Below are 55,935 nucleotides of genomic sequence, written 5' to 3'. Positions count from 1 at the left end.
CGGCAACCTGTTCGGCACGCCCGACCGGGTGGCGTTCGGCATGGGCGCCGAGTCGGTCAGCGAACTGCGCGAGATCGGCAAGCTGCTGGCGTTCCTCAAGGAGCCCGAGCCGCCCAAGGGCCTCAAGGATGCCTGGTCGAAGCTGCCGATCTTCCGCAAGATCATTGCCATGGCGCCCAAAGTGGTCAAGGACGCGGTGTGCCAGGAGGTGGTCATCGAAGGCGATGACGTCGACCTGGCAATGCTCCCGGTGCAGACCTGCTGGCCCGGCGACGTCGGCCCGCTGATCACTTGGGGCCTGACCGTCACCAAGGGCCCGAACAAAGACCGCCAGAACCTCGGCATCTACCGCCAGCAAGTGATCGGCCGCAACAAGGTGATCATGCGTTGGCTTAGCCACCGTGGCGGCGCGCTGGACTTTCGTGAGTGGTGCGAGAAGCATCCCGGCCAGCCGTTCCCGGTATCTGTCGCCCTGGGCGCCGACCCGGCCACCATCCTCGGGGCCGTGACGCCGGTGCCGGACAGCCTGTCCGAATACGCCTTTGCCGGCCTGTTGCGCGGCAACCGCACTGAGCTGGTGAAGTGCCGTGGCAACGACCTGCAAGTGCCGGCCACCGCCGAAATCATCCTCGAAGGCGTGATTCATCCGGGCGAGATGGCCGATGAAGGCCCCTATGGCGACCACACCGGCTACTACAACGAAGTCGATAGCTTCCCGGTGTTCACCGTCGAGCGCATTACCCACCGGATCAAGCCGATCTACCACAGCACGTACACCGGCCGCCCGCCTGATGAGCCGGCGATCCTGGGTGTGGCGCTGAACGAAGTGTTCGTGCCGATCCTGCAGAAGCAGTTCCCGGAAATCACCGACTTCTACCTGCCGCCGGAAGGCTGCTCGTACCGCATGGCCATTGTGACCATGAAGAAGTCCTACCCGGGCCACGCCAAGCGCGTCATGCTCGGTGTGTGGTCGTTTTTGCGACAGTTCATGTACACCAAGTTCGTTATTGTCACCGATGACGACATCAATGCCCGGGACTGGAACGATGTGATCTGGGCCATCACCACGCGCATGGACCCCAAGCGCGACACAGTGATGATCGATAACACGCCGATCGACTACCTCGACTTCGCCTCGCCGGTGTCGGGCCTGGGCTCGAAGATGGGCCTGGATGCCACCCACAAGTGGCCGGGTGAAACCACCCGCGAGTGGGGCCGGGTGATCGTCAAGGATGAAGCCGTGACGGCGCGTGTCGATGCGATGTGGAAAGAATTGGGAATAGATTGATGCGTGTAACCCTGCAACCTTCCGGTGCGGTCCTCGACTTGCAGCCGGGCGAGCGGATTCTTGAAGGTGCGCGGCGCTTGGGCTACGAATGCCCGCAGGCGTGCCGCAATGGCGTGTGCCACGTGTGCGCGGCCCTGTTGGTCGAGGGCCGGGTGCAGCAGGCCGGCGAGGTGCGCGATCATGGCGAGTTCTACACCTGCATCGCCGAGCCGCTGGAAGATTGCATCGTGCTATGGGATGGCGTGTTGGCGCCGGGGGAGTTGCCGGTGCGCAAGCTTGCCTGCCAGTTGAGCGAGTGCGTGGACCTGGGTGGCGATGTGTGGCGCGTGCGCCTGCGTGCGCCGGCCGGCAAGGCGCTGCGCTACCACGCTGGCCAGTACCTGATGATCGAGCGCGAAAACGGCGAGAAATCGGCGTTTTCCCTGGCGTCGGCGCCCCATGCCGGGCGCGAGCTGGAGCTACATGTGCTGGTGCGCGAAGACAGTGCCCGCAGCCTGATCGAGCAGTTGCAGCGCAACCAGATGGCGCGGGTCGAGCTGCCGTTTGGCGATACCCACCTGGCCGAGCTGCCCGACGGGCCGCTGGTGCTGATCGCGGCCGGCACCGGCATGGCGCAGATGCACAGCCTGATCGAGCACTGCCGGGCCAGCGGTTTCAAGCACCCGGTGCATCTGTACTGGGGCGTGCGCCGTCCCGAAGATTTCTACCAGGTCGAACACTGGGAGCAGTGGCAGCAATTGCCCAACTTGTTCCTGCACAAAGTGGTCAGCGACCTGTGCGGTTGGGAAGGGCGTTGTGGCTTGTTGCATGAGGCGGTGTGCGAGGACATAACCGACCTCAAGGCTGTGCATGTCTACGCCAGCGGTTCGCCGGCGATGATCTATGGCACGCTGGATGCGCTGGTCAACGCCGGCATGGATGCACATCAGATGCGTGCTGACGTGTTTGCCTACGCCCCTCGCGCCTGAGGCGCCGATCAAACTGTGGGAGCGGGCTTGCCCGCGATAGCGGTGTATCAGTCACCGACGATATTGACTGAACCAACGCTATCGCGGGCAAGCCCGCTCCCACAGGGGATCTGCGCATGGCAGGGAATTTTGGTACCGCCACAAATCAAATATGGGGGCGGGCAAGCTCCCACATCGGATTGCGTCTACTCAGGTGCGCGGCCTCAGAAGCGCACGCCCGTGGTCACCATCGCCGCATTGAACCCCAGCAGCACAAGCTCTGCCGCTACCGGCCCATAGTGCGCGCCTACCGACGGAATGATCACTGGTGCCACGCCGTAGCGGTTCAGCGGGATCTTGTCGCGGTATTTGCCGCGATAGCCCTGGATCGCCCCGCCGGTCAGCTTCAGGTACACCGGATAGTTGGCCATGTCATAGCGCTTGCCCGCATAGGCGTAATACGAGCGCTGGCGAAACGAGTTGCGAAAGGTCGCACCGCCATACACCCACCCCGAAGCGTCATTGCGCTCCAGGCCGATCAGGTCCTGGTGGTTGTTGTGCTCGGGGTCCGGCGCAAAGTGCCGGGTGTAGACGCTGGTCTGGGCGTACCAGAAGCCTGTGTCGTCGTTGGCGGGTGTTTCGGCGGCCAGGGCGGTGGTGGCCTGCGCCAGGAGCAGCAGGCTAGAAAGTCGGTTTTTCATGGGGCGACCTCGATAGTCGGTTAATGCGCGGCTAAGTGGGGTCGTGACGCGGGCCCATCTTGAGGCCAGGCCGCCCGTAAAGGCTGAACCGGTGCTGAAACAACGACGTTTACCGGGGCAATCCTGACGAATGGGGCCCATTGCTTATGCTTTCTCTTATTCTTAAAAGATATTTATTCGTCAAGATAAATATCATTAAGCTATATGTCATCGGGCCACCGACTTTCTGCCAATAACCAGTAAATGACCGCCACCGTCCGCCACACGGATCGATCGTATGAACTCAGGGCATTGAAGTTCTGACTTTTGATTGCAAGGGGAGCGGTATGGGGAGCTACAACAAACACGCGCTGTACACGGCGATTTTGTCAGCCAATTTGCTGACCGCCGTGGGATTCAATCCAGTGATTGCAGCTGAAACGACGACTGCGGACGCACCAAAACTCGACACGGTGATTGTCACCGGCACTCGTGCCCAAGAACGCACGGCCAGCGCCTCACTGTCACCGATTGATGTTATTTCCGGCGAAAGTCTGCGCAGTACCGGCTCCGATGAACTGGGTGCTGTACTGGCGCGGCTTATTCCTTCCATCAACTTCCCACGCCCCAGCCTGGTGGACGGCGCCGAACTGGTGCGCCCGGCGCAACTGCGCGGCCTGTCGCCGGATCAGGTGCTGGTGCTGGTCAATGGCAAGCGGCGCCACACCAGTGCCTTCGTCAACCTGGGCGGGGCGGTCGGTCGCGGTTCGGCCCCGGCAGACTTGAATGCCATCCCGCTGTCGGCGGTCGACCATATCGAAGTGCTGCGCGATGGCGCGTCGGCCCGCTACGGCTCTGACGCGATTGCCGGGGTGATCAACGTGATCCTCAAGCAGACCGACCATGGAGGCGCGGTTTCCAGCAAGTTCGGGCAATACAAGAAAGGCGACGGGATCCAGCGCAACATCAGCGGCAATACCGGCCTGGCAGTGGGCGAGAACGGGTTTATCAACCTCTCCGCCGAAGGCGCCGACAATGACTACACCAATCGCGCCGGCCACGATTACCGCCCGGCCAGCGTCGGCTCTACCACGTACGGCCAGCGAGTGTTCCGCCAGGGCGAACCCTCCACCAACGAAGGCAAGCTGTGGTTGAACGCCGGCTATGCCTTCAACGATGCTGCCGAGTTCTACACCTTTGGTGGCTACAGTAAGCGGCGCGGCGAGACGGCGGCGTTTTACCGGGCGAGCAATGCGTCCAACAACATCCCGGCGCTCAACCCCAATGGCTACTTGCCGCTGATCCGTGGCAACCTCGAAGACACCTCGCTGGTGGCCGGCCTGCGTGGGCAGTTGGCGTATGACTGGCACTACGACCTGTCGGCCAACTACGGCAAGAACCAGTACGAACTGCGCACCGAAACCATCAACACCTCCCTGGGCCTGGCGACGCCGCGCAAGTTCGACAACGGCACCCTGAGCAACGAACAGAAGCAGCTCAGCCTGGACCTGTCCCGGGAGTTCGACCTTGGTTGGTTGCCGTACCCGGTGTCGGTGGCCTTCGGTGGTGAGTACCTGCACCAGGGCTATGAGATTGAAGCCGGTGAGCCGGCGTCCTACTACCAGACCGGCAGTTCGGGCCTCGGCGGTTTCCGTGATGCCGACGCCGGCAGCACCTCGCGCCACAACTGGGCGCAATACCTGGACCTGGAAACCAATTTCACCGAGAAGCTCGGGGTTTCGGCGGCGGTGCGCCATGAGGACTACAGCGACTTTGGCTCCAACGTCAGCGGCTCGCTGTCGGCACGCTATGACTTCACCCCGCAGGTGGCCCTGCGCGGCAGCATTTCCAATGGCTTTCGCGCACCGTCCCTGGCCCAGCAGAACTTTGCCTACACCTCGTCGCAGTTGATCGGCAACACTATCCAGGAAGCCGGCACGTTCCCGGCCACCAGCCAGGTCGCCCGCCTGCTCGGCGCCGAAGACCTCAAGGCCGAAAAGTCGCGCAACTACAGCCTGGGCCTGGTGCTGGAGCCCGCGGATAACCTGACGGTGACGGTCGACGTGTACCGTATCGATATCCGCGACCGTATCAGCCTGTCGTCCAACCTCGCGCTCAACGCGGCGACTCGCGCTTATCTGCAGGCCAACGGTGTCGGCAACATCGACTACACCACCGCCCGTTACTTCACCAATGCCACCGACACCAGCACCGATGGTGTCGACCTGGTGGCCAATTACCGCTACCAACTGGATAACGGCATCCGCTGGAACAGCACTGTGGGCTACAACTACAACCACACCAAGGTCACGGACGTGAAGGCCAACCCGGCCATTCTCGATAGCCTGGGCGCCAACCTGGTGCGGGTCGACCGGCGCGAGCGCATCGGCTTGCTGGGCGACACCACGCCCCAGCACAAGCTGAGCCTGGCCAACGATTTCACCTTCGGCAACTGGGCGCTGCACAGCAACCTGGTGCGTTATGGCGAATTCACCAGCTACCAGGCAGACAAGGTCAACGACCAGACCTTCAAGGCCGCCTGGGTGCTGGACCTGTCGGCTGACTACAAATTGCACAACTGGACCTTCACCGTGGGCGGCGACAACGTGACCGACAAATACCCGGAAAAGCTCAATGCCTACGCCAGCAGTGGCGGCAACCTGGCCTATAGCACTTTTTCGCCTTACGGTTACAGCGGCGCGTTCTATTACGGTAAAGTCGCCTATAACTGGTAATGCACAGGAGACCTAAGCGATCTGCCATGACCGTTATTGAATCCGAACGTCTGCAATTGGCTTACCCACCGCGGCTCGATCTGGGGCCGCAACTCACTCACGAACAATTGATGAGCTCGATGCAAGCCACCATGGGCCTGCACAAGGGTGGGCCGGTCTGGCTGTTTGCGTATGGCTCGCTGATCTGGCGTCCCGAGTGTTCGGCGACCCAGCGCCTGCGCGCCCGGGTCCATGGGTATCACCGGGGCCTGTACCTGTGGTCCCACGAGCACCGGGGCACGCCGGAGTTGCCGGGGCTGGTGTTTGGCCTGGATCGTGGTGGCTCGTGCAGCGGCTTTGCCTACCGCCTGCCGGAGGATCAACTGGAGGCCTCGCTCTATGCCTTGTGGCAGCGCGAGATGCCTTACCCATCGTATCGGCCACATTGGCTCAGTTGCCGGCTTGAAGACGGCAGCCAGGTGCAGGCGTTGGGTTTTGTGCTGGAGCGGCACCTGCCCAGCTACGCCGGCAACTTGCCCGACAGCGTGCTGAACCAGGTATTTGAAAGCGCTTGCGGGCGTTACGGCACCACTCGCGATTATGTCGAGCAGACCGTCAACGCCCTGCGTAGCCACGCCATGCCAGATAAAAATCTGGAGGCGCGGCTCAAGCGATGTGCCAAAGGCGTCGTGGCGATTAACGCGCCGAGCTGACGCTATTGGTGTGCCACAGGGTTGGGATCAGGAACGCGATGGCCAGCAGGCACGCGCCGATCAGCAGCACAAAGCCGCCGTCCCAGCCGAAGTGGTCCACGGTGTAGCCCATGGCCGCACTGGCCGCTACCGAACCGCCCAGGTAACCGAACAGACCGGTAAAGCCTGCCGCCGTACCAGCGGCTTTCTTCGGCGCCAGCTCCAGCGCCTGCAGGCCGATCAACATCACCGGGCCGTAGATCAAAAAGCCAATGGAGAACAGCGCGATCATGTCGACCATCGGGTTGCCTGGCGGGTTGAGCCAGTACACCAGGGTCGCCACGGTCACCAGGGCCATGAACACAATGCCGGTCAGGCCACGGTTGCCACGGAATATCTTGTCCGACATCCAGCCGCACAGCAGCGTGCCGGGAATCCCCGCCCATTCGTAGAAGAAGTACGCCCACGACGACTTGTCGACGGTGAAGTGCTTGGCTTCCTTGAGGTAGGTCGGTGCCCAGTCCAGCACGCCATAGCGCAGCAGGTAGACGAACACGTTGGCGAAGGCGATGTACCAGAGCATTTTGTTGCGCAGCACGTACTTGACGAAGATTTCCTTGGCGCTGAATTCGTCTTCGTGGCTGGCGTCGTAGCCTTCCGGGTAGTCGTTCTTGTACTTCTCGATAGGCGGCAGGCCCACCGACTGCGGGGTGTCGCGCATGGTGATGAAGGCAAACGCCGCCACTGCCAAGGCTACGGTGGCCGGCACGTAGAACGCTGCGTGCCAGTCGTTGAACCAGGCCATGCCCAACAGGAACAGCGGGCCGATCAGGCCGCCGCCGACGTTATGCGCCACGTTCCATACCGACACCACGCCGCCGCGTTCTTTCTGCGACCACCAGTGCACCATGGTCCGCCCGCTCGGGGGCCAGCCCATGCCCTGGGCCCAGCCGTTGATGAACAACAGAATGAACATCATGGTCACGCTGGAGGTTGCCCAAGGCGCGAAACCGAAAATGAACATCACCCCGGCCGAGACCAGCAGGCCAAACGGCAGGAAGTAGCGCGGGTTGGAGCGGTCGGACACCAGGCCCATGAGGAACTTGGACAGGCCGTAGGCAATGGCGATTGCCGACATGGCCAAGCCCAGTTGACCACGGGTGTAACCCTCGTCGATCAGGTACGGCATGGCCAGGGAGAAGTTTTTGCGCAGCAGGTAGTAACCTGCGTAGCCAAAGAAAATACCGGCGAAGATCTGCCAGCGCAGTCGTCGGTAGGTACTGTCGATCTTTTCTTCAGGCAGGGGTGCCTGGTGTGGGGCAGGACGAAAGAAAGCAAACATTCAAGAGCTCCAAATTTCTTGTTTTGACTGCGGATGCGAATGTTACAGTTTCGTTACCGAAAATAGCATCGCCTCTTATCCGCAAACACAGGAAACCGGAGTAATTGCATGTTCTTTTACGAACATGTCGCCAATAGACAAGTATGGGTCGTAACCAGATTCTTCAGAACACCGCAGACCCACTGTAGGAGCTGGCTTGCCTGCGCTAGCGGTGGATCAGTTACCAACGATGTAGCTGGCCCACCGCTATCGCAGGCAAGCCAGCTCCTACATTGATTGCATTTCAAATCACTGGCGGACCTGCACGACCACCTTGCCCACCGCCCTGCGTTGCCCCAGGTCATTGATCGCCTGCGCCGCGTTATCCAGCGGATATACCTGCGACACCAGCGGCTTCAACTTGCCCTGCGCATACCAACTGAACAACTGCTGGAAATTCGCCGCGTTATCCTGCGGCTGGCGCTGGGCGAACGAACCCCAGAACACCCCGAGCACCGCCGCGCCCTTGAGCAGCGCCAGGTTCACCGGTAGTTCAGGGATGCGCCCGCTGGCAAACCCCACCACCAGCAGGCGGCCGTTCCAGGCAATGGCGCGGATGGCCTGGTCAAACAGATCGCCACCCACCGGGTCGTAGATCACGTCGGCGCCGTTGCCATCGGTCAGGCGTTTGATTTCATCCTTGAGGTTGCTTTCGCTGTAGTTGATCAACTCATCGGCCCCGGCAGCCTTGGCCACGGCCAGCTTGTCGGCGCTGCTGGCGGCGGCGATCACCCGGGCACCCATGGCCTTGCCGATTTCCACGGCGGCCAGCCCGACGCCACCGGACGCGCCCAGTACCAGCAGGGTCTCGCCAGCGGCCAGATGGCCACGTTGGGTGAGGGCGTGCATCGAGGTGCCGTAGGTCATGCTGAAGGCAGCGGCGGTATTGAAATCCATGCTCGGCGGGATCGGCAGCACGTTATAGCCCGGCACCGCGACCTGCTCGGCAAAGCTGCCCCACCCGGTCAACGCCATGACCCGGTCGCCGACCTTGAGGTGGCTGACCTTTTCCCCGACCTCGCTGACCACACCTGCCGCTTCGCCACCCGGCGAGAACGGGAAGGGTGGCTTGAACTGGTACTTGCCCTCGATGATCAGCGTGTCCGGGAAATTCACCCCGGCGGCGTGCACATCCAGCAGGATCTCGTTCTTCTTGATCGCCGGGCTTTCGACGTCTTCCAACACCAGGGTTTCGGCAGGGCCGAAGGCTTTGCACAGCACGGCTTTCATCGGACTATTCCTTTTGGCGTATTGGCCGATAAGTGTAGGTGGGTAAGGTCACGGGTCAACGAGCATGCCCCGGCCTGATAAGTCGCCATAAGCTTGTGCTCTGCCTTGCTAGCGTTATGCTACTGGCCACCGAATATGAGGAATGAACTGTGAAAGCGTGGATCCTGTTGATGCTGGCCCTGACGTTGCCGATGGCAGCCCATGCCGAAGAAGCCAAGGAAGGCGAAGCGCCCAAGGTCAGCTATTACAGCCTGACGCCGCCTTTTGTCGGCAACTACGCCCTGGATGGCGGCCCGAAACTGCGGGTATACAAGGCCGACGTGGCCCTGCGCGTGACCGGCCCGGAAGCGGCGGCGGCGATCAAGGCCAATGAGCCGCTGATTCGCAATCAACTGGTGGCGTTGTTTACCCAGCAGACAGTCGAGAGCATGGGCAGTGTCGAGGGCAAGGAGAAGTTGCGCCAGGAAGCGCTGAAGCAGGCTCAGCAAGTGATGAACGATGAGACGGGCAAGCCGGTGGTTGAGGATTTGTTGTTTAACAACCTGATCATTCAATAGGTCCGAGTGGGGGGACTTTTGATGGTTTAAAAAACCAGCAACTAAGTTGCTGGTTGTAATAGTTAGTACACAGTGAGCTTCAGTATTTTTCTATCTGTTCTCCATACTCCCTCGGGGGGCGCGTCGAAGATAAAGTAGAAAGTGAAAAATAGTGCTGTGTTGGCTGTTTGGTAGCTCATTGATGAACCCCAAGAGTGCCATTGGCCATCTTGTGGAGGGTTGACTGACAATGTGGGGCCGCTGGGGCCGTCGGTGTCTCTGGTGATTTCGAAGCGGGGGTTTTTACCCGTTACCGCAGTACGCTCGAATAGATATCTGAGCGCAGTTATCGTGTAGACATTACTTCTCCAGGTGTATTCAACCTCTATCGCTCCTTTATATCCATGCAATGAATACTCCCCTGTAACTGTTGTTTTTCCGTTGGGGTTATTCGAGTCGATCTTAATCTCTATGACCTCTGGGGTGGCAGCGTCGCTGGAGCCACTGTTATCCGAATCTGATTTATTGACCATTTTCGCTCTCCCGGGGTGCTTCGGCGATAAGTTCGTGGTTGGCTGTTCAAGCTAACAAGGGGAGAGGAATGCCGGCTACTGTCATAAATGACAGTTTTTTATTTTGTTTTTTAATAGGCTTAGTGGTTTTTATAATTTACAAGTGATAGTTCAAGACGCCAGACTCTTCCTGAACCGCGCCAACGCCACCGCAAAAAACAGCAACCCAATTCCCGCCAGCGCCAGCAAATCCGGCCACACCACGCTCACCCCCGCATCCCGGAACAGAATCGCCGCACTCAAACTCACAAAGTGCGTGGACGGCGAGCCCTGCATCACCCATTGCAACCATTCGGGCATGCTGTCCAACGGCGTACTGCCGCCTGATAACAGCAGCATCGGAATGATCACCGGGATCGCCAGCAAGCCGAACTGCGGCGTCGAGCGGGCGAGGGTGGCAAGGAAGATGCCCAAGGCGGTGCTGGCAAACAGGTATAACGCCGTCACCAGCAGGAACAGGCTCAACGAGCCGGCCAGCGGCACGCCGAGCAGGCCCTTGACCACCACTTCCAGGGACAGCCAGGTACACAGCACCACCACCAGCATATTGCTCCAGATTTTTGCCAGCATGATTTCCAGGGCGGTCAGCGGCAGCACCAGCAAATGGTCGAGGGTGCCGTGCTCGCGTTCGCGCAGCAGGGCGGTGCCGGTCAGTACGATGGCGAGGATGGTGATGTTGTTGACGATCTGGATCACCGCCAGGAACCAGCCACCTTCCAGGTTGGTGTTGAACAACGCGCGGGTGGTGAGGGCCGCTGGCGCGCGCTGGCTGGCGTCGGACTGGCCGCCGTAGGTCAGCAGTTCGCGCTGGAAAATCCGCCCGATATAGCCCGCGCCCATAAACGCCTGGCTCATGGCCGTGGCATCCACGTTGACCTGCACGCTCGGCTGGCGTCCGGCCAACAGGTCGGCCTGGAAATTGGCCGGCACGTTGATCACGAAAGTGTACTGGCCGCTGTCCATGACCTTGTCCAACTGGTCGTAGGGCAGTGGCACGGCAGGCTGGAACTCCGGTGGCTGCAGGGCTTCGGCCAACTGGCGCGACAATTGGCCGTGGTCTTCATCGACAAAGGCCACGCTGGCGTTATGCACGCCAATCACCGAGCCGGCCGCCGGCATGTAGATGGCGACGGTGAAGGCATAGAACAGGAACAACAGCAGCACGCTGTCGTGGCGCAGGCTGGTGAGCTCTTTGACTCCCAGGCGCAGGATATGGGCGAACTTGTGCATCAGGCCTCCTGCTTCTTGAGCATGACCAGGCTCAGCCCGGTGAACCCCAGGAAAAACCCGAACAGCGCCAGGCACTGGGGCCACAGTTGGCGCAGGTCCAGGGCTTTGGTGAAGGTGCCGACGGCGACATCCAGGAAGTAACCGGCGGGAAACAGCATGCCCATCAGCGCCGCCGCCCCTTCCAGGGACGAGCGCGGCACGATCAACCCGGAGAACTGGATGGTCGGCAGGCTGGTGATAATCATGGTGCCGAGGATCGCCGCGATCTGGGTGCGGGTGAACGCGGAAATCAGCAGGCCCATGCTGGTGGTGGCCAGCACATACAGCAGGCCGCCAAACGCCAGGGTCAGGCCGCTGCCCTTGAACGGCACGCCGAACAGCCAGCGGTTCATCGCCACCAGCAAGGCCAGGTTGATCAGGCTGATCACCAGGTACGGCGCCTGTTTGCCAAGGAGGAACTCCAGGCGGGTAAGGGGCGTGGCGTAGAAGTTGGTGATCGAGCCCAGTTCCTTCTCGCGCACGATGCCCAGGGCGGTGAGCATGGCCGGGATAAACGCCAGGATCAGCGCCATCACACCCGGGCCGATGGCATTTACGCTGACCACGTCCTGGTTGTAGCGAAAGCGCGTTTCCAGCTTGGCCGCGGCCGGTTGGGACAGCGGTGTGCTGTTGAGTTCGGCCAGTTGCTGCAGGTTGGCCTGGTGTACGGCTTCTACATAATTGCGGCTGGTCTCGGCGCGAAACGGCATTCCTCCATCGAGCCAGGCGGCCACCGCTGGTTGGCGCCCGGCGTAGAGGTCGCGGCCAAAGCCGGGCGGAATTTCCAGGGCCAGTTTGATTTCCGAACGTTGCAGGCGCCGGTGCAGCTCGGCCGAATCAGTGATCGGCGGCTGTTCGGCGAAGTAGCGCGAACTGCGAAAGGCCTCCAGATAGGCGCGGCTTTGCGGCGTCTGGTCTTGGTCATACACGGCGAAGGCGAGCTTCTCCACGTCCAGGGAAATGCCGTAGCCGAAGATCACCATCATGAAAATCGCCCCGAGCAGGGCAAAGGCCATGCGCACTTTGTCGCGCAGCAGTTCCTTGCCTTCACGGCTGGCCACCGCCAGCAGGCGCGCCAGGCTGAAGCCGCGCTTGCTGACGGGCGGCGTGGTCGGCGTGCTGACGCTCGCGCTGGGCGCGGCGGTTTCCGGGGTTTGCTGGGCTTGCTCCAGGCAGGTGACGAACGCGGCTTCCAGGGTATCGCCGTGGAATTGTCGTTGCAGGGCGTCTGGCGTGTCGCAGGCCAGCACCTTGCCTGCGTGCATCAACGAGATGCGGTCGCAGCGCTGGGCTTCGTTCATAAAGTGGGTGGAGAGGAAAATCGTCACCCCTTGCTCGCGGGACAACTCCACCAGCAAGCGCCAGAAATCGTCGCGTGCGGCGGGGTCCACACCGGAGGTGGGTTCGTCGAGGATCAGCACTTCCGGGCGATGCAGCACCGCCACGGCCAGGGACAGGCGCTGGCGCAAGCCCAGGGGCAACTCGCCGGAGGGTTGTTCGGCGACGCTGCCTAGGTCAAAACGCTGGATCAATTCTTCGATGCGTGGGCCGCTGTCGGCCTTGGGCAGGTCAAATAGCTGTGCGTGCAGCACCAGGTTCTGGCGCACGCTGAGTTCGCCGTACAGCGAGAAGCTCTGGGACATGAAACCCACGCGCTTGCGGGTCGCCAGGTCCTTGGCATTCACCGGGTTGCCCAGCAGCGTGGCGCTGCCTTCACTGGCCGGCATCAGCCCGGTGAGGACTTTCATGGTGGTGGTCTTGCCGCAGCCGTTGGAACCGAGAAAGCCGAAGATCTCGCCACGGCCAATGGCGAAGCTGACTTTGTTGACAGCGGTGAAGTCGCCAAAACGCAGGGTCAGGTCGTGGGCTTCGATGGCGATATCGGTGTTGTCGTTAGCCCGAGGGGGGATCACCAGCGGCTGGTTGTTGTGCGCGCTGTCGCCCTGGAAATGGGTGAAGGCTTCATCCAGCTTGCCACTGGGCGTAACAGCAGCCAGGTCACGGCTCAGGCCATCGGCAATCAGCTTGCCGCGGTCGAGCATCAGGCAGTGCTCGAACTGCTCGGCTTCTTCCATGTAGGCCGTGGCCACCAGCAGCGTCAGTTGTGGGCGCTCGCTGCGTACGGTTTCTACCAGTTCCCAGAAGCGCCGGCGTGACAAAGGGTCGACGCCGGTAGTCGGTTCATCGAGGATCAGCAGGTCCGGATCGTGGATCAGCGCGCAGCACAGCCCCAGTTTTTGCTTCATCCCGCCCGACAGCTTGCCCGCCGGGCGGTCGGCGAAGCGTGCCAGGTCGGTGGCCAGCAACAGGTTGTGCATGCGCTGGTCGCAATCGGCTGTGGACAGGCCAAACAGGGTGGCGAAAAAACGGATGTTCTCGCTGATAGACAGCTCTGGATACAGGTTGCCACCCAGGCCCTGGGGCATGAAGGCGATCAACGGGTACAGGCTGTTGCGGTGGCGGCGGTCTTCGATGGAACCGCCCAGCACCTGCAAGTCACCGGTCTGCAGCTTTTTGACCCCGGCGATCAAGCCCAGCAGGCTCGACTTGCCCGCGCCATCGGGGCCGATCAGGCCGCAGCGGGTGCCGGCCGGCAGGCTGAAGGCGATGTCGATCAGCGCCTGTTGCTTGCCGTAGCGGTGGTTGATGCCCGTGGCGTGCAGCGCCAGCCCGTTCATTGCAGGTTGGCCGGCCAGTCCAGGTCGGCAGTGCGCACATAGCCGGCGCCGGGCATGCCGGGCTTGGCCTGGGGCACGGCGCTTGGTTGAGTCAGGCGCAGCTTGACGCGAAACACCAGTTTCTGGCGCTCGTCGCGGGTTTCCACTTCTTTGGGGGTGAACTGGGATTTGGCCGCGACAAAGCTGATTTTCGCTGGCAGCGGCTGATCCGGGAGGGCATCGAGCACGATCCGCGCTTCACTGCCCACGGTCAGGCGACCGGTGACGGAGGCGGGCAGGTAGAGGTTCATGTACTGGTCATTCGGATCGATCAGCAACAACACCCGCCCACCGGCGCCGAGCACTTCGCCAGGTTCGGCCAGGCGCAGTTGAATGATGCCGTCGATGGGCGCGCGCAGGCTGCTGTCGTCGATTTCGCTGGTCAGTTGCGCCACTTGGGCCTCGGCGGCACCAATGGCGGCCTTGACCGCATTCACCTGGGCCTGGGCGGCCACCACCGCCGCATTGCCGGTGTTCTGGCGTGCCTGCTGCTGGTCGATCAACTGCGCGCTGGCGAAGCCGCGGCGGTACAGCTCTTGGGTCCGCTTGAGTTCCTGGCTGGCCAGCAGGTTCTCGCTCTGGCGCAATTGCACGTTGGCTTCGGCAGCGGCGAAGTTCTCCTTGGCGCGCAGTACTTCGGCTTCGGCCTGGGAACGCTGGGCTTCCAGGGTGCGGGTGTCGATACGCGCCAGCAGTTGGCCCTTGAGCACCTTGTCGCCTTCATCGACCCGCACCTCGGCCAAGCGGCCGGGGATCTTGGTGGCGATCTGCACTTCGGTGGATTCCAGTCGGCCGTTGCCCATGCTCAAGCCTTCCGGCAGGCGGTCGAGGGTGGACTTCCAGTAACCGAAGCCGCCGGCGGCCACCAACAGCAAAATCAGGAGAAAGGCGAAGAATTGCGAACTGCGATGTGACGTCGACATGGGTGCATCCTGCGGTGTTAGCGTCCTAGTTTGCCGGGATCGTAACCGATAGCCGTTGATACCGGTCAAATGAATACCGTTAGGCGTTAGCGCAGCGCCATGACCGCCGCCCATTGCTCCGCCGTCACTGGCATCACTGACAGGCGACTGCCTTTTTGCACCAGCGGCAATTCGGCCAGGGCCGTCTGTTGCTTGAGGTAGCCCAGCCCGAGGACTTTGGGGAAGGTTTCGACGTGGGCCACGGTGATGGCGCTCCACGGATTCTTCTCGGTGGTGGCCTTGGCATCGAAGTAATGGCTATCAGGCTCCAGCGCGGTCGGGTCGGGGTAAGCCGCTTCGATGATTTTCCCTACGCCGGCAATGCCCGGTTCCGGGCAACTGGAGTGGTAAAAGAAGAACGCGTCGCCCACGGCCATGGCCCGCAGGAAATTGCGCGCCTGGTAATTGCGCACGCCGTCCCAGCGCGCCTCGCCGAGTTTTTCCAGGCCCTTGATGGACAGCTCATCGGGCTCGGATTTCATCAGCCAATAGGCCATGGTTTTGCTCCTTTGCAGGGGATTGGGCAGCTTGTCTGTCAATTTCATGACAAACCGACGGTCGGTTGACGCCAAGGTTTGCGTGTTGGTTCACGTTAACGCAGAATGCCGGGATTTTAAGCTTGACGCAGCTGGAACGGACTACTTTGGAACGTTGCTGTCATCGTGTGTGATATGCCTGAAGGGGGGCAATCGATGAAACGCAAACCGGATTTACTATGGATTTTGGTTATTTTGTTCGGTCTGGGCGTCGTGACCACCGGGTATGCGCAAAGCCTATGGTCGAACAAGACCCAAGCCCCGGTTGAATTTGCACAGCAGCAACAACAAACCTTCAAGCGTTGACGCTATTTCGGCGCCGTTGAGTCCAGCGGCGTCCCCTCTGCGACATACCATCTTCTATCGGTAACGGTGCCATTCAACGGCACGTCCCAGCTTGCCTGCGCCAGGCGTTCGACCTTCTGGCACTCATGGGCCAGCCCCAGTAGCGTCGGCTTGCGCCACGATGAGCGGCGCGCCAGGTACGCCAGGCTGCGATCGTAAAAACCGCCGCCCATGCCCAGCCGCCCGCCCGCATCATCAAAACCCACCAACGGCAGCAGCACCAGGTCCAGGGCCCAGACCTTGCGCTGGCGCCCGACATTGACCCGTGGCTCAAGAATGCCAAAGCGGTTGGGCGCGAGCTTTTCCCCAGGGCGCACGCGTTGGAACACCATCTTGGTCCGTGGCCAGGCGCTGAGCACCGGCAGGTAGGTGGCCTTGCCCCGGCGCTGGGCAGTGCGCAGCAGCAAGCGCGGATCGATTTCGCCATCCGTCGACAGGTACAGGGAGATATGTTTGGCCCGGCGAAACAGCGGGTGCTGTGCCAGTTGCCGATACAGGCCAAGCGCGGCCTGGCGTTGCTCGCTTGGCGTCAGGGCGCGGCGGGCCTTGCGCAACATGCGTCGAAGGTGCGGACGGGAAAGTGGCGCAGGTTCGGTCATGGTGTTCGGCTCATAAAACAATGCCAGTCCGGGGACTGGCATTGAGTTTGGGAATCAGGCTCCCCGACAGAACCGCTGTCGACTTAGCCCTTGAACCCGAAAGTTCAAGGTGGAAGATGCAGTAGGCTTTAAGGCTTTCCGTCTAGCGGACATGCACACCAGCCCAACGTGCAACTTCCAGGGTAGTGCGAATCGGCTCAGGGACATCGCCGACTGGCAAGCACGCCAGGGAGTGAGGCGAGTATACCCGAAATAGACGCGGCGATCAGCCCTTGGGTGGTTCCTGGTCGGTAGAAAGCACCAGGTCGACGCGCTCGAGCAGGTCACGCACTTGCTCGCGTGTCGAACCACTGGCCTGTACGTCAGGGCGTTCCTGCTTATGCAGCAAATCGTGGGTAATGTTCAGCGCGGCCATCACGGCGATACGGTCGGCGCCGATGACTTTGCCGCTGCTGCGGATTTCACGCATCTTGCCATCCAGGTAGCGGGCGGCGCTCACCAGGTTGCTGCGCTCCTCCTGGGGGCAGATGATCGAATACTCTTTGTCGAGAATCTGCACGGTGACGCTATTGCTTGAACTCATGAGTCTTGCTCCAGGGCCTTCAGGCGCGAAATCATCGATTCGACCTTACGCCGGGCGATTTCGTTTTTTTCAATGAGGTGCGCGCGTTCCTCGCGCCAGGTCTTTTCCTGAGCTAATAGGAGTCCGTTTTGACTCTTTAGTTGCTCGACCCGGGTAATTAGCAATTCGAGTCTGGCCATCAGCGCTTGCAAGTCGGCGTCTTCCATAGGGTTCCACTGGATTTGTCTGATGAATGGCAACTGCAGGATAAACGATCTGACGCCCTTGATAGTCGGGTGCGTCTGCCGGTGCTAGGATACAGCGCTTCATTCTAGACATCGCGCCGCCTGGCGCCTAGCTCATCATGCCTATTCAGAACTCCCCGTACGACGCTTTTTCCAAACTGCTGAGCTCCAGCGGTCACCCTTGCTCGCCTGCCGAACTGCATGGCGTGCTGCTGGGCCGTAGTTGCACCGGCGTCGGTTTTGACGCCGACAACTGGCTGGCCGACGTGGCCGAGCTGCTGGAAACCGAGCCTACCGAAAACGTGCGCAACGCGTTGATCGGCCTGCAAGAAATGGTTAAAGGCGAACTGACCGGTGATGACGTCACCGTGGTCCTGCTGCTGCCAACCGACGATGCGTCGCTCACCGAGCGTGCCGCTGCACTGGGCCAATGGTGCCAGGGTTTCCTCCATGGCTTTGGCGTGAACGCCGGCGGCCTGGAGCTGAGCACCGACGCCAAGGAAGTGTTGCAGGACCTCGCAGCCATCTCCCAGGTGCAAGATGCCCTGGAAGAATCCGAAGACGGCGAAGGCGACTATATGGAAGTCATGGAATACCTGCGCGTCGCGCCGTTGCTGCTGTTCACCGAGAACAAAAAGTCTGCTGAACCTGCTGCAACCAAGCCGTCGCTGCACTAAGAGAGGGAACCCACCTGCCCATGATCCATATCCCCAAAGCGGAATACACCCGCCGCCGCAAGGCGCTCATGGCGCAGATGGAACCCAACAGCATCGCGATCCTGCCGGCCGCTGCCGTGGCGATCCGCAACCGTGATGTCGAGCACGTGTACCGCCAGGACAGCGACTTCCAGTACCTGAGCGGCTTCCCCGAGCCCGAAGCGGTGATTGTGCTGATGCCTGGGCGCATTCACGGCGAATACGTGCTGTTCTGCCGTGAACGCAACGCCGAGCGCGAATTGTGGGACGGCCTGCGCGCTGGCACCGAAGGCGCGATTCGCGAATACGGCGCCGACGATGCGTTCCCGATTACCGATATCGACGACATCCTGCCCGGCCTGATCGAAGGCCGCGACCGGGTGTACTCGGCCATGGGCAGCAATGCCGAATTCGACCGGCACCTGATGGAGTGGATCAACGTGATCCGCTCCAAGGCGCACCTCGGTGCGCAGCCGCCGAACGAATTCGTTGCCCTGGATCATCTGCTGCACGACATGCGCCTGTATAAATCCGCCGCAGAAGTGAAGGTCATGCGCGAAGCCGCGCGGATTTCCTGTGCGGCCCATATCCGGGCGATGCAGGCCAGCCGCGCCGGGCTGCATGAGTTCAGCCTGGAAGCCGAGCTGGACTACGAATTCCGCCGGGGCGGGGCGAAGATGCCGGCCTATGGCTCCATCGTCGCCTCGGGGCGCAACAGTTGCATCCTGCACTACCAGCAGAATGACGCGCTGCTCAAGGACGGGGACCTGGTGTTGATCGACGCCGGGTGTGAAATCGACTGCTATGCCAGCGATATCACTCGCACCTGGCCGGTCAATGGCAAGTTCTCGGCCGAGCAGAAGGCGATCTACGAAATTGTGCTGGCCTCCCAGGACGCCGCCTTTGCCCAGATCGCGCCGAACAAGCACTGGAACCAGGCCCATGAGGCGACGGTGCAAGTCATCACCGCGGGGCTGGTGAAGCTGGGCTTGTTGCAGGGTGATGTGGACGAGTTGATCGCCAGCGAAGCCTACAAGGCGTTCTACATGCACCGCGCCGGGCACTGGCTGGGCATGGATGTGCATGATGTGGGCGAGTACAAGGTCGGCGGCGAATGGCGGGTGCTGGAAGTGGGCATGGCCCTGACCGTGGAGCCGGGCATCTACATTGCCCCGGACAACCAGAACGTGGCAAAGAAATGGCGTGGCATAGGCGTGCGCATCGAGGATGACGTGGTGGTGACCAAGCAAGGCTGTGAAATTCTGACCGGTGGCGTACCCAAGACCGTGGCCGAGATTGAAGCACTGATGGCGGCCGCCCGATGAGCCGGGTCAACCTGGCGATTATCGGTGGCGGCCTGGTGGGCGCCAGCCTGGCCTTGGCATTGCAGGCCGGGGCCAAAGCCCGTGGCTGGAAAATCGTGCTGATCGAACCCTTCGCCCCCGGCGACAGCTACCAGCCGAGCTATGACGCGCGTTCCTCGGCGCTGTCCTTTGGCGCGCGGCAGATCTACCAGCGCCTGGGTGTGTGGCAAGACATTTCCCGACGTGCCGAACCGATCAAGCAAATCCATGTTTCCGACCGTGGGCGCTTCTCTACCGCACGCTTGTCGGCCCTTGAAGAGGGCGTACCGGCCCTGGGCTATGTGGTGGAAAACGCCTGGCTCGGGCAGTGCCTGTGGCAAGGCCTGGACAAAGACGTGATCAGTTGGCGCTGCCCCGCCGAAGTCAGCCGCATGGAACCGCTGGCCGATGGCTACCGCCTGACCCTCAACGATGAAACCGTCATTGAGTGCGACCTTGCGGTACTGGCCGATGGTGGCCGCTCCGGGCTGCGCGAGCAGTTGGGCATTGGCGTCAAGCAACGGCCTTACAACCAGAGTGCCCTGATCGCCAACATCACCCCCAGCGAAGCCCATAACGGCGAGGCGTTCGAGCGTTTCACCGACGAAGGCCCGATGGCCTTGCTGCCGCTGGCGGACAACCGTTGCGCGCTGGTCTGGACCCGCGTCGGCATGGACGCCCAGCGCCTGGCGCAGTTGGATGAGCGCAGTTTCCTCAGCGAGTTGCAGGGCGTGTTTGGCTATCGCCTGGGCACCCTGAAACAGGTCGGCGCGCGCCACTTGTATCCGCTGACGCTGGTGGAGGCCGAGGAGCAAGTGCGCTCGCACCTGGTGGTCCTGGGCAACGCCGCCCACAGCTTGCACCCGATTGCCGGCCAGGGTTTCAACCTGTCCCTGCGCGATGCCTATGCGTTGGCCGAGGCGTTGCTGTCCGGGCCCGCCGTGCCGGGTGACCTGGCGACCTTGCAGACCTACCGCGAACGCCAGCGCCTGGATCAACAACTGACCGTGGGCTTCTCCGACCAGGTCACCCGCCTGTTCGGCAGCGGCCAACCGCTGGTCGCCATGGGCCGTAACCTCGGCCTGCTGGGCCTGGACCTGCTGCCGCCGGCCAAACGCTGGTTCGCCCGGCAGGCCATGGGCCTGGGCACGCGCCCCGATGCGTAAGTGGCTGACGGAGCGCCTGGGCAAGGCGCGGTTGTTACGGTGGTTCTTGAGCCTGTACCCGCCGTACCTCGGCGCCGGGGTACGGGTCCAGCACCTGAGTGCCGACTTTTGTCACGCCAAGGTGCGCATGGGCCTGGGCTGGTACAACCGCAATTACGTCGGTACGCAGTTTGGCGGCAGCCTGTATTCGATGGTCGACCCGTTCTACATGCTGATGCTGATGGAGAACCTGGGCCGCGACTACATCGTCTGGGACAAGGCGGCGAGCATCGATTTCATCTCGCCGGGCAAAGGCCCGGTGTTTGCCGAATTCTCCATCGACCAGGCCTTGCTCGATGAAGTGCGACGCCAGACCGAGGGCGGCGAGAAATACTTGCCGCACCTCAAGGTGCAGATTTACGACGGTTCCGGCACCCTGGTGGCGCGAGTCGACAAAACCCTTTACGTGCGGCGCAAGCCGCCAGCGAAACAGGCATAAAGCATGGACATGCGCGCAGATGTGCTGATTGTCGGGGCCGGAATGGTCGGAAGCGCCCTGGCGCTGGCGTTGCAGGGCAGTGGTCTGCAAGTGCTGCTGCTCGACGGCAGCCCGTTGAGCGTCAAGCCATTTGACGCCGATGCTCCGTTTGAACCGCGGGTGAGCGCCTTGTCGGCCGCCAGCCAGCGCATCCTCGAACGCCTGGGCGTGTGGGACGGCATCGCCAGTCGCCGCGCCAGCCCCTACGGCGCAATGCAGGTTTGGGATGGCAGCGGCACCGGGCAGATCCACTTCTCGGCGGCCAGTGTGCATGCCGAGGTGTTGGGGCATATCGTCGAAAACCGTGTGGTCCAGGACGCCCTGCTTGAGCGCCTGCACGACTGCGACCTGGGCCTGCTGGCCAATGCACGCCTGGAGCAGATGCGCCGCTCCGGCGATGACTGGCTGCTGACCCTGGCCGATGGCCGCACCCTGCGCGCGCCGCTGGTGATCGCCGCCGACGGCGCCAACTCGGCCGTGCGCCGCCTGACCGGCACCGCCACACGCGAATGGGATTACCTGCACCACGCCATCGTCACCAGCGTGCGCAGCAGCCAGCCGCACCAGCGTACGGCCTGGCAGCGCTTCACCGACCATGGCCCGCTGGCGTTCCTGCCGCTGGTGCGCGATGGCCAGGAAGATTGGTGCTCGATCGTCTGGTCGACCACGCCGAGCGAGTCCGAACGCTTGATGGCCCTGGACGACGAAAGCTTCTGTGGTGAACTGGAGCGCGCTTTTGAGGGCCGCCTGGGCAGCGTGGTCAGTGCCGACCCACGCCTGTGCGTACCGCTGCGCCAGCGCCACGCCAAGCGCTACGTCGCCGAAGGCCTGGCGCTGATTGGCGATGCCGCCCACGTTATTCACCCGTTGGCGGGGCAGGGCGTGAACCTGGGCTTCCTCGACGCCGCGGTGTTGGCCGAGGTGCTGCTAAAGGCGTGCGAGCGCGGTGAACGCTTGGCAGATGTGAAGGTGCTCAGTCGCTACGAGCGCCGGCGCATGCCGCACAACCTGGCGCTGATGGCGGCGATGGAGGGCTTTGAACGGTTGTTCCAGGCCGACCAGCTGCCGTTGCGCTGGTTGCGCAATGCCGGGCTGAAAATGGTCGACCAAATGCCCGAGGCCAAGGCGCTGTTCGTGCGTCAGGCGCTGGGTTTGACCGGCGACCTGCCGGACCTGGCCAAGCCCTGAGTGCGTTCCCGCTAGGAGCCGGCTTGCCGGCGATGAGGCCGGTTGCCGCAGGGTAAATTCTTCCCATGCAACATCTCGTAACGCCTGCGCCCAGTGTTTGGTTGAGATGCTAAATGTGAGTCCTTATCATTTGCGCTCACTTTTCCTACGAGAGACCGCACCTATGTTGGCACCCAAGCGCCTCCTGACTGCCCTGGCACTCACCCTTATCGCCAGCACCACCGTCCAGGCGGCTGACGAAGTGGTGGTCTACTCCTCTCGTATCGACGAGTTGATCAAGCCGGTGTTCGACGCCTACACCAAGAAAACCGGGGTGCAGGTGAAGTTCATCACCGACAAGGAAGCGCCGCTGATGCAGCGCATCAAGGCCGAAGGTCAGAACGCCACCGCCGACCTGCTGCTGACCGTCGATGGTGGCAACCTCTGGCAAGCCGAGCAGATGGGCATTCTGCAACCCTTCACCTCCAAGGTGATCGACGCCAACATCCCTGCACAATATCGCTCCTCCAGCCATGCCTGGACGGGCTTGAGCCTGCGGGCGCGCACCATCGCCTACTCCACCGACCGCGTGAAGCCGGCAGAGCTGACCACCTACGAAGCCCTGGCCGACAAGCAATGGGAAGGCCGCCTGTGCCTGCGCACCGCGAAGAAGGTCTACAACCAGTCGCTGACCGCCACCCTGATCGAAACCCATGGCGCAGAAAAGACTGAAGAAATCATCAAGGGCTGGGTCAATAACCTGTCCACCGACGTCTTCTCCGATGACATTGCGGTACTGCAGGCAATCAACGCCGGGCAGTGCGATGTGGGTATCGTCAACACCTACTACTACGGCCGCCTGCACAAGCAGGACCCGAAACTGGCGGTGAAACTGTTCTGGCCGAACCAGGGCGACCGTGGCGTGCACGTCAACCTGTCGGGCATCGGCCTGACCAAGTACGCCCCGCACCCGGAAGCCGCCAAGGCTCTGGTGGAGTGGATGACTACGCCTGAGGCGCAGAAGATCTTTGCCGACGTCAACCAGGAGTTCCCGGCCAACCCTGCGGTAGAACCCTCGGCTGAAGTGGCGAGCTGGGGCAAGTTCAAGGCGGACACCCTGCCGGTGGAAGTGGCGGGCAAGCGCCAGGCCGAGGCGATTCGCCTGATGGATCGTGCGGGCTGGAACTGAGTACAATTTGTAGCACACCGCAGTTCTAATTAATGTGGGAGCGGCTTGTGTGGGAGCTGGCTTGCCTGCGATAGCATCACCCCGGTATCGCTGATAAACCGAGGTGTCTGCATCGCAGGCAAGCCAGCTCCCACACAAGCCCGCTCCCACAGTGTTTTGTGCAGGCCTGCGAATCATCCACTGCTTGAGAATTCCTTTTGGCCCACCCCGCCCAACGCCGCTGGTACCTGCCGGTCTTCACTGTCGCCGCCCTGGTGCTGCTGCCCCTTAGTGTCCTGTTGCTGTCCTGGCAAAGCATCGACACGCAAATCTGGTCGCACCTGTGGGACACCCAGATGCCGCGTCTGCTGGGCAACACCTTGACCCTGGTGGTGGGCGTCGGGGTAGGCGTAACGGTGCTGGGCGTGAGCCTGGCCTGGCTGACCAGCCTCTGCGAGTTCCCCGGCCGGCGCTGGCTGGACTGGGCGTTGATGCTGCCGTTTGCCATCCCGGCCTATGTCCTGGCGTTTGTCTACGTGGGTTTGCTGGATTTCTCCGGGCCGGTACAAACCCTGCTGCGCGAATGGTTCGGCATGGGCCTGCGCCTGCCGCGCGTGCGCTCCACCAGTGGCGTGATCATCGTGCAGGTGCTGGTGTTCTATCCCTACGTCTACCTGTTGGCGCGCACCGCCTTCCTGGCGCAGGGCAAGGGGTTGATGGAAGCGGCGCGGGTGCTGGGCCAGTCGCCCTGGCAGGCGTTCTGGCGGGTGGCCCTGCCCATGGCGCGCCCGGCCATCGGCGCCGGCGTAGCCTTGGCGTTGATGGAAACCCTGGCGGACTTCGGCGCGGTGTCGGTGTTTAACTTCGACACCTTCACCACCGCCATCTACAAGACCTGGTATGGCTTTTTCAGCCTGTCCAGCGCCGCACAACTGGCGAGCCTGCTGCTGTTGGTGGTGATGCTGGTGCTCTACGGCGAGCGCCGGGCCCGTGGCGCCAGCCGCCCGAGCAACGAGCGACCGCGGGGCAAGGCGCTCTATCACCTGCATGGCGTCAAGGCCGCCGCCGCCACCGGCTGGTGCGCTCTGGTGTTTGCCTGTGCCTTTGTTATCCCGATGCTCCAGCTGCTGGCCTGGTTCTGGCAGCGCGGGCGTTTCGACCTCGACGAGCGCTATGCCGGGCTGATCGTGCATACCCTCTACCTGGGCGGCATGGCCGCGCTGATCACCGTCAGCGTGGCGTTGCTGCTGGCCTTCGCCAACCGCCTGGCGCCGACCCGGGCTATCCGCTCCGGGGTCAGCCTGGGCAACCTGGGCTATGCCTTGCCGGGTTCGGTATTGGCGGTGTCGATCATGCTGGCTTTCAGCTATCTGGACCGCGAGTTGGTGATTCCGGTTTCCAGCTGGCTGGGCGGCGCTGGCAAACCTTTGCTGCTGGGCAGCCTGTCGGCGCTGGTGATGGCCTATCTGGTGCGCTTCCTGGCGGTGGCCTATGGCCCGCTGGAAAACAGCCTGGCGCGCATCCGCCCGTCCTTGCCGGAAGCAGCGCGCAGCCTGGGGGTCAGTGGGCCACGACTGTTTTGCAAAGTGTATCTGCCACTTTTACTGCCTGGCACCTTGAGCGCGGCCTTGCTGGTGTTTGTCGATGTGCTCAAGGAAATGCCCGCGACCCTGCTGATGCGCCCATTCGGCTGGGACACGCTGGCGGTACGCATCTTCGAGATGACCAGCGAGGGCGAGTGGGCGCGTGCCTCGTTGCCCGCCCTGACCCTGGTGTTGGTCGGCCTGTTGCCGGTCATCGGCTTGATCCGACGTTCGGCGCGACGAATCGGTTAGGTGTCAGTCCTACGGCTTGAGGCTACAATGCGCGGCATTCGGTGCGGCCCGTCTTCCGGGCAGGGTGGCTGATTGTGGCTGCAGGCCTTGTATTTCAAGGTGTGTAGCCCGAACGGCAACCGTCCGCACCTTCGCCACGCCCGGAAGGAGAAACCCATGGGACAGCGTACGCCTCTGTATGACCTGCATCTCGCCCTCGGCGCGAAAATGGTCGATTTTGGCGGTTGGGATATGCCTCTGCACTACGGCTCGCAAGTCGAGGAGCACCATCAGGTGCGCCGTGACTGCGGGGTGTTTGATGTTTCCCACATGACCGTGATCGATATCTCAGGCCACCAGGCCAGGGAGTGGCTGCAGTACTTGCTGGCCAATGATGTCGATCGTTTGCATGGCTGCGGCCATGCGCTGTACAGCGCCATGCTCAACGAGCAGGGCGGGGTGGTGGACGACATGATTGTCTACCGCACCGAAGACGGTTACCGGCTGGTGGTCAATGCGGCCACCCGCGACCAGGATATCGCGTGGATGCAGGCCCAGTTGGGCAGCTATCAGGTGCTGATGCATGAGCGCCCGGACCTGGCCATGCTGGCGATCCAGGGGCCCCAGGCCCGGCACAAGATTGCCGAGCTGGTCACCCAGTCTCGCGGCGTGCTGATCCACCAGCTCAAGCCTTTCGAGGGCCGCGCCGACGGCGACTGGTTTATCGCACGCACAGGCTATACCGGCGAAGATGGCCTGGAAATCGTCCTGCCCGCCGACCAGGCCCCGGGCTTTTTCAACGACCTGGTGGGCGCGGGCATCTCGCCTATCGGCCTGGGTGCGCGTGACACCCTGCGCCTTGAGGCCGGCATGAACCTCTACGGCCAGGATATCCACCTGAATGTGTCACCTTTGGCCGCCAATATGGCCTGGAGCATCGCCTGGGAACCCGCGGGCCGCGACTTCATCGGGCGTGCCGCCCTGGAGGCTGAACGGGCCGCCGGAGTGCAGCTCAAGCTGGTGGGTTTGGTGCTGGAAGAACGCGGGGTTTTACGCGCTCATCAAGTGGTTCGTATCGCCGATGTTGGCGAAGGAGAGATCACCAGTGGTAGTTTCTCTCCTACGCTGAGTAAATCCATTGCCCTGGCGCGTGTACCGATGGCAACCGCTGACCGCGCGGAAGTAGAGATTCGCGGCAAGTGGTACCCGGTGCGAGTGGTCAAGCCGACCTTCGTGCGCCATGGCAAGACCTTGATCTAACCTTTTGCGGCAGGCCAATGGCCGCTGACATTTCTTTTTGAGGACACAGACTATGAGCGATATCCCTGCCGCACTGCGTTTTGCCGAAAGCCACGAATGGGCACGCCTGGAAGCGAATGGCACCGTGACCGTCGGGATCTCCGATCACGCCCAGGAAGCGTTGGGTGATGTGGTTTTTGTTGAGTTGGCGGAAGTGGGCAAGGTGTTCGCCGCGGGCGACGCCGCAGGCGTAGTCGAATCGGTGAAGGCTGCTTCGGATATCTACTCGCCGGTTTCGGGTGAAGTGATTGCGGTCAACGAGGAGTTGGCCGATGCCCCTGAGTCGCTCAATGAAAAGCCTTACGAGGCCTGGATCTTCAAGGTCCAGCCAAGCAATACCGCCGAACTGGAAAAACTGCTGGATGCCGCTGGCTACCAAGCCGCCATCGGCGAATAACACCGTCCTCTGCAGGAGCCGGCAAGCCGGCTCCTGCAACGGTCAGGGCTTGAGCACCTGCTTCACCGCCGCAACAGCCCGCTCCACATCCGCCTTGGTCATCGCCGTAAACATCGGCAACGACACAATCAAGCGCCCGACGCTTTCCGCAACCGGAAACATGCCTTCCTTGAACCCCTGTGCCCGATACAGGCTCAGCAGGTGGATCGGCGGGTAGTGATAGCCAATGCCCACGCCCTGGGCCTGCATCTGCTCCATGAACGTAGCGCGGGCCGGCAGGCCATCCGAACGCTCGGGCAGAACCAGTTGGAACAGGTGCCAGTTGCTGTTTTCAAAGTCCGCAGGCGGCAGTTGTGCGCCGTACGTTGCCTCGAAATCGCTGCCCAAGCACTCGAAGTAATGCCGGGCCAGTGCCTGGCGATGGGCCGTGATCTGCGTGAGATGGGCAAACTGGCCCAGGCCGATGGCGGCGGCGATATCGGTCATGTTGAACTTGCCGCCCAGCACATCCACGTCCAACCCGTCGAACCCACTGCGGGTTACGCCTTGCAGGCGGTATTTCTCCGCCAGGCGCGCTTCTTCAGCGTTGTTCAACACCAGGCAGCCGCCTTCGGAACAGGTGATGTTCTTGTTCGCCTGGAAGCTGAACGAGACAAAATCCCCCGTGGCGCCAATTCGCTGGCCATCCCAACTGGAGCCCAATGCCTGGGCGGCGTCCTCGATGATCCGCAGCCCATATTTGTTGGCCAGTGCATAGAGCATCGGCATGTCCAGCGGCAGGCCGGCCAGGTACACCGGGATGATCGCCTTGGTGCGCGGCGTAATGGCGGCTTCCACCTGGGCCAGGTCGATATTGCGGGTCACCGGGTCAATATCGGCAAACACCGGCGTGGCGCCTACCTCCAGAATCACGTTGGCCGTTGCCACCCAGGAAATCGGCGTGGTGATCACTTCATCCCCCGGCCCGACACCGGCGATGCGCAAGGCAATCTCCATGGTGCAGGTGCCGGAGTTGAAGGTGCGCACCGGCCGGCCGCCAAAATATTCCGACAATTGTGCTTCGAACGCCTGCACCTTGGGCCCGCTGGTGATCCAGCCGGAACGCAACACTTCACCGACTGCCGCGATAGTGGCTTCATCAATGGTCGGTTTTGAAAACGGCAGGAAAGGCAGTTGGCTCATGACGTTGAAAGCATCCGTTTTAAGAAGAACTAAGAATAAAAGCTCATATCAACCCCGGCATCGTCGCACGGGGTAACTGAATATAGCCTGTCATCCGTGAACGAATCGTCGAACGACGGGCACAAAAAAGCCGCTTTTGAAGCGGCTTTTTTGTGCCCGGTTTACTCGGCGGCGATGGCGTTCTTCGCCAGGATGGCGTTGGCCAGTTCCATGTCAGTGGCCTTCAGGCCTGGGTTGTCGGCACGCACTTTCTGCATGGCGGCTTCCAGGTAAGGGCCACGGATGCCGCCGTCGCTGGCGACGAAGCTACCGGCGTCGTCCTGGGCGGCGACTACCAGCTTGTGGTCCTTGAAGGTCAGGTACGTGGAGCCGGTGGTGGCGCCCGATGAGATGACATTACGCCAGAAGCTGTCGGCCATGGCCGATCCAACTGGGAGGGAAAGCACGGCGAGGGTGGCGACAGCATATTTGAGACGCATGATGGGTGACTCCGACTGGGTTATCTGAACAGTTTGATTGTAGATAACCCAGCCTAGTTCCATGGCTGACTAAACAGTTTCGACCCGCAGAATCACGCCTTCCTGGCCAATCACCCGTACTTGAGCCCCTACAGGCGCATCAGGCCCGGTGACCATCCACACGCCATCGCCGACCTTGACTTTGCCCCGGCCATCGATAATCGCCTGATGCACCACAAAGGTGCGGCCAATCAGCTCCGAACCACGCATATTCAGGCCCGGCTGATCGCTGGCCTTGGCACTGCTGCGCTGGCGCTTCCACCAGTACACCGCCGTCAGGATCGACAGCACCGCAAACAGCAGCAGTTGCAGCTCCAGCCCAAGCCCTGGAATCAGGAACTTGAGCACGCCAACCGCTGCCGCCGCGATCCCCATCCACAACAGATAGCCGCCGGCACCAAACACTTCGAGAATCAGCAGCACGGTGCCCAGCGCCAGCCAATCCCAGAACGACAGGTGTTGCAGGAATTCCCACATGGCGCGAGCCTCAGGCTTTCTTGTTGTCGAAGGTGGCCTTGACGATTTCGCCGATGCCGCCCACCGCGCCAATGACTTGGCTGGCTTCCAGCGGCATCAGGATCACTTTGCTGTTGTTGGCCGAGGCCAGCTTGCCCAGCGCATCGATGTATTTCTGCGCGACAAAGTAGTTGATGGCCTGCACGTTACCGGTGGCAATCGCCTCCGATACCACCTGTGTGGCGCGCGCTTCGGCTTCAGCCTGACGCTCACGGGCCTCGGACTCCAGGAACGCAGCCTGGCGACCCCCTTCGGCCTCGAGGATCTGCGCCTGCTTCTTGCCTTCGGCGGTCAGGATGGCGGAGGCACGCAGGCCTTCGGCTTCGAGGATCTGGGCACGCTTGATCCGCTCGGCTTTCATCTGGCCGGACATGGCGGCCATCAAGTCGGCAGGCGGGCTGATGTCCTTGATCTCGATGCGGGTGATCTTGATGCCCCACGGCGCGGTGGCTTCATCGACCGTGCGCAGCAGCTTCTCGTTGATGCCGTCGCGCTGGCTGAGCATGGCGTCCAGTTCCATGGAACCGAGCACCGTACGGATGTTGGTTTGCAGCAGGTTGCGGATCGCATGTTCGAGGTTGTTGACCTCGTAGGCCGCCTGGGCGGTATTCACCACCTGGAAGAAGCACACCGCGTCGATCTGCACCGTGGCGTTATCGGCCGTGATCACTTCCTGGGGCGGAATATCCAGCACGCTTTCCATCACGTTGATCTTGCGCCCGATGCGGTCCATCACCGGAATGATGATATTCAGGCCAGGCTTGAGCGTGTTGGTGTAGCGGCCGAAGCGCTCCACCGTCCATTGGTAGCCCTGGGGCACGACTTTGAAGCCCATGAACAGGATGGCAATGGCCAAGCCTACGAAGAGGAGAAGCACTGTTCCGATCTGCATAACGATTCCTTGTCTGGTGGTGGCGGTACGCGAAGTCTGTCGATTGTAACGGGCTTGTCGCAGATAAGAACGGTTTACTCGTTGGAGGGGGTGACCCGTAAGACTTCTTCCAGGGTGGTCAGCCCCGCCGCAACCTTGTGGGCGCCCGACAATCGCAGGCTGTGCATGCCGTCCTTGAGCGCCTGGCGGCGCAATGCCTGCAGGTCAGTTTCGGCGCAGACCAGGTTCCTGGCAGCGTCATTCATCAGCATGATCTCGTAAACCCCGATGCGTCCGCGATAGCCACTGTCCCGGCATTCTGCACAGCCATTGGCCCGGTAGACGCTGGCGGGGGGCGGCGTGCAGGACTGGGTGGCGCTGCGCCAATCGTCCTGGTTCAGTGCCTCCGGGCTTTTACAGTGCGGGCACAACCGCCGCACCAGACGCTGGGCCATGACCCCAATTAATGTGGCCTTGATCAAGTAGTGGGGGATGCCCAGTTCCAGCAGGCGACTGATCGCGCTGGGGGCATCGTTGGTATGTAGGGTCGAGAGCACCAGGTGGCCGGTCAAGGCCGCCTGAATCGCCATTTCAGCGGTTTCCAGGTCGCGGATCTCGCCGATCATGATGATGTCCGGGTCCTGGCGCATCAGCGCGCGGATGCCGCTGGCGAAGGTCAGGTCGATATTGTGCTGGACCTGCATCTGGTTGAAGGCCGGTTCCACCATCTCGATTGGATCTTCCACCGTGCACAGGTTGACCGTGCGGGTCGCCAGCTGTCGCAGGGTGCTGTAGAGGGTGCTGGTCTTGCCTGACCCGGTGGGGCCGGTGACCAGGATGATGCCGTTGGCCTGACCGGTCATTTGCCGCCAGCGCAGCAAGTCATCGGCCGAAAGCCCCAGTTGCTGGAAGTCCTGGAGCAGCACCTGTGGATCAAAAATCCGCATCACCAGCTTCTCGCCGAAGGCCGTGGGCAGGGTCGAAAGGCGCAGTTCCACTTCGATCCCCGCGGGCGTCTTGGTCTTGATCCGGCCATCCTGGGGTTTGCGCTTTTCGGCGACATTCATCCGCCCAAGGCTTTTCAGGCGGCTGACCACGGCGGTGGTGACCTGGGACGGAAACTGATAGGCATCGTGCAGCAGTCCATCGATACGCAAACGCACGCGGCCCTGGTCGGCGCCCGGTTCGATGTGGATATCGCTGGCGCGCTGGCCAAAGGCAAATTGCAGCAGCCAGTCGACAATATTGACGATGTGCGCGTCGTTGGCGTCTGGTTCCTGCTCACCGGCACCGAGCCTGAGCAGTTGCTCGGCAGCGGTCGCCATGGGGTTGGTCTGGTCGGCCCCGTTGACCGACCTGGCCAGGCGGAAGAACTCCTGGGTGCAACTGCGGATCGCCTCGGGGTTGGCTACCACGCGCTTGATCGGGCGCTTCAACACATGGGCCAGGCCTGTTTCCCACTCACGCAGGTACGGTTCGGCACTGGCTACCGTCACGCTGTCGCGGTCAACGGCGACGGCAAGGATATGGTGGCGTTGGGCGAAGGCGTGGGACATCAGCGGCACCACGCTCGCGACATCGATTTTCAGCGGGTCGATGCGTAGGTAGGGCTGCCCCACCTGACGGGCGAGCCACTCCGTCAGCCGTTCCAGGCACAGCAATAGGCCGGGCCTGGCGGGATCAGGCAGTGACTGGCCGGCGAGAAACTCCAGCGGATGCAAGCCATTGGCCGATGTGCGCCGCAAGCGCTCGGCCAGGGCGGTGTCGAGCAAACCGTGGGTGGTAAGGGCGGGCAGCAGATCGTCGAGGCAAAGCCTGCGATCCTGGTGTTCTGGCACAGCGGACATGGCGGTTTCCTGGGCGGTTTGAAGCAGCAGCGCCAAGGCTAGTCCGATCCTGGTCGCTGTCGCCCAGCGGGTTATTGCCGGTTTTTACTGAGCCACCGCCTGCACGGTTTGTAGCCTTGTGGATTCAACGGGTTGTAGTTCCAGCGAGCACACGCTGATCAGGTTACGAAGTTTTTCGCCGATCACCTGGGCGCGGTGCCAGCTCAGGCCATCCATCACTACGTCGATGTTCAGCAGGTCATCGTCGCGCATCACGGTCACCTGCTGCGGCACCAAAAACTGCAAGGCGAAGAAATTGAGGATCCGGCACAGCACATCGGGCTCGGCTTCGGCGAGGATCTGGTAGCGCGCCTGGCAATGGCTGTTGCTGACGGCCCAGGCATCGACGCGGGTGGTGGGGCTGGATGGAATTGAATGCATGGCCGTTCTCCAAATTTGACTGGAGAAATTTTTACATGGGGTGTGGGGTATTTCTTATCTATGTTGGAGTGATATGCCTTATATATGAATAAGGTAATTCGCAGAAACTGGATTAATAGGTATTTTTATGCACAGTGAGTTGGACGTCTACGACCGCCGGATCCTGGCACTGCTCCAGGAAGACGCGTCGCTCTCCAGCGCGCAGATTGCCGAACAGGTCGGCCTGTCGCAGTCGCCCTGCTGGCGGCGGATTCAGCGGCTCAAGGAGGAGGGGGTGATTCGCGCCCAGGTAACGCTGCTCGACCGCAAGAAAATCGGCCTTAATACGCAGATCTTTGCCGAGGTCAAACTCAACGCCCACGGGCGCTCCAACTTCACGGAATTCACCGAGGCGATCCGCGGGTTCCCGCAAGTGCTGGAGTGTTATGTGCTGATGGGGTCGGTGGATTTTCTACTGCGCATTGTCACCTCGGATATCGAGGCATATGAGCGTTTCTTCTTCGAGAAACTGTCGATGGTGCCGGGGATTCAGGAGGTCAATTCGATTGTGGCGCTGTCGGAGATCAAGTCCACCACCAGCCTGCCAGTGTTGCGGTGATAGAGCGGGTGTCATCGCGGGCAAGCCCGCTCCCACAGTTGACCGAGTGTTCCAGAGCAAATCGGTTCGAGTGTGGGAGCGGGCTTGCCCGCGATAGCAATCTTACATGCGCAACAAAGTCTTCCAGGCACGGTTCTGATACACCGCAATCACCTGATGCATCCGCGCATCCAGCGACTCATCGGTGATCGGCTGGTTGGCCAGGGCCGCCAACTTGTTCAACTCGCCGTACAAACGATCCAGCTCCGGGATCTCCAGCAGGTGGCGGGCGTGATGCAGCCAGGCCTGCAGACGCTCGATGCGCGGCAGTTGCTCGGCCAGGTCTTCGGGCTGTTGCTGGTAGCGCGGCAGGCGCAGGGCCACGGCTTCGTCGGCCAGCAGGCGCGGCAGCCAGTTGGCGACCTGGGCGGCGCCCTGGCGGTTGCCACGCACATTGCGGTCCAGGGTCCAGGTGCGGGCCAGCAACCAGCGCGAAGTGTTCAGTGAGAACAGGCCCCAGCGCACGTCGGTCAATTCTTCGAGGAACTGTTCTGGCGCGGCCTTGCGCACGTCTTCATCGTCTTCACCGGCCTGGACCAGCGGGCGCCAGTCTTCCAAAAGGGCGTCGAGGGCGCTGCGCAGTTCGCTGGTGGATTGGCGCGGCGCGGCCTGGCCAAGGCTGCCGATCAGGGCGCGCATTTCGGCGAGGTTGTCTACCCAGTCCTGCAACAGGCGCCAGTGACCGTTGAAACGGTACTGCTCGGCCAGGCGCTGGCTGCTGCCCAGCAAATGCCAGGTCAGCGCGGCGAAGGCGTCGTCCAGGGGCATTTGTGGTTGCAGTTGCGGGGCCGGCAGGCTCAGGGAGTAGCTGTTGGCGTCGAACAGGCGATAGCCGCGCTCGGCCTTGCTGATATCACACGGCATCAGCGCCAGGGTTTGCGCCAGCTCGGCTGCCAGTTCCAGGAGGGCGGCGGGCTCGCCTTCGCGCAGTTCCAGTTCCAGCTCGCAGATTTCTTCCTTCTGCTTGCCGACAATCACCTGGCCCAGGTCCAGGGCGGCTTCGATCACCACCTTGGCCTTGCCACGGCCCCAGGCGATCTCGGCACGTTCGCGTACGAAGTCGGTGGTGAAGATCGGCTTGAGGGTCTTTTTGTCCAACTCGGCCAGTTGCTCGGGCCAGCACTCACCGTCGAGTTTCTTCACGTCGAGCTTGGCCTTGGCCAGTTTCCAGTCGTATTCATTGCGCTCCGACAAGCCGGCAACGCTGTGGCCACGGGTCTTGAGGGTCTGGATCACTTCGTCCCCATCCTTGCGCAGGCGCAGGGCAACCTTGGCCTGGGCCAGGTCGCGCTCGGGGGTGTCGAAGTACTGGTTCATCAACTCACGGCGTTCCCAGCCACTTTTGTTACGTTTTTTCAGGAGCGGGTGCTCACGCAGCGCGGCGAGGGTCTCGCGGCTGACGCGGAGCTTGATTTCGGTTTCTTTTTGCATGGCCGGAACATCCAGGATCGGGAGTGCAGCCGGGAGAATAGGTGGCTGCCAAGGCCGTGCAGTGTACAGGACTGAGCCGGGCAACGTGCCGTAACGGGTTTATTGTGCAGCGCGGATGGTTCTATGATGGGTTTCATCTGTGGAAGTTGAGAGACAGCGCATGCCTTTACCGTCCATGAAAGAACAATTTGCCGCACTGATTGCCGCGCCCTCTGTCAGTTGTACCCAAGCGTCTCTCGACCAGACCAACCGCCCGGTGATCGATTTGCTCGCCACCTGGCTCGGCGATTTGGGTTTTGCCTGCGATATCCAGCAGGTCAGCCCCGGCAAGTTTAACCTGTTGGCCAGCTTCGGCAGCGGCCCCGGTGGCCTGGTGCTGGCGGGGCATAGCGATACCGTGCCGTACGATGAAGCGCTATGGCAGACCGATCCTTTGAAGTTGACGGAAGTGGACGGGCGCTGGGTAGGATTGGGTAGCTGCGACATGAAGGGTTTTTTCGCGCTGGCCATCGAAGCCGTCTTGCCGCTGCTCGACCAACCGTTCAAGCAGCCGCTGCTGATCCTCGCCACCTGCGATGAAGAAAGCTCCATGGCCGGCGCCCGCGACCTGGCTGCGGCCGGTCGCCCGCTGGGGCGTGCCGCGGTGATTGGCGAGCCCACGGGCCTCAAGCCGATCCGCCTGCACAAAGGCGTGATGATGGAGCGCATCGATATTCTCGGACGCAGTGGCCATTCGTCGGACCCAAGCCTGGGCCACAGCGCCCTCGAAGCCATGCATGACGCCATGGGCGAGCTGCGCGGCCTGCGCCTGGCCTGGCAGCGGGAGTACCGCAACCCCCAGTTCAGCGTGCCCCAGCCGACCTTGAATTTTGGCTGCATCCACGGCGGCGATAACCCCAACCGCATTTGCGGCCAGTGCTCCCTGGAGTTCGACCTGCGGCCCTTGCCCGGCATGGATCCCCAGGTGTTGCGCGACGCCATCCGCCAGAAGCTGACGCCCATCGCCGAGCGCCATCAGGTGCAGATCGACTACGCGCCACTGTTCCCCGAAGTGCCGCCCTTCGAGCAGCCGGAAGATGCGGAGCTGGTGCGGGTCGCGGAACGTTTGACCGGTCATCGTGCCGAAGCAGTAGCGTTCGGCACTGAAGCGCCTTATCTTCAGCGCCTTGGTTGTGAAACCCTGGTGCTCGGCCCTGGGGATATCGCCTGCGCCCACCAGCCGGGCGAGTACCTTGAAATGTCACGCTTGACGCCTACAGTGCGTCTATTGCGGGAATTGATTGAACACTACTGCCTCAAACCTGCATAAATTAACTCCATTGCACCCCGTACATAGAAGGAGAGCGAGCGTGTCGCCAAGCCTGTTCCGACGATAACCATCAGCCCGCTGTGCGTTTAGCGATTCATCCTTTTTTGGCTGCTTTTTATTACAGGCCCAGGTTTTATGCCCGAATACGTCAATTGGCTTCGTCACGCTTCGCCCTACATCAATGCCCACCGTGACTGCACCTTTGTGGTCATGCTGCCGGGCGACGGTGTGGATCACCCCAACTTCGGCAATATCGTCCACGACCTGGTGCTGCTGCACAGCCTCGGCGTGCGCCTGGTGCTGGTGCATGGTTCGCGCCCGCAAATCGAAACCCGCCTTGCCGCTCGCGGCCTGACCCCGCATTACCACGACGGCATGCGCATCACCGATGCGGCAACCCTTGAGTGCGTGATCGACGCGGTCGGCCACCTGCGCATTGCCATTGAAGCGCGGCTGTCCATGGACATGGCGTCTTCGCCGATGCAGGGCTCGCGCCTGCGGGTGGCCAGTGGCAACCTGGTGACCGCGCGGCCGATCGGTGTGCTGGACGGCATCGACTACCACCACACTGGCGAAGTGCGCCGGGTCGACCGCAAGGGCATCAATCGCCTGTTGGACGAGCGCTCCATCGTCGTGCTGTCGCCGTTGGGCTATTCGCCGACCGGGGAGATTTTCAACCTCGCTTGTGAAGACGTCGCCACCCGCGCCGCCATCGACCTGGGCGCCGACAAGCTGCTGCTGTTCGGCGCAGACCTGGGCCTGATCGACGAAAATGGCCGGCTGGTGCGCGAACTGCGTCCGCAACAAGTGCCGGCGCACCTGCAACGCCTGGGCAACAATTACCAGGCCGAGCTGCTGGATGCGGCGGCCGAGGCCTGTCGTGGGGGCGTGGGGCGCAGCCATATCGTCAGTTATGTCGAGGACGGTGCGCTGTTGACCGAACTTTTCACCCGCGACGGCGGCGGTACCCTGGTGGCTCAGGAGCAGTTCGAGCTGGTGCGTGAGGCGGCGATTGAAGACGTCGGTGGCTTGCTGGACTTGATCAGCCCGCTGGAAGAGCAGGGGATCCTGGTGCGCCGCTCGCGGGAAGTGCTGGAGCGGGAAATCGAGCAGTTCAGCGTGGTGGAACGCGAAGGCATGATCATCGCCTGCGCCGCGCTATACCCGATTGCCGACTCGGATGCTGGCGAACTGGCGTGCCTGGCGGTCAATCCGGAGTATCGCCATGGTGGCCGTGGCGATGAGCTATTGGAGCGCATCGAAACCCGCGCCCGCACCCAAGGCTTGAAGACCTTGTTCGTGCTGACGACCCGCACCGCCCACTGGTTCCGCGAGCGCGGATTCGTGCCGAGCAGTGTCGATCGCCTGCCATCGGCGCGGGCTTCGCTGTACAACTTCCAGCGTAATTCGAAGATCTTCGAAAAGACCTTATAAGCGCCACCCATCCAATGTAGGAGCGGGCTTGCCCGCGATGGCGGTGTATCAGTCGACATCTTTGTTAACTGGCCCACCGCCATCGCCGGCAAGCCGGCTCCTACAGGGGGAGGGTTTATTCTTTGATGAATTTTCCGGTCACATAGGCCGAATAGTCCGGTAACACGGTCTCTACTTTCCCTTGTTCCTTAAGAAATTTCGCCGTCTCCCCAATGGCCTTGGCTGTCCCACCATTGAGCAAGGCGTCGGTTCGCTGCGCCTGTGCATCGGGGAAGGTGCTGCCTTCCAGCAGTTCGGGGATGTCTGCGGCGTTTGCGCCGGTCAACCGGGCGATCTTCTGCACCGGTACCGAATCCGCCGTCCACTCGGATTTGTGCGCTGCGTACTCGGCAAACGAATCCAGGGTGACCTTGGCAAACTTGGCCACGACCTCCGGATGTTTCTCGGCAAAGTCCTTGCGCGCCACCCACACCTCGAACGTCGGCGCGCCCCATTGGCCCACCTCGGCGGCGTCGGTCAACGTCTTGCCGGTCTTGCGGATTTCCCCCAGGGCGGGCGACCAGACAAAGGCACCATCGATATCCCCGCGTTTCCAGGCTGCGGCAATTTCGCCTGGTTGCAGGTTCACCACTTTCACCTGGGTGGTGTCCAGGCCCCAGTGTTTCAAGGCCCCGAGCAGGCTGTAGTGGGATGTGGAGACAAAAGGTGTGGCAATGGTTTTGCCGATCAGGTCCTTGGGTGCGTCAATTTGGCTGCCGTTACGCACTACCAAAGCTTCAGAACTATTGATCTGAGCCGATACGATGAAGGCTACGATGGGTAGATTGCGGGATGCGGCGGCCGCCAACGGGCTGGAGCCGAGGTTGCCGATCTGCACATCGCCGGAGGCAATCGCGGTGACCACGTCCGGGCCGCTATTGAAGCGGCGCCAGTCGATTTTCTCGCCGATGGCCTGCTCATAAACACCATCGGCCTGGGGCACTTTGCTCGGATCGATGCCGGTCTGATAACCGATGGTGAGGTTGGCGGCCTGCACCCCAAAAGAAAGTGTAAGCGATAGTAAAACTGTAACAAATTGACTAGAGGATGCGCGTTTGGCCATGATGGCGTCGCCTTTTTGATCGTGAGTGACGTGTGCGAGATTCTGCTCACACTAAACGATCTAAAAAATGGCCAATAAATACCCTTTAGGAATTAGCTTATGGAGCGATACCCCGCTGCGGGATTGTCGCGCCATGGAAAGTGTTATTCCTGAATAGTATGAAAAAGGATGAAATAATTCTTTTTGGGTGTATGAAAAACTCATTACCCTGCAGGGACCAAATCAACTGCGATTAGACGAAGGTAGTAGACACACAAGGTTACGATTGACTTGTCAGTCACGATCTGGCGCTAATCGCGCATCTGTGGATCGAGGGCGTCAGACCCGAGACCAAAGAACTACAAAAATTAGAAACGAGAGGAGCGGTACATGAAGAAGTCCACATTGGCGTTCGCCGTCGCAGCTGGGGTTTTGGCCCAGCAAGCTGGCGCCGCTGGTTTTGTTGAAGACAGCAAGGCCACACTGGGTCTGCGTAACTTTTACATCAACTCCGACAACCGTGAAGGCGCCGGCGCGAACAAGAACGAAGAGTGGGGCCAAGGCTTCGATCTGCGTTTCACCTCCGGTTACACGCAGGGTACTGTTGGCTTCGGTGTTGATGCCATTGGCCTGTTGGGTATCCGTCTTGATTCGGGCGGCGGCACCAACGGCAACACTGGCTCCGCTTACGGTGGCACTATCTTCCCAAGCGAGTCCAACGGCAAAGCTGTTGATAACTACTCGAGCCTGGGTCTGACAGCCAAAGCCAAGATCTCCCAAACCGAGCTGAAACTGGGGACTTTGCAACCCAAGCTGCCGGTTATCGTTACCAACGATGGTCGTCTGCTGCCGCAGACTTTCCAAGGTGGTCAGATCACCACTAACGAAATCACAGATTTGACGCTGGTTGGCGGTCAGATCGAAAAGGCCAAGGGCCGTAACTCCAGCAACAACGAGAACCTGTCGATCTCCGGCGCGAACAGCCGTGGCGTTAACTGGCGCGACAGCAACAAGTTCATCTATGCCGGCGGTGACTACAAGCTCACCAAGGACCTGACTGCCCAGTACTACTACGGCAATCTGGAAGATTTCTACAAGCAACACTTCCTGGGCCTGACCCACAACTGGGCCATCGGTCCAGGCGTTCTGAAGTCTGACCTGCGCTATTTCAACAGCTCCGATGACGGTAACAACGGCAACCAGTCTGCTTACTTCTCGTCGGGCAACTACAACGGTGTCAACTCCGGTCGCGGCAAGGTTGATAACAACCTGTACAGCGGCTTGTTCCTGTACTCCGTTGCCGGTCATACCTTCGGTGGTGGTTATCAGGTCAGCAATGGCAGCAGCGACTTCCCTTGGTTGAACCAGGGTGACGGCTCGTCGGCTTACCTGACTACCGATATGCAAATCCAGAAGTTCGCCCGCGCTGGCGAGCGTACCTGGCAAGCTCGCTACTCCTACGATTTCGCCAAGGTGGGCCTGGCTGGCCTGACCGCTGGTGTGATCTACCTGAAGGGTGACGATATCGACACCGTTTCGAGCACCCGTGGCGAGTTCACCGGCCAGTCCGAGTGGGAGCGTGACATCACTGTTGCATACGTAGTGCAAGAAGGTCCGCTGAAAAACCTCGGCGTGACCTGGAAAAACGCCATGTGGCGCAGCGACATCGCAAGCACGCGTAACCAGGACGAAAACCGTCTGATCCTTAGCTACTCGCTGCCGCTGTTGTAAGACACGGTAAAAACCTTGCCCGGCGCAATGCCGGGCAAGGTGCTGTCGCTTTCAAGTCGGGCTCAACCCCCGCAAGCCCTTCCTGAACCCCTCTTTCTACAGCGTCTCAAGGCCTTCTCGAACCTTGGGTGCATGTTGGCCTGCGCCTTGGTTGCGGTCCAGTGAACAGATTTTTAATATTCCTTTATCGTCTAAATAAATCGATATTTATTCTTTTTAAAATATCATCGGCACAGGCACAGTGGGTTCCATAAGCACTCATCAGGAGCCACACCATGAGCCTCAGACTGGGCGATATCGCCCCCGACTTTGAACAGGATTCCAGCGCCGGCAAGATTCGCTTCCACGAGTGGCTGGGCGATAGCTGGGGCGTGTTGTTTTCCCACCCGGCGGACTTCACCCCGGTGTGCACCACCGAGTTGGGTTTCACCGCCAAGCTCAAGGATGAGTTCGCCAAGCGCGGGGTCAAGGCCATTGCCCTGTCGGTAGACCCGGTGGACTCCCACCACAAGTGGATCGAAGACATCAACGAAACCCAGAACACCATCGTCAACTTCCCGATCCTGGCCGATGCCGACCGCAAGGTCTCGGACCTGTACGACCTGATCCACCCCAATGCCAACGACACCCTTACCGTGCGTTCGCTGTTCGTGATCGACCCGAACAAAAAGATTCGCCTGACCATCACCTACCCGGCCAGCACCGGGCGCAACTTCCACGAAATCCTGCGGGTCATCGACTCGTTGCAGCTGACCGACAACTACAAAGTCGCCACCCCGGCCAACTGGCAGGACGGTGACGAAGTGGTGATCGTGCCTTCGCTCAAGGATGAGGAAGAGATCAAGAAGCGCTTTCCCAAGGGCTATCGGGCGGTGAAGCCGTATCTGCGGCTGACCCCACAGCCCAACCGGTAACCCGAATCCAATGTGGGAGCGGGCTTGCTCGCGAATGCGGTGGTTCAGCAAGAAATGTGCTGACTGATACGCCGCAATCGCGAGCAAGCCCGCTCCCACAAGTTAATCGCATTTCAGTACTCACATAGCAGGGGTTTTCAGGCCGTTTCGACGGCCTTTTTTTTCGCCTGGCGAATACTCTTTCTCATATGCAATTTAAGAATAAACAAATGAAAAAATAAGATTTATAGATATATAAATCTGCTGATAAGGTCTGTCCCATCTTGGCGCCATCGCCGCACCGCGAGCCGCCGACACTTGCTCAAGGAAACTCCAGATGCTGGTCGTAACACTTGGTGGCAGTCCCAGTCAGCGTTCCCGCTCCGGGGTCTTGCTGGATCATTCCCGGCGCTGGTTGCAGCAGCAAGGCGTGGAAGTGGTGAGTTATCAGGTACGGGACTTCCCGGCCGAAGATTTGTTGTATGCCCGCTTCGACAGCCCGAAGGTCCTCGACCTGCTGGCCCAGGTGGCCAATGCCGATGGTTTGCTGATTGCCACGCCGGTGTACAAGGCTTCGTTTTCCGGTGCATTGAAAACCGTCCTCGACCTGCTGCCGGAACGCGCCCTGGCCCACAAAGTGGTATTGCCCATGGCCACCGGCGGCAGCATTGCCCACATGCTGGCGGTGGACTACGCCCTGAAACCCGTGCTGTCGGCGCTGAAAGCCCAGGAGCTGCTGCACGGGATTTTCGCCGAAGACAGCCAGATCGCCTACGGCGAAGGCAGTGCCCAGGCGCAGTTGGTGCCGATCCTTGAACAACGCTTGAGCGAAGCCCTGGAGCAGTTCTACAGCGCCATGGCCCGCCGCCCGCAACCGCTGGACCCCCATGTGTTGAATGAACGTTTGTTGAGCGCTCGCTGGAGCATTTAAGCCGAACCCTAATGTAAGAAACCCTCACCTTACTCAGCCGCCAACGGCCAAGCAGGTGCAGCCACAACCCTCATCGTCAATTTGGAGAGCGCCATGCGCACTGTCATCTTGCGTCGGGGCCTGGTCGCACTGTTTGCTGCGGCTGTGTCCTTCGGCGCCATTGTTCAAGCCCAAGCCGCAGAAACCCTGCGGATCGGTTATCAGAAGTACGGCACCCTGGTGCTGCTCAAGGCCAAGGGCTCCCTGGAAAAACGCCTGGCGGACCAGGGTGTGAACGTGCAGTGGACCGAATTTCCCGGCGGCCCGCAGTTGCTTGAAGGGCTGAATGTCGGCTCCATCGACTTTGGCGTCACCGGCGAGACCCCGCCAGTGTTCGCCCAGGCCGCCGGCGCCGACCTGCTCTACGTCGCCTACGAACCGCCAGCGCCGACCAGCGAAGCCATCCTGGTACCCAAGGACTCGCCGATCAAATCGGTGGCCGAGCTCAAGGGCAAGAAAGTTGTGCTCAACAAAGGCTCCAACGTGCATTACCTGCTGGTGCGCGCCCTGGAAGACGCGGGCCTGAAATACACCGACGTACAGACCGTGTTCCTGCCGCCCGCCGACGCCCGTGCCGCCTTCGAGCGTGGCAGTGTCGATGCGTGGGTCATCTGGGACCCGTACCAGGCGGCTGCCGAGAAGCAACTGCAAGCCCGCACCCTGCGTGACGCCACCGGCATTGCCGATAACCACCAGTTCTACCTGGCCACCAAGCCTTACACCGAAAAACACCCGGACGTGATCAAGGCGTTGGTGGAAGAAGTGCGCGCCGTGGGCGAATGGTCCAAGGCCAACCCCCAGCAAGTCACCGAACAAGTCGCACCATTGCTCGGCCTGCCGGCTGACATCACCCTGACCTCGGTGAAACGCCAAGGCTACGGAGCGCTGTTCCTGACCCCGGAAGTGGTCGCCGCCCAGCAGAAAATCGCCGACACCTTCTACCAGCTCAAATTGATTCCCAAGCCCTTGAGCATCAAGGACGTGATCTGGACGCCACCTGCGACCGTTGCCAAAGCGCCGTAATCCGACTTCTTCAGGAGACAACTCCATGAGCCTCAATATTTTCTGGTTCCTGCCTACCCACGGCGACGGCCATTACCTTGGCACCGCCGAAGGCGCTCGCGCCGTGGATCACGGTTATTTGCAGCAGGTCGCCCAGGCCGCTGATCGCCTGGGCTTTGGCGGGGTGCTGATCCCTACCGGGCGCTCCTGCGAGGACTCGTGGCTGGTGGCCGCCTCGCTGATCCCGGTGACCCAGCGTCTGAAGTTCCTGGTTGCGCTGCGCCCCGGGATCATTTCCCCGACGGTGGCGGCGCGCCAGGCAGCGACCCTTGACCGGCTGTCCGGTGGCCGCGCACTGTTCAACCTGGTGACCGGTGGCGATCCAGAAGAGCTGGCCGGTGACGGCCTGTTCCTCAGCCATGAAGAGCGCTACCAGGCCTCGGTGGAGTTCACCCGCATCTGGCGGCGCGTGCTGGAAGGCGAAACCGTGGACTACGACGGCCAGCACATCAGCGTCAAAGGCGCCAAGCTGCTGTACCCCCCGATCCAGCAACCTCGGCCGCCGTTGTATTTCGGCGGTTCTTCCGAAGCGGCCCAGGACCTGGCAGCCGAACAAGTGGAAATGGTCCTGACCTGGGGCGAACCACCTTCGGCGGTGGCGGAAAAAATCGAGCAGGTGCGGGCCAAAGCGGCGAAGCTCGGGCGCACCGTGCGCTTCGGTATTCGCTTGCATGTGATCGTGCGTGAAACCAATGACGAGGCGTGGAAAGCCGCCGACAAACTGATCTCCCATCTGGACGACGACACCATCGCGCGCGCCCAGGCGTCGCTGTCGCGCTTTGATTCGGTGGGCCAGCAACGCATGGCCGCCCTGCATGGCGGCAGCCGCGACAACCTCGAAGTCAGCCCTAACCTGTGGGCCGGCGTCGGCCTGGTACGCGGTGGTGCCGGCACGGCACTGGTGGGTGACGGGCCGACCGTGGCGGCGCGGGTCAAGGAGTACGCGGACCTGGGCATCGACACCTTTATCTTCTCCGGTTATCCACACTTGGAAGAGTCGTACCGGGTCGCGGAATTATTGTTCCCGCACCTGGATATCGAACGTCCCGAGCTGCCGAAAAGCGCCGGTTACGTCAGCCCGTTTGGCGAGATGGTGGCCAACGACATTCTTCCCAAAGCCGCGTCGCAGAGCTGAGGCGCCGTCATGAATAGTCAACGGATTCTGCATCGGCTGGCGCCGTGGGCGCTGCCGGTCCTGTTGCTGGCGGTGTGGCAGTTGTCGGTGTCGGCGGGCTGGTTGTCGACGCGTATTCTGCCGGCCCCCAGCGCAGTGATTGCGGCTGGGGTACATCTGGTCAGCAGCGGTGAAATCTGGACCCACCTGGCCATCAGTGGCTGGCGCGCGGGCCTGGGTTTTGTGATCGGCGGCGGCATCGGCCTGGCCCTGGGCTTTATCACCGGCCTGTCGAAATGGGGCGAACGCCTGCTGGACAGCTCGGTGCAGATGATTCGCAACGTACCGCACCTGGCGCTGATCCCGCTGGTGATCCTGTGGTTTGGCATCGATGAGACGGCGAAGATTTTCCTGGTGGCCCTTGGCACGCTGTTCCCGATCTACCTCAACACCTATCACGGCATCCGCAACGTCGACCCGGCGCTGGTGGAGATGGCTCGCAGTTACGGTTTGTCGGGTTTGAGCCTGTTTCGCCAGGTGATCCTGCCCGGCGCCTTGCCCTCGATCCTGGTGGGGGTGCGCTTTGCCCTGGGCTTTATGTGGCTGACGCTGATCGTTGCGGAAACCATCTCGGCCAGTTCCGGCATTGGCTACCTGGCTATGAATGCCCGCGAGTTCCTGCAAACCGACGTTGTAGTGCTGGCGATCGTGCTGTACGCGGTGCTCGGCAAGCTGGCGGACCTGGCGGCGCGGGGCCTGGAGCGGGTCTGGCTGCGCTGGCATCCGGCCTATCAAGTGCATAAAGGAGGTGCGGCATGACCGCTCAACAACCTCCACGCCTGCTGCGGGGTATCCCGTTGGCGGTGCGCAAGCTACGCAAGGCCTTTGGCGCGCGGGAAGTCCTGCGCGAGATCGATCTGCACATCCCGGCGGGGCAGTTCGTCGCCGTGGTCGGGCGCAGTGGCTGCGGCAAAAGTACCTTGCTGCGCTTGCTGGCCGGCCTTGATAGCGCCACCAGTGGCGAGTTGCTTGCAGGCTCCGCACCGTTGAGCGAAGCGCTTGAAGACACGCGGCTGATGTTTCAGGAAGCGCGCCTGCTGCCCTGGAAAAAAATCATCGATAACGTCGGCCTGGGCCTTAAAGGCAACTGGCGGCCCCAGGCCCTTGAAGCGCTGGAAGCGGTCGGCCTGGCCGAGCGTGCCGATGAGTGGCCGGCAGCGTTGTCTGGTGGCCAGAAACAACGGGTGGCCCTGGCCCGCGCCCTGATTCACCAGCCGCGCCTGTTGCTGCTGGACGAACCTTTGGGGGCGCTGGATGCCCTGACCCGCATCGAGATGCAGCAACTGATCGAAAACCTGTGGCGCAAGCATGGTTTTACCGTGTTGCTGGTGACCCATGACGTCAGCGAAGCCGTGGCCATTGCCGACCGCGTGATCCTGATCGAGGACGGCGAAATCGGCCTCGACCTGCATGTGGAACTGCCACGCCCGCGGGTCCGCGGCTCCCATCGCCTGGCGGCCCTGGAAACCGAAGTGCTCAACCGTGTGCTGTCACTGCCCGGCACGCCGCCTGAGCCGGAACCTGTTTCACCGTTGCCTACGCAATTGCGTTGGGCGCAATAACTCACTTGTCCCTTAAGGAATAACACCATGACTATCAAAGCGATCAACGTGCGTAACCAGTTCAAAGGCACCATCAAGGAAATCGTCGAAGGCGACGTACTGTCGGAAATCGACGTGCAGACCGCGTCCGGCATCGTCACGTCAGTGATCACCACTCGCTCGGTCAAAGAGCTGGAGCTGGTGATTGGCAGTGAAGTGATTGCGTTTGTGAAGTCCACCGAGGTGTCGATCGCCAAGCTGTGATCGGCTTCAGGCCACTATCGCAGGCAAGCCTACTGCCACATTCGAACATGGGAATGCGGTCGAATGTGGGAGCGGGCTTGCTCGCGAAGAGGCCGGCCCAGTCACCGTAAAACTTATCGCTTGGGCAAAAACACCGGCAAATAAAGCCCCACATACGCATCGAATACCCGCATCCCTTCCTCCGCCATGCGCGGGGTGATCTGCCCATGCTGATGCACCGAGCGCGCATACACGCGGTCGCTCAGTTCCAGTGCCAGGGCAAACACGTCCACATCCGCCGGCAGCGTCGGCACCTCAAAGTGGCGGTTGAACACTTGCAGCATCAAGTCCCCCAACTCCAGGTCGTGCTGGCGGTCGGCCTGGGTCACTTCGGTGAGGCCGTGCTGGGCGAGGATCAATTGGCGGGCGGCGGCGTCCTTGCTGTAGATCGCCAGCATGCGCAACTCGACCAAGCGCGACAGGTCGCGCCAAGTGTGCAGTTGGTCGTGGTCGATGGGTGCTTGCAGCGCTGCGCGGAAGGCGGCGTGCACGTCTGCCGTCAGGGCTTCGAGCAAGGCCGGTACGCTGGCGAAAAAGTGATACACCGAGGACGGCGGAATCTGCGCCCGTTCGGCCACGCTGTAGATCGACAGGCTGGCCACACCTTCGGCGGCCAGCAAGGTGCGGGCGGCGTCGAGGATCGCGTCGATCCGGGCCTGGCTGCGGGCGCGGGGTTTGCGAGGGGCGGCGGGGCGGGTCATGGATGTCTCCTACAGGGCAGCGGGCATTGTATGAGCAGGAAGGTGTGTTGTCTGCCAAACCGCTATCGCTGTAGGCGCGGGCTTGCCAGCGATCCGCCGCAGGCGGCCATAAAAAAACGCCACAGGCCATAAGCCTGCAGCGTTCATTTATTGCAGCCACCGCTTACACGGTATGCAGGTACCAGTTGTATTCAAGGTCGGAGATGGAGTGTTCGAACTCCTCCAGCTCACTTTCCTTACAGGCGACGAAGATATCGATGTATTTCGGATCGATGTACTTGGCCATCACCTCGCTGTCGTCCAACTCGCGCAGGGCGTCGCGCAGGTTGTTCGGCAGGCTTTGCTCGTTCTGCTCGTAGCTGTTGCCTTCCACCGGTGCGCCAGGCTCGATCTTGTTGGTCAGGCCGTGGTGCACGCCTGCCAGGACCGAAGCCATCAGCAGGTAAGGGTTGGCATCGGCGCCGGCCACACGGTGTTCGATACGTACGGCGTCGGACGAGCCGGTCGGTACGCGAATCGCCACGGTGCGGTTGTCCAGGCCCCAGCACGGCGAGTTCGGCACGTAGAACTGTGCGCCGAAACGACGGTAGGAGTTGACGTTGGGGCACAGGAAAGCCATTTGTGCAGGCAGGGTCTCCAGCACACCGCCGATCGCGTGACGCAATGCGGCGTTCTGCTCGGGATCCTCGCTGGCAAAGATGTTCTTGCCGTCTTTGTCCAGGATCGAAATATGCACGTGCAACCCATTGCCGGCCTGGCCTGGGTAAGGCTTGGCCATGAAGGTGGTATCCATCTCATGGTCGTAGGCAATGTTCTTGATCAAACGCTTGAGCAGTACCGCGTAGTCGCATGCCTTGATCGGATCGGCGACGTGGTGCAGGTTCACTTCGAACTGCGCCGGGGCACTTTCCTTGACGATAGCGTCAGCCGGGATGCCTTGCTCTTTGGCACCTTCCAGAATGTCCTGGAGGCAGTCGACGTATTCGTCGAGGTCGTCGATCAGGTAGACCTGTGTCGAGTGCGGGCGTTTGCCGGAAATCGGCGAGCGGGGAGGTTGTGGCCGGCCGTTCACGTTCTCCTGGTCGATCAGGTAGAACTCAAGCTCGAAGGCGGCGCAGATGGTCAGGCCCATATCGTCAAACTTGGTTACAACTTGGCGGAGCACTTCGCGCGGATCGGCGAAGAAAGGTTCACCTTCAAGTTCGTGCATGGTCATCAGCAGTTGCGCGGTAGGGCGCTTTTGCCAGGGTTCATTGCACAGGGTGTCGGGGATTGGATAACAGATTCGGTCAGCATCACCGATGTCCAGACCCAGGCCGGTGCTTTCCACCGTCGAGCCATTGATATCCAGGGCAAATAAAGAGGCCGGCAAGTTGATGCCTTTCTCGTAAACCTTGTGGAGGCTGGTGCGTTCGATGCGCTTACCGCGCACCACACCATTCATATCCGCAATTAGAAGGTCTACGTACAGAACCTCAGGATGATCCTTAAGGAACGCGTTCGCTTCGTTAAGCTGAACGGCACGCGGGGGTACCGACATGATGCAACACCTTTGTTGTTAAAAATATCAATCATTGATCTTTTCTGGTTTCAGTCAACCCGAACGGCTTGCCGAAGTCAAGCGAGGCCTTTTTTGCCCTAAAAAAGCGCCCAGGGGGCTTTTTTGCGGCTTTTTTGGGCAGTTTTGCCAGTTTGACCGGCTTGGGACTAGCAGGCTTGAGCGGGCCGTGTTGTATTTTTTACGGGGGTGTTGTGTAAAAAAATGAACAAGGCTAAGCTCGATTCAAACCCATAACAGCAATAATACCGGGGTGCTTCATGTCTGGCCTGCCGTTAATCGGCGTCACCGCCTGCTCCAAACAGGTTGGTCTGCATGCTTATCACATCAGTGGCGACAAATACGTCCGCGCCGTGGCAGTCGCTGCCAAGGGCCTGCCATTGATTATTCCGTCCTTGGCGGAGCTGTTCGAACCGGCCAATATTCTTGACGGTCTGGACGGCATTCTCTTTACCGGCTCACCTTCCAATATCGAACCCTTCCATTACGACGGTCCGGCCAGTGCGCCCGGGACTGCCCATGATCCTGCACGGGACCAGAGCACCCTGCCGCTGATTCGCGCCGCGATTGCCGCAGGCGTGCCGGTGCTGGGGATTTGCCGGGGCTTCCAGGAAATGAACGTGGCCCTGGGCGGCAGCCTGCACCAGAAGGTTCATGAGTTGCCGGGTATGCTCGATCACCGCGAAGACGATACCCAGCCGCTGGAAGTCCAGTACGGCCCGGCGCACGCCGTGGCGATTGCCCCGGGCGGGGTATTGGCGGGCCTGGGCTTGCCGGACACGATCCAGGTCAACTCGATCCACAGCCAGGGCGTCGACCGCCTGGCGCCGGGCCTGCAGGTCGAGGCGACCGCGCCGGATGGCCTGGTCGAGGCTTTTTCGCTCAAACAGGGCAAGGCTTTTGCAGACGCTTTTGCATTAGGAGTGCAATGGCACCCTGAATGGCAGGTAAGCTCCAACCCGTACTACCTCGCGATCTTCCAGGCATTTGGCGATGCCTGCCGAACGCGGGCGAAACAAAGAGACGCGCACGCGTCAAACAACGCCTGACCTTTAATGGATGTCAGGAAACCCAGCCCAGAGGCATTTATGAGTAACAACCTCGACCAGCTCACCGATTGGTTGAAAGACCACAAGATCACAGAAGTCGAATGCATGATTGGCGACCTCACGGGGATCACCCGGGGCAAGATCTCGCCGACCAACAAGTTCATTGCCGAAAAAGGCATGCGCCTGCCCGAGAGCGTTCTGTTGCAGACCGTGACCGGCGACTATGTCGAAGACGACATCTATTACGAATTGCTCGACCCGGCCGACATCGACATGATCTGCCGCCCGGACCAAAACGCTGTGTTCCTGGTGCCCTGGGCCATCGAGCCCACCGCCCAGGTGATCCACGACACCTACGACAAGCAAGGCAACCCCATCGAGCTGTCGCCGCGCAACGTGCTCAAGAAAGTCCTCAAGCTCTACGCCGACAAAGGCTGGCAGCCCATCGTGGCGCCGGAGATGGAGTTCTACCTGACCAAGCGCTGCGAAGACCCGGACTTCCCGCTGCAACCGCCGATTGGCCGCTCTGGCCGTCCGGAAACCGGTCGCCAGTCCTTCTCTATAGAAGCGGCCAACGAATTCGACCCACTGTTCGAAGATGTCTACGACTGGTGCGAGCTGCAGGAACTGGACCTCGACACCCTGATCCACGAGGACGGCACGGCGCAGATGGAAATCAATTTCCGTCACGGCGATGCCCTGTCCCTGGCCGACCAGATCCTGGTGTTCAAGCGCACCATGCGTGAAGCCGCGCTCAAGCACGACGTGGCCGCCACCTTCATGGCCAAGCCGATGACCGGCGAGCCCGGCAGCGCCATGCACCTGCACCAGAGCATCATTGATATCGCCACCGGCAAGAACGTGTTCTCCAATGAGGACGGCTCCAAGAGCGAGCTGTTCCTGCACCACATCGGTGGCCTGCAGAAGTTCATCCCCGAGCTGTTGCCGCTGTTCGCGCCTAACGTCAACTCGTTCCGCCGCTTCCTGCCCGACACCTCGGCGCCGGTGAACGTGGAGTGGGGCGAAGAGAACCGCACCGTGGGCCTGCGCGTGCCGGATGCCGGCCCGCAGAACCGCCGCGTGGAAAACCGCCTGCCGGGCGCCGATGCCAACCCGTACCTGGCCATCGCCGCCAGCCTGCTGTGCGGCTATATCGGCATGGTCGAAGGCATCAGCCCGAGCGCCCCGGTGGTCGGTCGTGGTTACGAGCGACGCAACCTGCGCCTGCCGTTGACTATCGAAGATGCGCTGGAGCGCATGGAAAACAGCAAGACCATCGAGAAATACCTGGGTCAAAAATTCATCACTGGCTACGTCGCGGTCAAGCGGGCCGAGCATGAAAACTTCAAGCGCGTGATCAGTTCGTGGGAGCGGGAATTCCTGCTCTTCGCCGTCTGATGCGCCGGGTGCGGCCAGGATGGGTCGCACCTTCACCTACTTTTTGGAGATTGGTATGTCCAGCAACAACCCGCAAACCCGTGAATGGCAAGCCCTGAGCAACGATCATCACCTGGCGCCGTTCAGCGACTTCAAGCAGTTGAAAGAGAAAGGCCCGCGCATTATCACCAACGCCAAGGGCGTTTACCTGTGGGACAGCGAAGGCAACAAGATCCTCGACGGCATGGCCGGCCTGTGGTGCGTGGCCATCGGTTATGGTCGCGATGAGCTGGCTGACGCCGCCGCCAAGCAGATGAAACAACTGCCTTACTACAACCTGTTCTTCCAGACCGCCCACCCGCCAGTGCTGGAACTGGCCAAGGCGATCGCTGATATCGCCCCGGCCGGCATGAACCACGTGTTCTTCACTGGCTCCGGCTCCGAAGGCAACGACACCATGTTGCGCATGGTCCGCCACTATTGGGCGATCAAGGGCCAGCCGAACAAGAAGACCATCATCAGCCGCAAGAATGGCTACCACGGTTCCACCGTGGCCGGCGCCAGCCTGGGCGGCATGACTTATATGCACGAGCAGGGCGACTTGCCGATCCCGGGCATCGTGCACATCGCCCAGCCGTACTGGTTTGGCGAAGGCGGCGACATGAGCCCTGAAGAGTTCGGGGTGTGGGCCGCCAATCAACTGGAAGAGAAGATTCTGGAAGTCGGCGTGGACAACGTCGGTGCCTTTATCGCCGAGCCGATCCAGGGCGCCGGCGGTGTGATCGTGCCGCCAGAGACCTACTGGCCGCGCATCAAGGAAATCCTCGCCAAGTACGACATCCTGTTTGTCGCCGACGAAGTGATCTGTGGCTTTGGCCGCACCGGTGAGTGGTTCGGTAGCGATTTCTACGGTCTCAAGCCAGACATGATGACCATCGCCAAGGGCCTGACCTCGGGCTACATCCCCATGGGCGGCCTGATCGTGCGCGACGAAGTGGTGGCAGTGCTCAACGAAGGCGGCGATTTCAACCACGGCTTCACCTATTCCGGGCACCCGGTGGCTGCTGCGGTGGCCCTGGAAAACATCCGCATCATGCGCGATGAAAAAATTGTCAGCCGCGTCCATGACGAAACGGCACCGTATTTGCAAAAGCGTCTACGCGAGCTCGCGGATCATCCGCTGGTGGGCGAAGTACGTGGTGTCGGCATGTTGGGTGCGATCGAGCTGGTACAGGACAAGGCCACGCGCAAGCGTTATGAAGGCAAGGGCGTGGGCATGATCTGCCGCACCTTCTGTTTCGAAAATGGCCTGATCATGCGCGCCGTGGGCGACACCATGATCATTTCGCCGCCGCTGGTGATCAGCAAGGCCGAGATTGACGAGCTGGTGACCAAGGCTCGCCAGTGCCTGGATCTGACTTTGGCGGCATTGCAGGGCTAAGTGCTAGGCTCAGAATGCAGCGGCTAGCGGCTGTTGCATTCGGGCAATGATAAATGCGGGGCTTTGGTTGAAAGCCGGCCCCTGAACTTGCCAGACTGTCGCCCTGTTTTGTTGCCCTTCGACGGGCCATGAAACGTAGAAAAATGTGGCCCAAAAAAGAAAAATTGGAGCATGACCGAATGAAGGCATTAGGTTTGAAGAACGCTGGCAAGACCCTCCTGGCCTTGTCCCTGATGGGCGTGATGGCGGGCGCGGCCCAGGCAGACAGTAAAGTACTGCATGTCTACAACTGGTCCGACTATATTGCACCGGACACCATCGCCAACTTCGAGAAAGAGTCTGGCATCAAAGTGGTGTACGACGTTTTCGACAGCAACGAAACCCTCGAGGCCAAGCTGCTGGCGGGCAAGTCCGGCTACGATGTGGTTGTGCCGTCGAACAACTTCCTGGCCAAGCAGATCAAGGCCGGTGTGTACCAGGAGCTGGACAAGTCCAAGCTGCCTAACTGGAAGAACCTCGATACCGACCTGCTCAAGGCCGTCGGTGACGCCAGCGACAAAGGCAACCTGCACGCATTCCCGTACATGTGGGGCACCATCGGCATCGGCTACAACCCCGACAAGGTCAAGGCTGCGCTGGGCGTGGACAAGATCGACTCGTGGGATGTGCTGTTCAAGCCCGAGAACATCGAAAAACTCAAAAGCTGTGGCGTGAGCTTCCTCGATTCGCCAACCGAAATGATCCCGGTGGCCCTGCACTACCTGGGCTACCCGACCGACAGCCAGGACAAGAAGCAACTGGCTGAAGCCGAGGCACTGTTCCTCAAGATCCGTCCTTCGATAGGCTACTTCCATTCCTCCAAGTACATCTCGGACCTGGCCAACGGCAACATCTGCGTGGCCGTGGGTTACTCGGGCGACCTGGAACAATCCAAGTCCCGCGCGGCTGAAGCCGGTGGCAAGGTCAAGGTTTCCTACGCCATTCCCAAGGAAGGCGCAGGCAGCTTCTACGACATGGTCGCCATCCCTAAAGATGCCGAGAACCTGGACGCCGCCTACCAGTTCATGAACTACCTGCTCAAGCCTGAAGTCATGGCTGCCATCACCAACAGCGTACGTTTCCCGAACGGTAACAAGGCTGCCACGCCGCTGGTGAACAAGGATATCTCGGGTGACCCGAGCATCTATCCCTCGGATGCAGTGAAAGCCAAGCTGTATGCAATCAGCGACCTGCCGGCCGCTACCCAGCGCCTGCTGACACGCAGCTGGACCAAGATCAAGTCGGGTAAATAAGCCTTGATAAGTGTGGGAGAGGGTTTGGGTGGGAGCGGGCTTGCTCGCGAAAGCGGCGTGTCAGTAGAGACATATGCAGGCTGACACGCCGCCTTCGCGAGCAAGCCCGCTCCCACACAAGCCCGCTCTCACAAATTAAATGACAGAAAGTTTTGCCGGATCGGTTTATCGAGGGTAAGTTGCGCGCCGGTTTTGTTGTCGGGCAACAACTTTGGGCCCAACTATTTAAGAGGACCTCCACTTGCCAATTTCTTTATTTCGCAAAGCCTTGCTGGTAGGGGCGGGCCTCACGTTGGCAGTCAGCGTGCAGGCGGCTTCGACTGTGCATATTTATAACTGGTCGGACTACATCGGCCCCGACACCCTGGCCAACTTTGAAAAGGCCACCGGCATCAAGCCGGTCTATGACGTGTTCGATTCCAACGAAACCCTGGAAGGCAAATTGCTGGCCGGGCGCACCGGGTATGACGTGGTGGTGCCGTCCAACCACTTTTTGGGCAAGCAGATCAAGGCGGGCGCGTTCCAGAAGATCGACAAGTCGTTGCTAAGCAACTATGCCAATCTCGACCCGGCGCTGCTCAAGCGCCTGGAAAAGAACGACCCGGGTAACCAATACGCGGTGCCTTACCTGTGGGGCACCAACGGCATTGGCTACAACGTCGACAAAGTGAAGGAAGTGCTGGGTGTCGACAAGATCGACTCCTGGGCCGTGCTGTTCGAGCCGGAAAACATGAAGAAGCTGGCCAGTTGCGGCGTGTCCTTCATGGACTCGGCCGATGAAATGCTACCGGCGGTGCTCAACTACATGGGGCTGGACCCTAATAGCACCAACCCGGCCGACTATAAAAAGGCCGAGGAAAAACTCCTGAAAGTACGTCCCTACGTGACCTACTTCCACTCATCCAAATACATCTCGGACCTGGCCAACGGCAATATCTGCGTGGCTGCCGGCTTCTCCGGCGATGTGTTCCAGGCCAAGGCCCGGGCGGCCGAGGCAGGCAAGGGCGTGAACATCGCCTACGCGATTCCGAAAGAAGGCGGCAACCTGTGGTTTGACGTGCTGGCGATCCCCAAGGACGCGACCAACGTCAAGGAGGCCCACGCCTTCATCAACTATTTACTGCAACCTGAAGTGATCGCTCAGGTCAGTGATTACGTCGGCTACGCCAACCCTAACCCAGGGGCGGACACGCTGATGGAGCAATCGATACGCACCGACGAAGCGGTTTATCCACCGCAGGCGGTTCTCGACCGGACGTTTGTCAACTTCGAGCTACCCCCGAAAGTGCAACGCTTGATGACCCGTAGCTGGACCAAGGTCAAGACGGGCAAGTAAGGCTCACACTATCTAAGGTTCGTCCGTATTGGACGTTCTGCACTCTTTTTTTCTGGGAGTTTCGTAAATGGCAGTTGCCTCCGGCGCCTATAAGAAAGCCCTCGAGGGCGACCAGACACCGAAAAAGGTGTTGGTCAAAATCGACCGGGTCACGAAGAAGTTCGACGAGACGATTGCCGTGGACGATGTGTCCCTGGAAATCAAGAAAGGCGAGATCTTCGCCTTGCTCGGCGGTTCTGGTTCGGGCAAGTCCACCTTGCTGCGCATGCTCGCAGGTTTCGAGCGACCGACCGAAGGGCGGATTTTCCTCGACGGTGTGGATATCACCGACATGCCGCCCTACGAGCGGCCGATCAACATGATGTTCCAGTCCTACGCCTTGTTCCCACACATGACCGTGGCGCAGAACATCGCCTTCGGCCTGCAACAGGACAAGATCCCCAAGGCCGAAGTCGAGGCCCGCGTGGCCGAGATGCTCAAGCTGGTACAGATGAGCCAGTACGCCAAGCGCAAGCCGCACCAGTTGTCTGGCGGCCAGCGTCAGCGGGTGGCCCTGGCCCGGTCCCTGGCCAAGCGCCCGAAACTGCTGCTGCTCGATGAGCCAATGGGCGCGCTGGACAAGAAGCTGCGCTCGCAGATGCAGCTTGAACTCGTCGAAATCATCGAGCGCGTCGGCGTGACCTGCGTGATGGTGACCCACGACCAGGAAGAGGCCATGACCATGGCCGAGCGCATCGCGATCATGCACCTGGGCTGGATCGCGCAGATCGGCAGCCCGATCGATATCTACGAAACCCCCACCAGCCGGCTGGTGTGCGAGTTCATCGGCAACGTCAACATCTTCGACACCGTGGTGGTGGATGACGCCGAAGGCCACGCGGTGCTCAAGTGCGCCGACCTGGACCGCGATATCTACGTGGGTTATGGCATCGCCACGTCGGTGGAAGACAAGTCGGTGACCTACGCCATCCGCCCGGAAAAGCTGCTGGTCACCACCGAAATGCCGACCTGCGAGCACAACTGGTCCAGCGGCAAGGTGCATGACATCGCCTACCTGGGCGGCCACTCGGTGTTCTACGTCGAGCTGCCGAGCGGCAAGCTGGTGCAGTCCTTCGTCGCCAACGCCGAACGCCGTGGCGCGCGGCCGACCTGGGGTGACCAGGTCTACGTATGGTGGGAAGACGACAGCGGCGTGGTACTTCGCTCATGAACATGAAGAAATTCAAACGGCGATTGCACCGAATAATTCCCAGCGGCAAGCAGGTGGTCATCGGGATTCCATTCCTGTGGCTGTTCCTGTTCTTCATGCTGCCGTTCTTCATCGTCCTGAAGATCAGCTTTGCCGAAGCCGACGTGGCGATCCCGCCCTACACCGAGATCTACACCTACATCGAGCAGAAGCTGGAGGTGGTGCTCAACC

At 61.1% G+C, this 55,935-nt stretch carries 53 protein-coding genes, 1 other RNA gene and 1 pseudogene (1 of these 55 only partly in view); 33 read left to right on the top strand and 22 right to left on the bottom strand.

Features of this window, described 5'->3' with window-relative positions:
* On the top strand, positions 1-1,288 hold the 3' portion of the coding sequence (gene ubiD, locus HBO05_RS19040; protein WP_038444369.1) for a 4-hydroxy-3-polyprenylbenzoate decarboxylase. It extends 179 nt beyond the left edge of the window; the window shows 1,288 of its 1,467 coding nt (coding positions 180-1,467); its start codon lies off the left edge, out of view; its stop codon occupies positions 1,286-1,288.
* Positions 1,288-2,256, top strand: coding sequence for a CDP-6-deoxy-delta-3,4-glucoseen reductase (locus HBO05_RS19035; protein WP_170057557.1), 969 nt, complete (start codon positions 1,288-1,290; stop codon positions 2,254-2,256). Before ubiD ends, HBO05_RS19035 begins: the two co-directional genes overlap by 1 nt.
* Positions 2,257-2,459: 203 nt before the next feature.
* Here the strand turns inward: HBO05_RS19035 and HBO05_RS19030 are convergent, their stop codons facing one another.
* A complete protein-coding gene (locus HBO05_RS19030) occupies positions 2,460-2,936 on the bottom strand; it encodes a sn-glycerol-3-phosphate transporter (RefSeq protein WP_172313719.1) in 477 nt (158 codons plus the stop codon).
* 326 nt (positions 2,937-3,262) lie between these two features.
* Between HBO05_RS19030 and HBO05_RS19025 the strand changes: the two genes are divergently transcribed.
* Together HBO05_RS19025 and HBO05_RS19020 are read left to right on the top strand one after the other, a co-directional pair.
* Positions 3,263-5,650: a TonB-dependent receptor gene (locus tag HBO05_RS19025; RefSeq protein ID WP_170042105.1), complete on the top strand. Its 2,388-nt coding sequence runs from the start codon at positions 3,263-3,265 to the stop codon at positions 5,648-5,650.
* A 26-nt stretch (positions 5,651-5,676) separates the two neighbouring features.
* Positions 5,677-6,342: a gamma-glutamylcyclotransferase gene (locus tag HBO05_RS19020; RefSeq protein WP_172313717.1), complete on the top strand. Its 666-nt coding sequence runs from the start codon at positions 5,677-5,679 to the stop codon at positions 6,340-6,342.
* On the opposite strand, the gene glpT is transcribed toward HBO05_RS19020, so the two are convergent.
* Together glpT and HBO05_RS19010 are read right to left on the bottom strand one after the other, a co-directional pair.
* Positions 6,326-7,663 carry a glycerol-3-phosphate transporter gene (glpT, locus tag HBO05_RS19015; protein ID WP_057440450.1) on the bottom strand — a complete coding sequence of 446 codons (1,338 nt, stop codon included), beginning with the start codon at positions 7,661-7,663 and terminating at the stop codon, positions 6,326-6,328. The two genes, HBO05_RS19020 and glpT, sit on opposite strands and share 17 nt — an antisense overlap.
* A 288-nt stretch (positions 7,664-7,951) precedes the next feature.
* Positions 7,952-8,932: an NADPH:quinone oxidoreductase family protein gene (locus HBO05_RS19010; protein ID WP_169955017.1), complete on the bottom strand. Its 981-nt coding sequence runs from the start codon at positions 8,930-8,932 to the stop codon at positions 7,952-7,954.
* A 149-nt stretch (positions 8,933-9,081) separates the two neighbouring features.
* Here HBO05_RS19010 and HBO05_RS19005 point away from each other — a divergent pair, with 149 nt between their 5' ends.
* Positions 9,082-9,489 (top strand): flagellar basal body-associated protein FliL, encoded by a 408-nt coding sequence (locus HBO05_RS19005; protein ID WP_169955016.1) that lies wholly within the window; start codon positions 9,082-9,084, stop codon positions 9,487-9,489.
* A gap of 62 nt (positions 9,490-9,551) precedes the next feature.
* On the opposite strand, the gene HBO05_RS19000 is transcribed toward HBO05_RS19005, so the two are convergent.
* The 5 genes from HBO05_RS19000 to HBO05_RS18980 all read right to left on the bottom strand — a co-directional run bounded on the left by HBO05_RS19000 (position 9,552) and on the right by HBO05_RS18980 (position 15,485).
* Positions 9,552-10,001: a hypothetical protein gene (locus HBO05_RS19000; protein WP_169955015.1), complete on the bottom strand. Its 450-nt coding sequence runs from the start codon at positions 9,999-10,001 to the stop codon at positions 9,552-9,554.
* Between the two features lie 150 nt (positions 10,002-10,151).
* A complete protein-coding gene (locus HBO05_RS18995) occupies positions 10,152-11,270 on the bottom strand; it encodes an ABC transporter permease (protein ID WP_169955014.1) in 1,119 nt (372 codons plus the stop codon).
* A complete protein-coding gene (gene rbbA, locus HBO05_RS18990) occupies positions 11,270-13,987 on the bottom strand; it encodes a ribosome-associated ATPase/putative transporter RbbA (protein WP_172313715.1) in 2,718 nt (905 codons plus the stop codon). The genes HBO05_RS18995 and rbbA overlap by 1 nt, the downstream gene beginning before the upstream one ends.
* The gene (locus HBO05_RS18985) at positions 13,984-14,949 is read right to left on the bottom strand and encodes an HlyD family efflux transporter periplasmic adaptor subunit (RefSeq protein ID WP_169955012.1); all 966 of its coding nucleotides are present in this window, start codon (positions 14,947-14,949) and stop codon (positions 13,984-13,986) included. The genes rbbA and HBO05_RS18985 overlap by 4 nt, the downstream gene beginning before the upstream one ends.
* 86 nt (positions 14,950-15,035) lie before the next feature.
* Positions 15,036-15,485: an EVE domain-containing protein gene (locus tag HBO05_RS18980; protein ID WP_169955011.1), complete on the bottom strand. Its 450-nt coding sequence runs from the start codon at positions 15,483-15,485 to the stop codon at positions 15,036-15,038.
* Positions 15,486-15,680: 195 nt separating this feature from the next.
* On the opposite strand from HBO05_RS18980, the gene HBO05_RS18975 reads away from it, so the two are divergent.
* A complete protein-coding gene (locus tag HBO05_RS18975) occupies positions 15,681-15,830 on the top strand; it encodes a hypothetical protein (protein WP_169955010.1) in 150 nt (49 codons plus the stop codon).
* Between the two features lie 2 nt (positions 15,831-15,832).
* Here HBO05_RS18975 and HBO05_RS18970 read toward each other — a convergent pair whose 3' ends face one another.
* The 4 genes from HBO05_RS18970 to HBO05_RS18955 all read right to left on the bottom strand — a co-directional run bounded on the left by HBO05_RS18970 (position 15,833) and on the right by HBO05_RS18955 (position 17,257).
* Positions 15,833-16,468 (bottom strand): 5-formyltetrahydrofolate cyclo-ligase, encoded by a 636-nt coding sequence (locus HBO05_RS18970; RefSeq protein ID WP_169955009.1) that lies wholly within the window; start codon positions 16,466-16,468, stop codon positions 15,833-15,835.
* A gap of 56 nt (positions 16,469-16,524) precedes the next feature.
* Positions 16,525-16,703, bottom strand: a non-coding RNA gene (gene ssrS, locus HBO05_RS18965) — 6S RNA.
* 30 nt (positions 16,704-16,733) lie between these two features.
* On the bottom strand, positions 16,734-17,051 hold the full coding sequence (locus tag HBO05_RS18960) for a cell division protein ZapA (protein WP_029289530.1): 318 nt from the start codon (positions 17,049-17,051) through the stop codon (positions 16,734-16,736).
* Positions 17,048-17,257 (bottom strand): TIGR02449 family protein, encoded by a 210-nt coding sequence (locus HBO05_RS18955; RefSeq protein WP_057440444.1) that lies wholly within the window; start codon positions 17,255-17,257, stop codon positions 17,048-17,050. Before HBO05_RS18955 ends, HBO05_RS18960 begins: the two co-directional genes overlap by 4 nt.
* 137 nt (positions 17,258-17,394) lie before the next feature.
* On the opposite strand from HBO05_RS18955, the gene HBO05_RS18950 reads away from it, so the two are divergent.
* From HBO05_RS18950 to gcvH, 9 genes are all read left to right on the top strand, one after another.
* Positions 17,395-17,952, top strand: coding sequence for a YecA family protein (locus HBO05_RS18950; protein WP_169955008.1), 558 nt, complete (start codon positions 17,395-17,397; stop codon positions 17,950-17,952).
* Between the two features lie 20 nt (positions 17,953-17,972).
* Positions 17,973-19,295, top strand: a complete 1,323-nt coding sequence (gene pepP / locus HBO05_RS18945; protein WP_169955007.1) for a Xaa-Pro aminopeptidase — start codon at positions 17,973-17,975, stop codon at positions 19,293-19,295.
* Positions 19,292-20,479 carry a 2-octaprenyl-6-methoxyphenyl hydroxylase gene (ubiH, locus tag HBO05_RS18940; RefSeq protein WP_172313713.1) on the top strand — a complete coding sequence of 396 codons (1,188 nt, stop codon included), beginning with the start codon at positions 19,292-19,294 and terminating at the stop codon, positions 20,477-20,479. Before pepP ends, ubiH begins: the two co-directional genes overlap by 4 nt.
* Positions 20,472-20,957: a DUF4442 domain-containing protein gene (locus HBO05_RS18935; RefSeq protein ID WP_169955005.1), complete on the top strand. Its 486-nt coding sequence runs from the start codon at positions 20,472-20,474 to the stop codon at positions 20,955-20,957. The genes ubiH and HBO05_RS18935 overlap by 8 nt, the downstream gene beginning before the upstream one ends.
* Before the next feature lie 9 nt (positions 20,958-20,966).
* Positions 20,967-22,184 (top strand): 2-octaprenyl-3-methyl-6-methoxy-1,4-benzoquinol hydroxylase, encoded by a 1,218-nt coding sequence (locus HBO05_RS18930; protein ID WP_172313893.1) that lies wholly within the window; start codon positions 20,967-20,969, stop codon positions 22,182-22,184.
* Positions 22,185-22,347: 163 nt separating this feature from the next.
* The gene (locus tag HBO05_RS18925) at positions 22,348-23,352 is read left to right on the top strand and encodes an extracellular solute-binding protein (protein WP_169955004.1); all 1,005 of its coding nucleotides are present in this window, start codon (positions 22,348-22,350) and stop codon (positions 23,350-23,352) included.
* Positions 23,353-23,549: 197 nt separating this feature from the next.
* Entirely contained in the window at positions 23,550-25,166 is a 1,617-nt protein-coding gene (locus tag HBO05_RS18920; RefSeq protein ID WP_172313711.1) for an iron ABC transporter permease, read from the top strand.
* 156 nt (positions 25,167-25,322) lie between these two features.
* Entirely contained in the window at positions 25,323-26,405 is a 1,083-nt protein-coding gene (gcvT, locus tag HBO05_RS18915; RefSeq protein ID WP_170042112.1) for a glycine cleavage system aminomethyltransferase GcvT, read from the top strand.
* Between the two features lie 52 nt (positions 26,406-26,457).
* Complete coding sequence (gene gcvH, locus HBO05_RS18910) at positions 26,458-26,841, top strand: glycine cleavage system protein GcvH (protein WP_172313709.1); 384 nt, start codon at positions 26,458-26,460, stop codon at positions 26,839-26,841.
* 42 nt (positions 26,842-26,883) lie between these two features.
* Here the strand turns inward: gcvH and HBO05_RS18905 are convergent, their stop codons facing one another.
* The 6 genes from HBO05_RS18905 to HBO05_RS18880 form a co-directional block, all read right to left on the bottom strand.
* Positions 26,884-28,023: a DegT/DnrJ/EryC1/StrS aminotransferase family protein gene (locus HBO05_RS18905; RefSeq protein WP_172313707.1), complete on the bottom strand. Its 1,140-nt coding sequence runs from the start codon at positions 28,021-28,023 to the stop codon at positions 26,884-26,886.
* A gap of 161 nt (positions 28,024-28,184) precedes the next feature.
* The gene (locus HBO05_RS18900; RefSeq protein WP_057440438.1) at positions 28,185-28,502 is read right to left on the bottom strand and encodes a DUF2388 domain-containing protein; all 318 of its coding nucleotides are present in this window, start codon (positions 28,500-28,502) and stop codon (positions 28,185-28,187) included.
* Between the two features lie 69 nt (positions 28,503-28,571).
* Complete coding sequence (locus HBO05_RS18895) at positions 28,572-29,018, bottom strand: NfeD family protein (protein WP_169954999.1); 447 nt, start codon at positions 29,016-29,018, stop codon at positions 28,572-28,574.
* 10 nt (positions 29,019-29,028) lie between these two features.
* Positions 29,029-29,949 carry an SPFH domain-containing protein gene (locus HBO05_RS18890; protein ID WP_027608388.1) on the bottom strand — a complete coding sequence of 307 codons (921 nt, stop codon included), beginning with the start codon at positions 29,947-29,949 and terminating at the stop codon, positions 29,029-29,031.
* 74 nt (positions 29,950-30,023) lie between these two features.
* Complete coding sequence (locus tag HBO05_RS18885; protein WP_172313705.1) at positions 30,024-31,775, bottom strand: GspE/PulE family protein; 1,752 nt, start codon at positions 31,773-31,775, stop codon at positions 30,024-30,026.
* 84 nt (positions 31,776-31,859) lie between these two features.
* Positions 31,860-32,195: a hypothetical protein gene (locus HBO05_RS18880; protein WP_170057565.1), complete on the bottom strand. Its 336-nt coding sequence runs from the start codon at positions 32,193-32,195 to the stop codon at positions 31,860-31,862.
* Between the two features lie 127 nt (positions 32,196-32,322).
* Between HBO05_RS18880 and HBO05_RS18875 the strand changes: the two genes are divergently transcribed.
* The gene (locus HBO05_RS18875) at positions 32,323-32,793 is read left to right on the top strand and encodes an Lrp/AsnC family transcriptional regulator (RefSeq protein WP_076963642.1); all 471 of its coding nucleotides are present in this window, start codon (positions 32,323-32,325) and stop codon (positions 32,791-32,793) included.
* Between the two features lie 102 nt (positions 32,794-32,895).
* Here the strand turns inward: HBO05_RS18875 and HBO05_RS18870 are convergent, their stop codons facing one another.
* Positions 32,896-34,263 carry a CYTH domain-containing protein gene (locus HBO05_RS18870; protein ID WP_170042117.1) on the bottom strand — a complete coding sequence of 456 codons (1,368 nt, stop codon included), beginning with the start codon at positions 34,261-34,263 and terminating at the stop codon, positions 32,896-32,898.
* 160 nt (positions 34,264-34,423) lie between these two features.
* Between HBO05_RS18870 and argE the strand changes: the two genes are divergently transcribed.
* Positions 34,424-35,572, top strand: coding sequence for an acetylornithine deacetylase (argE, locus tag HBO05_RS18865; RefSeq protein WP_172313703.1), 1,149 nt, complete (start codon positions 34,424-34,426; stop codon positions 35,570-35,572).
* 135 nt (positions 35,573-35,707) lie between these two features.
* Positions 35,708-37,006: an amino-acid N-acetyltransferase gene (gene argA, locus HBO05_RS18860; RefSeq protein WP_032858930.1), complete on the top strand. Its 1,299-nt coding sequence runs from the start codon at positions 35,708-35,710 to the stop codon at positions 37,004-37,006.
* A 115-nt stretch (positions 37,007-37,121) separates the two neighbouring features.
* Here the strand turns inward: argA and tauA are convergent, their stop codons facing one another.
* A complete protein-coding gene (gene tauA / locus HBO05_RS18855; protein WP_169954994.1) occupies positions 37,122-38,108 on the bottom strand; it encodes a taurine ABC transporter substrate-binding protein in 987 nt (328 codons plus the stop codon).
* Between the two features lie 369 nt (positions 38,109-38,477).
* Here tauA and HBO05_RS18850 point away from each other — a divergent pair, with 369 nt between their 5' ends.
* The 8 genes from HBO05_RS18850 (at position 38,478) to HBO05_RS18815 (ending at position 45,722) form a co-directional block, all read left to right on the top strand.
* A complete protein-coding gene (locus HBO05_RS18850) occupies positions 38,478-39,818 on the top strand; it encodes an OprD family porin (RefSeq protein WP_170042119.1) in 1,341 nt (446 codons plus the stop codon).
* A gap of 275 nt (positions 39,819-40,093) precedes the next feature.
* Positions 40,094-40,732, top strand: a complete 639-nt coding sequence (locus HBO05_RS18845) for a peroxiredoxin (RefSeq protein ID WP_169954992.1) — start codon at positions 40,094-40,096, stop codon at positions 40,730-40,732.
* A 316-nt stretch (positions 40,733-41,048) separates the two neighbouring features.
* Complete coding sequence (gene ssuE / locus HBO05_RS18840; protein ID WP_038444301.1) at positions 41,049-41,642, top strand: NADPH-dependent FMN reductase; 594 nt, start codon at positions 41,049-41,051, stop codon at positions 41,640-41,642.
* Between the two features lie 93 nt (positions 41,643-41,735).
* The gene (locus tag HBO05_RS18835; RefSeq protein ID WP_170042121.1) at positions 41,736-42,704 is read left to right on the top strand and encodes a sulfonate ABC transporter substrate-binding protein; all 969 of its coding nucleotides are present in this window, start codon (positions 41,736-41,738) and stop codon (positions 42,702-42,704) included.
* 25 nt (positions 42,705-42,729) lie between these two features.
* Complete coding sequence (gene ssuD, locus HBO05_RS18830; RefSeq protein ID WP_169954990.1) at positions 42,730-43,878, top strand: FMNH2-dependent alkanesulfonate monooxygenase; 1,149 nt, start codon at positions 42,730-42,732, stop codon at positions 43,876-43,878.
* A gap of 9 nt (positions 43,879-43,887) precedes the next feature.
* On the top strand, positions 43,888-44,676 hold the full coding sequence (gene ssuC / locus HBO05_RS18825; protein ID WP_169954989.1) for an aliphatic sulfonate ABC transporter permease SsuC: 789 nt from the start codon (positions 43,888-43,890) through the stop codon (positions 44,674-44,676).
* Positions 44,673-45,479, top strand: a complete 807-nt coding sequence (ssuB, locus tag HBO05_RS18820; protein WP_169954988.1) for an aliphatic sulfonates ABC transporter ATP-binding protein — start codon at positions 44,673-44,675, stop codon at positions 45,477-45,479. Before ssuC ends, ssuB begins: the two co-directional genes overlap by 4 nt.
* Positions 45,480-45,506: 27 nt before the next feature.
* A complete protein-coding gene (locus HBO05_RS18815) occupies positions 45,507-45,722 on the top strand; it encodes a TOBE domain-containing protein (protein WP_003213899.1) in 216 nt (71 codons plus the stop codon).
* A 113-nt stretch (positions 45,723-45,835) separates the two neighbouring features.
* Here the strand turns inward: HBO05_RS18815 and HBO05_RS18810 are convergent, their stop codons facing one another.
* Both HBO05_RS18810 and HBO05_RS18805 read right to left on the bottom strand, forming a co-directional pair.
* Positions 45,836-46,462 carry a TetR/AcrR family transcriptional regulator gene (locus HBO05_RS18810; protein ID WP_169954987.1) on the bottom strand — a complete coding sequence of 209 codons (627 nt, stop codon included), beginning with the start codon at positions 46,460-46,462 and terminating at the stop codon, positions 45,836-45,838.
* A 163-nt stretch (positions 46,463-46,625) separates the two neighbouring features.
* Positions 46,626-48,002 (bottom strand): glutamine synthetase family protein, encoded by a 1,377-nt coding sequence (locus HBO05_RS18805; protein ID WP_057440427.1) that lies wholly within the window; start codon positions 48,000-48,002, stop codon positions 46,626-46,628.
* Between the two features lie 278 nt (positions 48,003-48,280).
* Here HBO05_RS18805 and HBO05_RS18800 point away from each other — a divergent pair, with 278 nt between their 5' ends.
* The 7 genes and pseudogenes from HBO05_RS18800 to HBO05_RS18770 all read left to right on the top strand — a co-directional run.
* Positions 48,281-49,069: a gamma-glutamyl-gamma-aminobutyrate hydrolase family protein gene (locus HBO05_RS18800; protein WP_169954986.1), complete on the top strand. Its 789-nt coding sequence runs from the start codon at positions 48,281-48,283 to the stop codon at positions 49,067-49,069.
* Between the two features lie 39 nt (positions 49,070-49,108).
* Positions 49,109-50,467, top strand: coding sequence for a glutamine synthetase family protein (locus HBO05_RS18795; protein ID WP_169954985.1), 1,359 nt, complete (start codon positions 49,109-49,111; stop codon positions 50,465-50,467).
* Positions 50,468-50,522: 55 nt separating this feature from the next.
* Complete coding sequence (locus HBO05_RS18790) at positions 50,523-51,887, top strand: aspartate aminotransferase family protein (protein WP_169954984.1); 1,365 nt, start codon at positions 50,523-50,525, stop codon at positions 51,885-51,887.
* Positions 51,888-52,066: 179 nt separating this feature from the next.
* On the top strand, positions 52,067-53,179 hold the full coding sequence (locus HBO05_RS18785) for a polyamine ABC transporter substrate-binding protein (protein WP_220273125.1): 1,113 nt from the start codon (positions 52,067-52,069) through the stop codon (positions 53,177-53,179).
* Between the two features lie 241 nt (positions 53,180-53,420).
* On the top strand, positions 53,421-54,515 hold the full coding sequence (locus tag HBO05_RS18780; protein ID WP_169954983.1) for a polyamine ABC transporter substrate-binding protein: 1,095 nt from the start codon (positions 53,421-53,423) through the stop codon (positions 54,513-54,515).
* A gap of 67 nt (positions 54,516-54,582) precedes the next feature.
* Positions 54,583-55,725 (top strand): polyamine ABC transporter ATP-binding protein, encoded by a 1,143-nt coding sequence (gene potA, locus HBO05_RS18775; RefSeq protein ID WP_029289449.1) that lies wholly within the window; start codon positions 54,583-54,585, stop codon positions 55,723-55,725.
* Positions 55,722-55,935: pseudogene (locus HBO05_RS18770) on the top strand (putrescine ABC transporter permease PotH); the annotation flags it as partial. The gene potA and the pseudogene HBO05_RS18770, both read left to right, overlap by 4 nt.

Source organism: Pseudomonas sp. WS 5079, assembly GCF_012985465.1.
Taxonomy (GTDB): domain Bacteria; phylum Pseudomonadota; class Gammaproteobacteria; order Pseudomonadales; family Pseudomonadaceae; genus Aquipseudomonas.
Note: the sequence above shows the minus strand (reverse complement) of the source record. Positions and strands in the feature narration are given on the sequence as shown.

Excerpts from the sequence above, each read along its gene's own strand:
- HBO05_RS19035 (WP_170057557.1), top strand. The coding sequence starts at position 1,288 with ATGCGTGTAACCCTGCAACCTTCCGGTGCGGTCCTCGACTTGCAGCCG.
- HBO05_RS19030 (WP_172313719.1), bottom strand. The coding sequence starts at position 2,936 with ATGAAAAACCGACTTTCTAGCCTGCTGCTCCTGGCGCAGGCCACCACC.
- HBO05_RS19025 (WP_170042105.1), top strand. The coding sequence starts at position 3,263 with ATGGGGAGCTACAACAAACACGCGCTGTACACGGCGATTTTGTCAGCC.
- HBO05_RS19020 (WP_172313717.1), top strand. The coding sequence starts at position 5,677 with ATGACCGTTATTGAATCCGAACGTCTGCAATTGGCTTACCCACCGCGG.
- glpT (WP_057440450.1), bottom strand. The coding sequence starts at position 7,663 with ATGTTTGCTTTCTTTCGTCCTGCCCCACACCAGGCACCCCTGCCTGAA.
- HBO05_RS19010 (WP_169955017.1), bottom strand. The coding sequence starts at position 8,932 with ATGAAAGCCGTGCTGTGCAAAGCCTTCGGCCCTGCCGAAACCCTGGTG.
- HBO05_RS19000 (WP_169955015.1), bottom strand. The coding sequence starts at position 10,001 with ATGGTCAATAAATCAGATTCGGATAACAGTGGCTCCAGCGACGCTGCC.
- HBO05_RS18995 (WP_169955014.1), bottom strand. The coding sequence starts at position 11,270 with ATGCACAAGTTCGCCCATATCCTGCGCCTGGGAGTCAAAGAGCTCACC.
- rbbA (WP_172313715.1), bottom strand. The coding sequence starts at position 13,987 with ATGAACGGGCTGGCGCTGCACGCCACGGGCATCAACCACCGCTACGGC.
- HBO05_RS18985 (WP_169955012.1), bottom strand. The coding sequence starts at position 14,949 with ATGTCGACGTCACATCGCAGTTCGCAATTCTTCGCCTTTCTCCTGATT.
- HBO05_RS18980 (WP_169955011.1), bottom strand. The coding sequence starts at position 15,485 with ATGGCCTATTGGCTGATGAAATCCGAGCCCGATGAGCTGTCCATCAAG.
- HBO05_RS18975 (WP_169955010.1), top strand. The coding sequence starts at position 15,681 with ATGAAACGCAAACCGGATTTACTATGGATTTTGGTTATTTTGTTCGGT.
- HBO05_RS18970 (WP_169955009.1), bottom strand. The coding sequence starts at position 16,468 with ATGACCGAACCTGCGCCACTTTCCCGTCCGCACCTTCGACGCATGTTG.
- HBO05_RS18960 (WP_029289530.1), bottom strand. The coding sequence starts at position 17,051 with ATGAGTTCAAGCAATAGCGTCACCGTGCAGATTCTCGACAAAGAGTAT.
- HBO05_RS18955 (WP_057440444.1), bottom strand. The coding sequence starts at position 17,257 with ATGGAAGACGCCGACTTGCAAGCGCTGATGGCCAGACTCGAATTGCTA.
- HBO05_RS18950 (WP_169955008.1), top strand. The coding sequence starts at position 17,395 with ATGCCTATTCAGAACTCCCCGTACGACGCTTTTTCCAAACTGCTGAGC.
- pepP (WP_169955007.1), top strand. The coding sequence starts at position 17,973 with ATGATCCATATCCCCAAAGCGGAATACACCCGCCGCCGCAAGGCGCTC.
- ubiH (WP_172313713.1), top strand. The coding sequence starts at position 19,292 with ATGAGCCGGGTCAACCTGGCGATTATCGGTGGCGGCCTGGTGGGCGCC.
- HBO05_RS18935 (WP_169955005.1), top strand. The coding sequence starts at position 20,472 with ATGCGTAAGTGGCTGACGGAGCGCCTGGGCAAGGCGCGGTTGTTACGG.
- HBO05_RS18930 (WP_172313893.1), top strand. The coding sequence starts at position 20,967 with ATGCGCGCAGATGTGCTGATTGTCGGGGCCGGAATGGTCGGAAGCGCC.
- HBO05_RS18925 (WP_169955004.1), top strand. The coding sequence starts at position 22,348 with ATGTTGGCACCCAAGCGCCTCCTGACTGCCCTGGCACTCACCCTTATC.
- gcvT (WP_170042112.1), top strand. The coding sequence starts at position 25,323 with ATGGGACAGCGTACGCCTCTGTATGACCTGCATCTCGCCCTCGGCGCG.
- gcvH (WP_172313709.1), top strand. The coding sequence starts at position 26,458 with ATGAGCGATATCCCTGCCGCACTGCGTTTTGCCGAAAGCCACGAATGG.
- HBO05_RS18905 (WP_172313707.1), bottom strand. The coding sequence starts at position 28,023 with ATGAGCCAACTGCCTTTCCTGCCGTTTTCAAAACCGACCATTGATGAA.
- HBO05_RS18900 (WP_057440438.1), bottom strand. The coding sequence starts at position 28,502 with ATGCGTCTCAAATATGCTGTCGCCACCCTCGCCGTGCTTTCCCTCCCA.
- HBO05_RS18895 (WP_169954999.1), bottom strand. The coding sequence starts at position 29,018 with ATGTGGGAATTCCTGCAACACCTGTCGTTCTGGGATTGGCTGGCGCTG.
- HBO05_RS18890 (WP_027608388.1), bottom strand. The coding sequence starts at position 29,949 with ATGCAGATCGGAACAGTGCTTCTCCTCTTCGTAGGCTTGGCCATTGCC.
- HBO05_RS18885 (WP_172313705.1), bottom strand. The coding sequence starts at position 31,775 with ATGTCCGCTGTGCCAGAACACCAGGATCGCAGGCTTTGCCTCGACGAT.
- HBO05_RS18880 (WP_170057565.1), bottom strand. The coding sequence starts at position 32,195 with ATGCATTCAATTCCATCCAGCCCCACCACCCGCGTCGATGCCTGGGCC.
- HBO05_RS18875 (WP_076963642.1), top strand. The coding sequence starts at position 32,323 with ATGCACAGTGAGTTGGACGTCTACGACCGCCGGATCCTGGCACTGCTC.
- HBO05_RS18870 (WP_170042117.1), bottom strand. The coding sequence starts at position 34,263 with ATGCAAAAAGAAACCGAAATCAAGCTCCGCGTCAGCCGCGAGACCCTC.
- argE (WP_172313703.1), top strand. The coding sequence starts at position 34,424 with ATGCCTTTACCGTCCATGAAAGAACAATTTGCCGCACTGATTGCCGCG.
- argA (WP_032858930.1), top strand. The coding sequence starts at position 35,708 with ATGCCCGAATACGTCAATTGGCTTCGTCACGCTTCGCCCTACATCAAT.
- tauA (WP_169954994.1), bottom strand. The coding sequence starts at position 38,108 with ATGGCCAAACGCGCATCCTCTAGTCAATTTGTTACAGTTTTACTATCG.
- HBO05_RS18850 (WP_170042119.1), top strand. The coding sequence starts at position 38,478 with ATGAAGAAGTCCACATTGGCGTTCGCCGTCGCAGCTGGGGTTTTGGCC.
- HBO05_RS18845 (WP_169954992.1), top strand. The coding sequence starts at position 40,094 with ATGAGCCTCAGACTGGGCGATATCGCCCCCGACTTTGAACAGGATTCC.
- ssuE (WP_038444301.1), top strand. The coding sequence starts at position 41,049 with ATGCTGGTCGTAACACTTGGTGGCAGTCCCAGTCAGCGTTCCCGCTCC.
- HBO05_RS18835 (WP_170042121.1), top strand. The coding sequence starts at position 41,736 with ATGCGCACTGTCATCTTGCGTCGGGGCCTGGTCGCACTGTTTGCTGCG.
- ssuD (WP_169954990.1), top strand. The coding sequence starts at position 42,730 with ATGAGCCTCAATATTTTCTGGTTCCTGCCTACCCACGGCGACGGCCAT.
- ssuC (WP_169954989.1), top strand. The coding sequence starts at position 43,888 with ATGAATAGTCAACGGATTCTGCATCGGCTGGCGCCGTGGGCGCTGCCG.
- ssuB (WP_169954988.1), top strand. The coding sequence starts at position 44,673 with ATGACCGCTCAACAACCTCCACGCCTGCTGCGGGGTATCCCGTTGGCG.
- HBO05_RS18815 (WP_003213899.1), top strand. The coding sequence starts at position 45,507 with ATGACTATCAAAGCGATCAACGTGCGTAACCAGTTCAAAGGCACCATC.
- HBO05_RS18810 (WP_169954987.1), bottom strand. The coding sequence starts at position 46,462 with ATGACCCGCCCCGCCGCCCCTCGCAAACCCCGCGCCCGCAGCCAGGCC.
- HBO05_RS18805 (WP_057440427.1), bottom strand. The coding sequence starts at position 48,002 with ATGTCGGTACCCCCGCGTGCCGTTCAGCTTAACGAAGCGAACGCGTTC.
- HBO05_RS18800 (WP_169954986.1), top strand. The coding sequence starts at position 48,281 with ATGTCTGGCCTGCCGTTAATCGGCGTCACCGCCTGCTCCAAACAGGTT.
- HBO05_RS18795 (WP_169954985.1), top strand. The coding sequence starts at position 49,109 with ATGAGTAACAACCTCGACCAGCTCACCGATTGGTTGAAAGACCACAAG.
- HBO05_RS18790 (WP_169954984.1), top strand. The coding sequence starts at position 50,523 with ATGTCCAGCAACAACCCGCAAACCCGTGAATGGCAAGCCCTGAGCAAC.
- HBO05_RS18785 (WP_220273125.1), top strand. The coding sequence starts at position 52,067 with ATGAAGGCATTAGGTTTGAAGAACGCTGGCAAGACCCTCCTGGCCTTG.
- potA (WP_029289449.1), top strand. The coding sequence starts at position 54,583 with ATGGCAGTTGCCTCCGGCGCCTATAAGAAAGCCCTCGAGGGCGACCAG.